The organism is Aeromonas australiensis (assembly GCF_000819725.1).
GTDB lineage: Bacteria > Pseudomonadota > Gammaproteobacteria > Enterobacterales > Aeromonadaceae > Aeromonas > Aeromonas australiensis.
In genome coordinates this window covers 1-46,073 of the sequence record NZ_CDDH01000108.1, presented here as the reverse complement: position 1 = coordinate 46,073, position 46,073 = coordinate 1, and the positions used below count along the sequence as shown (strand labels likewise).

At 60.6% G+C, this 46,073-nt stretch carries 47 protein-coding genes, 1 tRNA gene and 1 rRNA gene; 28 read left to right on the top strand and 21 right to left on the bottom strand.

All coding sequences use genetic code 11. The features are described 5' to 3' along the window. The first annotated feature begins 107 nt into the window (after window positions 1–107). Together rrf and BN1117_RS17860 are read left to right on the top strand one after the other, a co-directional pair. A 5S ribosomal RNA gene (gene rrf, locus BN1117_RS17865) occupies window positions 108–222 on the top strand. A gap of 97 nt (window positions 223–319) precedes the next feature. Then, window positions 320–396 (top strand) — tRNA-Asp (locus BN1117_RS17860). A gap of 254 nt (window positions 397–650) precedes the next feature. On the opposite strand, the gene BN1117_RS17855 is transcribed toward BN1117_RS17860, so the two are convergent. Both BN1117_RS17855 and BN1117_RS17850 read right to left on the bottom strand, forming a co-directional pair. Further along, window positions 651–3,233: a bifunctional acetate--CoA ligase family protein/GNAT family N-acetyltransferase gene (locus BN1117_RS17855; protein ID WP_040099574.1), complete on the bottom strand. Its 2,583-nt coding sequence runs from the start codon at window positions 3,231–3,233 to the stop codon at window positions 651–653. Between the two features lie 73 nt (window positions 3,234–3,306). Further along, complete coding sequence (locus tag BN1117_RS17850; RefSeq protein WP_005342100.1) at window positions 3,307–3,498, bottom strand: hypothetical protein; 192 nt, start codon at window positions 3,496–3,498, stop codon at window positions 3,307–3,309. A gap of 191 nt (window positions 3,499–3,689) precedes the next feature. On the opposite strand from BN1117_RS17850, the gene BN1117_RS17845 reads away from it, so the two are divergent. Then, window positions 3,690–4,550: a type 2 periplasmic-binding domain-containing protein gene (locus tag BN1117_RS17845; protein WP_040099572.1), complete on the top strand. Its 861-nt coding sequence runs from the start codon at window positions 3,690–3,692 to the stop codon at window positions 4,548–4,550. Here BN1117_RS17845 and ilvY read toward each other — a convergent pair. Beyond that, window positions 4,539–5,432, bottom strand: coding sequence for an HTH-type transcriptional activator IlvY (gene ilvY, locus BN1117_RS17840; protein ID WP_040099570.1), 894 nt, complete (start codon window positions 5,430–5,432; stop codon window positions 4,539–4,541). The two genes, BN1117_RS17845 and ilvY, sit on opposite strands and share 12 nt — an antisense overlap. Before the next feature lie 221 nt (window positions 5,433–5,653). Here ilvY and ilvC point away from each other — a divergent pair, with 221 nt between their 5' ends. Further along, window positions 5,654–7,135 (top strand): ketol-acid reductoisomerase, encoded by a 1,482-nt coding sequence (gene ilvC, locus BN1117_RS17835; RefSeq protein ID WP_040099568.1) that lies wholly within the window; start codon window positions 5,654–5,656, stop codon window positions 7,133–7,135. 156 nt (window positions 7,136–7,291) lie between these two features. Here ilvC and pgi read toward each other — a convergent pair whose 3' ends face one another. From pgi to coaBC, 5 genes are all read right to left on the bottom strand, one after another. Continuing rightward, a complete protein-coding gene (gene pgi / locus BN1117_RS17830; protein ID WP_040099566.1) occupies window positions 7,292–8,941 on the bottom strand; it encodes a glucose-6-phosphate isomerase in 1,650 nt (549 codons plus the stop codon). A 347-nt stretch (window positions 8,942–9,288) separates the two neighbouring features. Beyond that, a complete protein-coding gene (locus BN1117_RS17825; protein WP_005339493.1) occupies window positions 9,289–10,125 on the bottom strand; it encodes a mechanosensitive ion channel domain-containing protein in 837 nt (278 codons plus the stop codon). Window positions 10,126–10,291: 166 nt separating this feature from the next. Continuing rightward, window positions 10,292–10,888 (bottom strand): nucleoid occlusion factor SlmA, encoded by a 597-nt coding sequence (gene slmA, locus BN1117_RS17820; protein ID WP_005339495.1) that lies wholly within the window; start codon window positions 10,886–10,888, stop codon window positions 10,292–10,294. A 68-nt stretch (window positions 10,889–10,956) separates the two neighbouring features. Beyond that, window positions 10,957–11,415, bottom strand: coding sequence for a dUTP diphosphatase (gene dut / locus BN1117_RS17815; RefSeq protein WP_005339498.1), 459 nt, complete (start codon window positions 11,413–11,415; stop codon window positions 10,957–10,959). 80 nt (window positions 11,416–11,495) lie between these two features. After that, window positions 11,496–12,698, bottom strand: coding sequence for a bifunctional phosphopantothenoylcysteine decarboxylase/phosphopantothenate--cysteine ligase CoaBC (coaBC, locus tag BN1117_RS17810; protein WP_040099564.1), 1,203 nt, complete (start codon window positions 12,696–12,698; stop codon window positions 11,496–11,498). 147 nt (window positions 12,699–12,845) lie between these two features. Here coaBC and radC point away from each other — a divergent pair, with 147 nt between their 5' ends. From radC to BN1117_RS17780, 6 genes are all read left to right on the top strand, one after another. Next, entirely contained in the window at window positions 12,846–13,520 is a 675-nt protein-coding gene (radC, locus tag BN1117_RS17805) for a RadC family protein (protein ID WP_040099562.1), read from the top strand. Between the two features lie 136 nt (window positions 13,521–13,656). Next, complete coding sequence (gene rpmB / locus BN1117_RS17800) at window positions 13,657–13,893, top strand: 50S ribosomal protein L28 (protein WP_005307492.1); 237 nt, start codon at window positions 13,657–13,659, stop codon at window positions 13,891–13,893. A gap of 11 nt (window positions 13,894–13,904) precedes the next feature. Next, entirely contained in the window at window positions 13,905–14,072 is a 168-nt protein-coding gene (rpmG, locus tag BN1117_RS17795; RefSeq protein ID WP_005307500.1) for a 50S ribosomal protein L33, read from the top strand. 93 nt (window positions 14,073–14,165) lie between these two features. Beyond that, the gene (locus BN1117_RS17790; protein WP_040099560.1) at window positions 14,166–14,621 is read left to right on the top strand and encodes a hypothetical protein; all 456 of its coding nucleotides are present in this window, start codon (window positions 14,166–14,168) and stop codon (window positions 14,619–14,621) included. Between the two features lie 22 nt (window positions 14,622–14,643). After that, complete coding sequence (mutM, locus tag BN1117_RS17785) at window positions 14,644–15,456, top strand: bifunctional DNA-formamidopyrimidine glycosylase/DNA-(apurinic or apyrimidinic site) lyase (RefSeq protein WP_040099558.1); 813 nt, start codon at window positions 14,644–14,646, stop codon at window positions 15,454–15,456. Between the two features lie 177 nt (window positions 15,457–15,633). Then, entirely contained in the window at window positions 15,634–16,506 is an 873-nt protein-coding gene (locus BN1117_RS17780) for a VirK/YbjX family protein (protein ID WP_040099556.1), read from the top strand. A 106-nt stretch (window positions 16,507–16,612) separates the two neighbouring features. Here BN1117_RS17780 and coaD read toward each other — a convergent pair whose 3' ends face one another. Further along, the gene (gene coaD / locus BN1117_RS17775; protein WP_021231538.1) at window positions 16,613–17,095 is read right to left on the bottom strand and encodes a pantetheine-phosphate adenylyltransferase; all 483 of its coding nucleotides are present in this window, start codon (window positions 17,093–17,095) and stop codon (window positions 16,613–16,615) included. Window positions 17,096–17,229: 134 nt separating this feature from the next. On the opposite strand from coaD, the gene BN1117_RS17770 reads away from it, so the two are divergent. Next, the gene (locus BN1117_RS17770; RefSeq protein WP_040099554.1) at window positions 17,230–18,267 is read left to right on the top strand and encodes a glycosyltransferase family 9 protein; all 1,038 of its coding nucleotides are present in this window, start codon (window positions 17,230–17,232) and stop codon (window positions 18,265–18,267) included. 107 nt (window positions 18,268–18,374) lie between these two features. Here the strand turns inward: BN1117_RS17770 and BN1117_RS17765 are convergent, their stop codons facing one another. Further along, window positions 18,375–19,151, bottom strand: coding sequence for a glycosyltransferase family 2 protein (locus BN1117_RS17765; RefSeq protein ID WP_033136376.1), 777 nt, complete (start codon window positions 19,149–19,151; stop codon window positions 18,375–18,377). Window positions 19,152–19,426: 275 nt separating this feature from the next. Between BN1117_RS17765 and waaF the strand changes: the two genes are divergently transcribed. Both waaF and waaA read left to right on the top strand, forming a co-directional pair. Continuing rightward, window positions 19,427–20,461: a lipopolysaccharide heptosyltransferase II gene (gene waaF / locus BN1117_RS17760; RefSeq protein WP_040099552.1), complete on the top strand. Its 1,035-nt coding sequence runs from the start codon at window positions 19,427–19,429 to the stop codon at window positions 20,459–20,461. A gap of 1 nt (window position 20,462) precedes the next feature. After that, entirely contained in the window at window positions 20,463–21,728 is a 1,266-nt protein-coding gene (waaA, locus tag BN1117_RS17755) for a lipid IV(A) 3-deoxy-D-manno-octulosonic acid transferase (protein ID WP_040099550.1), read from the top strand. A gap of 97 nt (window positions 21,729–21,825) precedes the next feature. On the opposite strand, the gene BN1117_RS17750 is transcribed toward waaA, so the two are convergent. Genes BN1117_RS17750 through BN1117_RS17740 form a run of 3 tightly spaced genes read right to left on the bottom strand, consistent with a single transcriptional unit; the run spans window position 21,826 to window position 23,903 of the window. Then, complete coding sequence (locus tag BN1117_RS17750) at window positions 21,826–23,085, bottom strand: PTS ascorbate transporter subunit IIC (RefSeq protein ID WP_005357405.1); 1,260 nt, start codon at window positions 23,083–23,085, stop codon at window positions 21,826–21,828. Between the two features lie 51 nt (window positions 23,086–23,136). Beyond that, window positions 23,137–23,424: a PTS sugar transporter subunit IIB gene (locus BN1117_RS17745; protein WP_040099548.1), complete on the bottom strand. Its 288-nt coding sequence runs from the start codon at window positions 23,422–23,424 to the stop codon at window positions 23,137–23,139. Between the two features lie 35 nt (window positions 23,425–23,459). Further along, window positions 23,460–23,903, bottom strand: coding sequence for a PTS sugar transporter subunit IIA (locus BN1117_RS17740; protein ID WP_040099545.1), 444 nt, complete (start codon window positions 23,901–23,903; stop codon window positions 23,460–23,462). Window positions 23,904–24,154: 251 nt separating this feature from the next. On the opposite strand from BN1117_RS17740, the gene BN1117_RS17735 reads away from it, so the two are divergent. The 4 genes from BN1117_RS17735 to BN1117_RS17725 all read left to right on the top strand — a co-directional run bounded on the left by BN1117_RS17735 (window position 24,155) and on the right by BN1117_RS17725 (window position 26,860). Beyond that, the gene (locus BN1117_RS17735) at window positions 24,155–25,177 is read left to right on the top strand and encodes a LacI family DNA-binding transcriptional regulator (protein ID WP_040099544.1); all 1,023 of its coding nucleotides are present in this window, start codon (window positions 24,155–24,157) and stop codon (window positions 25,175–25,177) included. Between the two features lie 32 nt (window positions 25,178–25,209). Then, entirely contained in the window at window positions 25,210–26,190 is a 981-nt protein-coding gene (acuI, locus tag BN1117_RS17730) for an acrylyl-CoA reductase (NADPH) (RefSeq protein ID WP_040099540.1), read from the top strand. A 74-nt stretch (window positions 26,191–26,264) separates the two neighbouring features. Next, window positions 26,265–26,390 (top strand): hypothetical protein, encoded by a 126-nt coding sequence (locus BN1117_RS19980; RefSeq protein ID WP_268844008.1) that lies wholly within the window; start codon window positions 26,265–26,267, stop codon window positions 26,388–26,390. A gap of 137 nt (window positions 26,391–26,527) precedes the next feature. Further along, the gene (locus tag BN1117_RS17725; protein ID WP_040099537.1) at window positions 26,528–26,860 is read left to right on the top strand and encodes a DUF2799 domain-containing protein; all 333 of its coding nucleotides are present in this window, start codon (window positions 26,528–26,530) and stop codon (window positions 26,858–26,860) included. A gap of 17 nt (window positions 26,861–26,877) precedes the next feature. Here the strand turns inward: BN1117_RS17725 and BN1117_RS19570 are convergent, their stop codons facing one another. After that, the gene (locus BN1117_RS19570) at window positions 26,878–27,042 is read right to left on the bottom strand and encodes a hypothetical protein (protein WP_098971330.1); all 165 of its coding nucleotides are present in this window, start codon (window positions 27,040–27,042) and stop codon (window positions 26,878–26,880) included. A gap of 112 nt (window positions 27,043–27,154) precedes the next feature. After that, window positions 27,155–27,580: a flagellar basal body-associated FliL family protein gene (locus BN1117_RS17720; RefSeq protein WP_040099535.1), complete on the bottom strand. Its 426-nt coding sequence runs from the start codon at window positions 27,578–27,580 to the stop codon at window positions 27,155–27,157. Between the two features lie 145 nt (window positions 27,581–27,725). Here BN1117_RS17720 and BN1117_RS17715 point away from each other — a divergent pair, with 145 nt between their 5' ends. Together BN1117_RS17715 and ubiA are read left to right on the top strand one after the other, a co-directional pair. Beyond that, window positions 27,726–28,262 carry a chorismate--pyruvate lyase family protein gene (locus tag BN1117_RS17715; RefSeq protein WP_040099533.1) on the top strand — a complete coding sequence of 179 codons (537 nt, stop codon included), beginning with the start codon at window positions 27,726–27,728 and terminating at the stop codon, window positions 28,260–28,262. Beyond that, entirely contained in the window at window positions 28,259–29,128 is an 870-nt protein-coding gene (ubiA, locus tag BN1117_RS17710) for a 4-hydroxybenzoate octaprenyltransferase (RefSeq protein ID WP_040099531.1), read from the top strand. The genes BN1117_RS17715 and ubiA overlap by 4 nt, the downstream gene beginning before the upstream one ends. Window positions 29,129–29,292: 164 nt before the next feature. Here ubiA and plsB read toward each other — a convergent pair whose 3' ends face one another. Further along, entirely contained in the window at window positions 29,293–31,716 is a 2,424-nt protein-coding gene (gene plsB, locus BN1117_RS17705; protein ID WP_040099529.1) for a glycerol-3-phosphate 1-O-acyltransferase PlsB, read from the bottom strand. A gap of 204 nt (window positions 31,717–31,920) precedes the next feature. On the opposite strand from plsB, the gene lexA reads away from it, so the two are divergent. The 4 genes from lexA to BN1117_RS17685 all read left to right on the top strand — a co-directional run bounded on the left by lexA (window position 31,921) and on the right by BN1117_RS17685 (window position 35,442). Then, a complete protein-coding gene (gene lexA / locus BN1117_RS17700; protein WP_040099527.1) occupies window positions 31,921–32,544 on the top strand; it encodes a transcriptional repressor LexA in 624 nt (207 codons plus the stop codon). 485 nt (window positions 32,545–33,029) lie between these two features. Then, on the top strand, window positions 33,030–33,245 hold the full coding sequence (locus BN1117_RS17695; protein WP_235463079.1) for a hypothetical protein: 216 nt from the start codon (window positions 33,030–33,032) through the stop codon (window positions 33,243–33,245). A 206-nt stretch (window positions 33,246–33,451) separates the two neighbouring features. Next, complete coding sequence (locus BN1117_RS17690) at window positions 33,452–34,078, top strand: SCO family protein (RefSeq protein WP_040099524.1); 627 nt, start codon at window positions 33,452–33,454, stop codon at window positions 34,076–34,078. A gap of 74 nt (window positions 34,079–34,152) precedes the next feature. Then, on the top strand, window positions 34,153–35,442 hold the full coding sequence (locus tag BN1117_RS17685) for an MATE family efflux transporter (RefSeq protein ID WP_040099577.1): 1,290 nt from the start codon (window positions 34,153–34,155) through the stop codon (window positions 35,440–35,442). Window positions 35,443–35,455: 13 nt separating this feature from the next. Here BN1117_RS17685 and trmL read toward each other — a convergent pair whose 3' ends face one another. The 3 genes from trmL to BN1117_RS17670 form a co-directional block, all read right to left on the bottom strand. Then, on the bottom strand, window positions 35,456–35,920 hold the full coding sequence (gene trmL, locus BN1117_RS17680) for a tRNA (uridine(34)/cytosine(34)/5-carboxymethylaminomethyluridine(34)-2'-O)-methyltransferase TrmL (RefSeq protein ID WP_040099522.1): 465 nt from the start codon (window positions 35,918–35,920) through the stop codon (window positions 35,456–35,458). Between the two features lie 74 nt (window positions 35,921–35,994). Continuing rightward, window positions 35,995–37,290, bottom strand: coding sequence for an ATP-binding protein (locus tag BN1117_RS17675; RefSeq protein WP_052441551.1), 1,296 nt, complete (start codon window positions 37,288–37,290; stop codon window positions 35,995–35,997). 56 nt (window positions 37,291–37,346) lie between these two features. Then, the gene (locus BN1117_RS17670) at window positions 37,347–38,042 is read right to left on the bottom strand and encodes a response regulator (RefSeq protein WP_040099518.1); all 696 of its coding nucleotides are present in this window, start codon (window positions 38,040–38,042) and stop codon (window positions 37,347–37,349) included. Between the two features lie 85 nt (window positions 38,043–38,127). Between BN1117_RS17670 and fieF the strand changes: the two genes are divergently transcribed. The 4 genes from fieF to BN1117_RS19700 all read left to right on the top strand — a co-directional run bounded on the left by fieF (window position 38,128) and on the right by BN1117_RS19700 (window position 41,584). Then, window positions 38,128–39,039, top strand: coding sequence for a cation efflux pump FieF (gene fieF / locus BN1117_RS17665; RefSeq protein WP_040099517.1), 912 nt, complete (start codon window positions 38,128–38,130; stop codon window positions 39,037–39,039). A gap of 8 nt (window positions 39,040–39,047) precedes the next feature. Further along, on the top strand, window positions 39,048–39,827 hold the full coding sequence (cysE, locus tag BN1117_RS17660) for a serine O-acetyltransferase (protein ID WP_040099515.1): 780 nt from the start codon (window positions 39,048–39,050) through the stop codon (window positions 39,825–39,827). Window positions 39,828–39,847: 20 nt separating this feature from the next. Further along, complete coding sequence (locus BN1117_RS17655; protein ID WP_040099512.1) at window positions 39,848–41,128, top strand: hypothetical protein; 1,281 nt, start codon at window positions 39,848–39,850, stop codon at window positions 41,126–41,128. 246 nt (window positions 41,129–41,374) lie between these two features. Continuing rightward, complete coding sequence (locus BN1117_RS19700) at window positions 41,375–41,584, top strand: cell division protein ZapB (protein ID WP_005339554.1); 210 nt, start codon at window positions 41,375–41,377, stop codon at window positions 41,582–41,584. A gap of 72 nt (window positions 41,585–41,656) precedes the next feature. Here the strand turns inward: BN1117_RS19700 and elbB are convergent, their stop codons facing one another. Continuing rightward, entirely contained in the window at window positions 41,657–42,307 is a 651-nt protein-coding gene (gene elbB / locus BN1117_RS17645) for an isoprenoid biosynthesis glyoxalase ElbB (RefSeq protein WP_040099510.1), read from the bottom strand. Between the two features lie 400 nt (window positions 42,308–42,707). Here elbB and polA point away from each other — a divergent pair, with 400 nt between their 5' ends. Further along, window positions 42,708–45,473 (top strand): DNA polymerase I, encoded by a 2,766-nt coding sequence (polA, locus tag BN1117_RS17640; protein ID WP_040099508.1) that lies wholly within the window; start codon window positions 42,708–42,710, stop codon window positions 45,471–45,473. Between the two features lie 88 nt (window positions 45,474–45,561). Here polA and BN1117_RS17635 read toward each other — a convergent pair. Beyond that, window positions 45,562–46,073: gamma carbonic anhydrase family protein (locus tag BN1117_RS17635; RefSeq protein ID WP_040099506.1), on the bottom strand; the 512-nt coding region annotated here is incomplete at its 5' end.

Genomic DNA, 46,073 nt, shown 5'->3' with positions numbered 1-46,073 from the left:
GTTCTAAGGCTTGTAGCAAACCTAAGCGAACTACTAACTAATTCAGTGATAGTGACAAGCCAAGCGCAACATCACTACTCACGTCAGCTTTCTAGATGAAGAATTTGCCTGGCGGCCATAGCGCCGTGGAACCACCTGATCCCATGCCGAACTCAGAAGTGAAACGCGGTAGCGCCGATGGTAGTGTGGCATTCGCCATGCGAGAGTAGGACACTGCCAGGCACCAATTTAAACAGCGATGTGAAGAATCATGTCACTGGCTGCGAGGATGACACCTCAGAAGAGGCAGCAAAAGATTTAGCGAAAGCTAACCGAATGCGGAGCGGTAGTTCAGTCGGTTAGAATACCGGCCTGTCACGCCGGGGGTCGCGGGTTCGAGTCCCGTCCGCTCCGCCACTAATTTGAAGGCCTTCCCGATTGGGAAGGCCTTTTTGCTATGGGCGCTCTTTACCCAGTGACCTCCAGATTTGCACACCAGAACGAATACAAAAGCCCGGCTTCACGAACGGGCTTTGTGTTTTTAGCGTGTTAAACCACCAATATCTGGCTTTCCCTGTCAAGTAAGAGAGCCAGATAGCCGATTAATCCCACCATTTTCTGGCTATCTCCGAGCCTTATCAGCCATTTGAGCGAGTTTACTGGCGGCCAAATCAGGCTTCTGCCGCCTGTTGGTTACAGGGCAGTTCCATATAGACGACCCCCTCCTCCATCTGTACATCGATCTTGAAGCCCAGCCGTTTGGCGAGGTTGACCATGCCGCGATTGCTTGGCATGGTCATGCCGGATATCTGGCCAATCCCCTGCTCTTTGGCGTAGCGGATGATCTTCTCCATCATCAATTTGCCGAGCCCCACTCCTTTCAAGTCCGATCGCACCAGAATGGCAAACTCGGCATCGCTCTGGTCCGGGGTCGAAATGGCGCGTACCACGCCGAGGATCTGATCCTGCAGCTCGCCCTCTTGCCCCACCGCTACGAAAGCCATCTCCCGGTCGTAATCGATCTGGGTCATGCGAGCCAGCTCTTCATGGCCCAGCTCACCCACATCGGCAAAGAAGCGTTTGTACCTGTCTTCATCGGAGACCCGCAGCACGAACTGTTTGTGGGCCGGTTCATCTTCCGGGCGAATGGGGCGCAGCAGGATATGGCGCTGATCTTTAAGCCAGGCACCCTCCTCCAGTTCGGTAGGATAGGGGCGGATAGCCAGTCGGTTGCTGGCCGGGAGGGCGGGGTCAGCCAGCGTGAGGCTGGCATCCAGCACCACCATTTCGGCACCGCACGCTTGCAGCGGGTGCAGATCCAGCTCCTGAATCTCTGGAAAGGCGAGCAATAGTTCGGAGAGCTGGCAAAGCACTTGGCCCAAGGCATCGATATCCAGTCGTTCCGGCGTCGCCTGCTCGCGGATTTTACGGCTCTTGAGTGCACCGATGATCTGGTAACGAGCCAGCGCCTGATTGAGCGGTGGCAAGGCAGCCACCATCTCTTGCGGCGCCGCACCCGACTCACCCAGCAGAATGACGGGGCCAAAGATGGCGTCTTGCTGGATACGTACCCGCAGCTCTAGGCCGCCGCTGCGGCGAGCCATGCGCTGCACCAGCAAGCCTTCGATGCGGGCGCCCGGATCATGCTGTTTGACCCTGTCCAGGATGGCATCTGCGGCTTGTGCCACTTCGGCCGAGGTGCGCAGGTTGAGTACCACGCCGTGCACGGCAGATTTGTGGAGGATGTCGGGGGAGCGCAGTTTCACCGCCACCGGATAGCCGATCTGCTCGGCGGTGAGGGTCGCCTCGATGGCGTCGGTGACGATCCAGGTGGGCAGGGTGGCGAGCCCTGCGGCTTGTAAAATCGGGTGCACCAGATGGGTATCCAATCTTAGCTGTTTGCGCTCCTGCGCCTGGCGGATCAGCTGCTGGCACAGCTCGACATCAAGCTGGTTGCCGTGCAGTGATGCCGGGGTTTCCATCAGCTGCTTCTGGTTGCGACGGTACTCCACCATGTGCATGAAGGCGGCCATGGCGCTTTCTGGTGTGCGGTAGGTCGGGAAGCCCGCTTCAGTAAAGAGTTTGCGCCCCTCTTGCGCCGAGTATTCGCCCGCCCAGTTGGTGAGGATATTGAAACGGCGTGCTCTGGGGTGTTGTTTCAGATGGGCGATAAGATGGCTGGCCAGCGGCGCGCTCGGTGCCGTGAGCGAGGGGGCGTGGATGATCAGGATGGCGTCGATGCCATCCTCTTGCAGCACGTTGTCCAGCGCCTCCTGATAGGTGGTGATAGTGGCATCACTGCCAATATCGAGCGGCGGGCGAGCCAGCTTGCCGCCGCGCTCCAGCAGCACATCCACCGCCATATTGGCCAGTCCGCGGCCGTTGGAGATGATGGCAAGCCGCTCCCCCTTGAGGGTCATGGAGTGGCTGAGGGTTTCGACCGCGGCAAACAGTTCGTGGGTATCCCGTACCCGCAGCATGCCAGCACGGCGGATGGCGGCATCATAGACATTGTCGAGACCGTGGGCCGGTTCGTGGCGCCCGCTTTTCAGTACCAGGATCGGCTTGTTGCGCGAGGCTGCCCGCGCCGCCGAGAGAAAATGGCGGGCGTCGTGCAACTTGTCCATGTAGATCAAGATGGCGCGGGTGACGCTGTCGCGGGAGAGTTGATCCAGCAGCTGGCCGAAGTCGATGTCGCAGTGATCACCAAGGGAGATAAAGGCGGAAAAGCCCAGTTCATGCTGCTTGGCCCAATCCAGAATGGTGGTGCTGACGGCGGCAGATTGCGACAGAAAGGCGACCTGTCCCGGCTTGGCGGCAATGGGGGAAAAGCTGGCGTTGATCCCCTGGCCGGGCAGCAGCATCCCCATGCTGTTGGGGCCGAGCAGGCGAATGCCATATTGCTGGCAGACCCGTTTCAGCTCCAGCCGCTCTTCGGGGGAAAAGTCGGCGGCCAGTATGATAGCCGCGCCCGTCCCCTTTTGGCCGAGCGCTTCCAGCAACGGCAAGACCCGTTCCCGTCTGGTGCAGATGATGGCGAGATCCGGGGTTAGCGGCAGGCTGGCGATATCTGGATAGGCCAGCACGCCGGCCACCGCCTTGCTGCGCGGGGTGACAGGGAGGATGGGCCCTTTGAACTGGCCCGCCAGCAGGTGGCGCACGATCACATGACCCGCCTTGAGCGGGTCGGTCGAGGCGCCGATCACGGCGATTGATTGGGGTTTGAACAGCCGGTCCAGACCGCTTGCTTTCATGGGCACTCCCGACAAAAGGGGGAAGATACCAGTCTAATACGCCTTTGCTGCGGGTTCTGTGACCGGCTCCAGATCACCGTTTGTTCAGGGCATTGGCTCGTAGATAAAAGCGCAGTTCGCCCTGCACCCGGCGAATGGCACCCAGGTAGCGTTCCTGCAGATAGATATCCTGCTCCCGGTCCAGCGCCGTGCTGGGCACCCCCATGCTTTGCAGATACTCGTCAAACAGGGTCGAACCCTTGATCTCTACCAGATGCTGTTTCATGGTTCTCCTCCCTGCGCCTTGGCGTTTGTTGATGAACGCCCAGTCTGCGGTGACCTGCCGGGTTTGCCTATTGTCACTTCTGACACGAAACTGACGGGAGAGCCCTCACACATCTTTCAGAGAGGGGACCGTTGAGGGGCTGGCTGGCGTTATAGTATGGCGAGAAGCACGAGACACGGATGGTGCACGGGATGATCAGAGTCTGGTGGTGGTGCATGGCACTGTGGGCGGTTGGCGTATCGGCAACCGAGCAGCCTATCCGCGCTTGGCATCTGCTGCTGGAGCATCCCAACCCCGCAGTCGTCCAGTTGCTGCGCCTCTCCCTCGATCTCACCGTGCTCGAATATGGCCCCTACCGACTGGTTTCCAGCCCGCAAATGGAGCAGGGGCGGGCGGTGAAGGAGCTGCGTAGCGGCGAGCTGGTTCAGGTCGGTGTCTTTGCCCCCGATGGTGAGCGAGAGAGGGAGTTGCTGGCAGTACACATTCCGCTGGCCAAGGGGCTGCTGGGATGGCGGGTTTGTCTCATCCGGCAGGGGGATGAGGAGCGTTTTGCCACGATCGGATCGTTGGCAGACTGGCATCGCGCCGGGCTCTCCATCGGTCAGCACAGATCCTGGCCAGACACCCAGCTGCTACGGGCCAACGGTCTCAAGGTGACGGTGGGCAATCTTTATGAGGCGCTCTTCAACATGCTGCGCAAGCAGCGCTTTGACTGCTTCCTGCGCTCGGTCATCGAGATCGAGGATGAACTCAGACAGCGTCCGGATCTCGCCATCGAGCCCCATCTGGTATTTCGCTATCCGCTGGCGTTGCTGTTTTTCGTCTCTCCCCAGCATCCCGAATTGGCCAAGCGGATCGAGCTAGGCCTGCAGCGGGCGCGGCAGTCTGGTGCTTTTGACCGGGTCTTTGAAGAGGGATTTGGCAGCACCATTCGGCGGCTGAAACTGGATAAGCGGGTGCGCCTCGAGCTGCACAACCCCGACCTGCCGCTGCCCAGTCGCGTCATGATGGCCGATCCGGCTCTTATCTATAAACCGGTCTCAGCGCTGTGAACCCTGATTCTGCGCGGTATCCCAGAAGGCGCGGATCAGTGGCTCTTCCAGCCGCTTCTTGAGTACTCCTATCCCTACATCAAATGGCTTGAAGGCGGGTTTGAGATCGACGATCCGCACCTTGTCGCCGAGCGGGCTGTGGTCGATCACCGCCGCCGGTACCAATCCTACGCCACAACCGAGCGCCACCATGGCGACAATCCCCTCGTTACCCGCCACTTCGGCATAGATGTTGGGCGCTATCCCCTTGTTGCGAAACCACTGATCGCTGCGTTTGCGGGCCAAGCCCTGCTCGGAGAGGATGACCGGCAGCTGCTCCCAGTCCGGCTCACCCTGGCGGAACCACTGGTTCAGCTGGGGGGCATTGCGCGGCGCGATAAAGACCAGCGGCACCAACTGCAGGCTGGCGAACTCCAGCTTGGCGGGCAGGGCATCGGGGCGGGCGGCGATGGCGAGATCGGCCTCGTCGGCCAGGATCTTGTCCACCGCCAGCGCCGGGTCGCCGGTCTCCAGCTTGATCTCCAGCTGGGGGTAGCGGCGGCGAAAGCGCTCCAGTACCTCGGGCAGCAGAAAGTAGCTGGCAGTGACCGAGCAGAACACCCGCAGCCGCCCCTGCAGCGGTTCATCGCTGCGTTTGAGCTCCTGCTTGAGCTGATGCCACTCCTGCAACAGGCCGCCGCCGAACTCGCGCAGCTTCTCGCCCGCAGGGGTGAGCCGCACCGAGCGGTTGTCCCGCTCGAACAGGATGCAGCCGGTCTCCTGCTCCAGCCGCTGGATGGCGCGGCTGAGCGTCGAGGGGCTCACCGCCATGGCGTCGGCGCTCTTGCCGAAGTGGAGGGAGTCGGCGAGGTGGAGAAACAGTTCGAGATTGCGAAGGTCCATCTTTCAGCTCCTGGCGCGGCTTGTGTGCCCGATATCCAGCGGTTGGCGGCTTGTTTCTGCCATCTCGCGGTACATTAAGCAGGCAATTATGAAGAGTGAGTGTTTCAGTTATTGCAACGTACTATTTCGAATATATCAGTTCAGGCAATAAGTGTCCCGCGCTATAGTGGTTCTGACAACGCCGCTACCCGGCATGGAATCAATCGAACGGAGCAATCACCATGGCTAACTATTTCAACACCTTGAACCTGCGTCAGCAGTTGGCCCAACTGGGCAAGTGTCGTTTCATGCAGCGGGCGGAATTTGCCGACGGCTGCGACGTGCTGAAGGGCAAGAAGGTGGTGATTGTGGGCTGTGGTGCCCAAGGCTTGAACCAGGGGCTAAACATGCGCGACTCCGGGCTGGATATCTCCTACGCCCTGCGCAAAGCCGCCATCACCGAGAAGCGCGCCTCCTGGCAGAAAGCAACCGACAACGGCTTCGTGGTCGGCACCTATGAAGAGCTGATCCCGACTGCCGATCTGGTGCTGAACCTGACCCCGGACAAGCAGCACTCCGACGTAGTGAAAACCGTGATGCCGCTGATGAAGCAGGGCGCTGCGCTGGGCTACTCCCACGGCTTCAACGTGGTGGAAGAGGGTCAGCAGATCCGTGCCGACCTGACCGTCGTGATGGTAGCGCCCAAGTGCCCGGGTACCGAAGTGCGTGAAGAGTACAAGCGCGGTTTCGGTGTACCGACCCTGATCGCGGTTCACCCGGAAAATGACCCGAAAGGTGAAGGCATGGCCATCGCCAAGGCGTGGGCCTCTGCCACTGGAGGCGACCGTGCCGGGGTGCTTGAATCCTCCTTCGTGGCGGAAGTGAAATCCGACCTGATGGGCGAGCAGACTATCCTCTGCGGTATGCTGCAGGCCGGTTCCCTGCTCTGCTACGACAAACTGGTTGCCGAAGGGACCGACCCGGCCTACGCCGGCAAGCTGATCCAGTTCGGTTGGGAGACCATCACCGAAGCTCTGAAACAGGGTGGCATCAGCCTGATGATGGACCGCCTGTCTAACCCGGCCAAGCTGCGCGCCTTCGAGCTCTCCGAGCAGCTCAAGACCCTGATGCGCCCGCTGTTCGAGAAGCATATGGACGACATCATCGCCGGTGAGTTTTCCCGCGGCATGATGGCCGACTGGGCCGAAGACGATGCCAAGCTGTTCGGCTGGCGTGAAGAGACAGGTAAATCCGCCTTCGAAAACGCCCCGGCGTTTGCAGGCAAGATTGCCGAGCAGGAGTACTTCGACAATGGCGTGGTGATGGTGGCCATGGTCAAGGCGGGTGTGGAGCTGGCGTTCGAGACCATGGTGGCTTCCGGTATCTACGAGGAGTCTGCCTACTACGAATCCCTGCACGAGCTGCCGCTGATCGCCAACACCGTTGCCCGCAAACGCCTGTACGAGATGAACGTGGTTATCTCCGACACCGCCGAGTACGGCAATTACCTGTTCGCCAACGCCGCCGTGCCCTTGCTGCGCGAGCACTTCATGCCGACCCTGAAAGCGGGTGATCTGGGTGCCAGCAAGGCGGAAGGGCAGAGCGTGGATAACCTGGCGCTGCTGGCGGCCAACGAAGCGACCCGCAACCACCCGATCGAAAAAATCGGCCAGGTACTGCGCGGTTACATGAAGGACATGAAACGCATCGCCGTTGGCGGTTAAGCCTGCATCGGGCTGGATGATGAAGGGGCGGGGATGACGATCCCCGTCGCCGGTCGGACTGGACACCCGACCGGCCAGCCAGAAAAATCAGCCTGACAGTGATAAAAAAGCCCCGCTCATCGAGCGGGGCTTTTGCATTTAGAAAGGCTGGATAAATCAGGCTTTCCACGCTTTCCAGGTGTTGATCAGACCGTTGGTGGAGCAGTCGTGGCTGGTGACAGCCTCGTTGTTGCCCAGCTCCGGCAGGATCTTGTTGGCCAGCTGTTTGCCCAGCTCCACGCCCCACTGGTCGAAGCTGAAGATGTTCCAGATTGCGCCCTGTACGAAGATCTTGTGCTCGTACATGGCAATCAAAGAGCCAAGCGTCTTCGGGGTCAGGCTCTTGAACAGGATGGAGTTGGTCGGGCGGTTGCCTTCAAACACTTTGAACGGCACCAGATCCTTGACCTGCTCAAGGGTTTTGCCAGCAGCCAGGAACTCGGCTTCGACCTCTTCCTTGCTCTTGCCAAAGGCCAGCGCCTCGGTCTGGGCGAAGAAGTTGGCCAGCAGTTTCGGATGGTGGTCACCGATCGGGTTGTGGCTGATGGCCGGCGCCAGGAAGTCGCAGGGGATCAGCTTGGTGCCCTGGTGGATCAGCTGGTAGAAGGCGTGCTGGCCGTTGGTGCCCGGCTCACCCCAGATGATGGGGCCAGTCTGGTAGTCAACCGGCTTGCCGTTGCGATCCACGTACTTGCCGTTGGACTCCATGTTGCCCTGCTGGAAGTAGGCAGGGAAGCGGTGCATGTACTGATCGTACGGCAGGATGGCTTCGGACTCGGCACCGTAGAAGTTGTTGTACCACAGGCCAATCAGGGCCAGCAGCACCGGCACGTTCTGCTCATAGGAGGCAGTGGCGAAGTGCATGTCCATCTCGAAGGCGCCTTGCAGCAGGGCTTCGAAGTTCTCGAAACCGACAGACAGGGCGATGGGCATGCCGATGGCAGACCAGGAGGAGTAGCGGCCGCCAACCCAGTCCCAGAACTCGAACATGTTGTTGGTGTCGATGCCGAACTCGGCCACGGCCTTGCCATTGGTAGACAGCGCAGCGAAGTGCTTGGCAACGTGGGCCTTGTCACCGGCGATATTGATGAACCAGTCACGGGCGGTCAGGGCGTTGGTCATGGTCTCCTGGGTAGTGAAGGTCTTGGAGGCCACCAGGAACAGGGTGGTTTCCGGATCGATCTTCTTCAGGGTCTCGGCGATATGGGTGCCATCGACGTTGGAGACGAAGTGCATCTGCAGGTGGTTTTTGTAAGGGCGCAGTGCCTCGGTGATCATTACCGGGCCCAGATCTGAGCCACCGATACCGATGTTGACCACGTGCTGGATCGCCTTGCCGGTGTAGCCTTTCCACTCGCCTCCGATTACCTTCTCGCAGAAGCCCTTCATCTTGGCCAGTACGGCGTTCACTTCCGGCATCACGTCCTTGCCATCGCACTCGATGGGGCGGTCGGAGCGGTTGCGCAGGGCCACGTGCAGTACGGAGCGCCCTTCGGTCATGTTGATCTTGTCGCCATTGAACATGGCATCGATTGCGCTGCGAAGATCGGTCTCTTTGGCCAGATCAACCAGCAACTTGAGGGTTTCTTCGGTGATCAGGTTCTTCGAGTAATCAACCAGAATGTCGCCGCCGAAGGTAAGGGAAAACTTGTCAAAGCGCTTCGGGTCCTGCGCGAACAGATCCTTGAGTCGGGTCTCTTTGTTTGCTGCAAAGTGGGCTTCCAGTGCCTGCCAGGCCTGGGTTTGGGTTGGATTGATGTTTTTCATAGGATTCCTGAAATGCCAAGTTGTGTTTGAACCTTGAAGGCAAGGTCCCGCCAAACCTTATTATCCGAGCATTATAGCGAGCCGATCGGGCGGCCCGTGTAACAGATTTTTACCGATTGTCTTTTACCGCAATGGGTCACTGTCGGGAGCATACAACCAGAACATTGGGATTATGTGTCACGAAAGCAAGGCGGATCTTGCGCTTGCTCATGATTGGGGCCACCCCGATAGCCTGAAATTGTTTTCATCCTGTTGGCGTGGTTATGCACCGACATGGCCATGGGCTGGGGCCAGAAACGACAATGCCAGCCCGAAGGCTGGCATTGTCTGTTGCAGCAGAACCGCGATCACGCCTGCGGTTTTTGCATGTGCATCACCATCTGCGGGAAGGGGATCTCGATGCCTTCGGCATCAAAGGTCAGTTTCACCTTCTCGTGGAAGTCGAACCAGACACCCCAGTAGTCAGCGGTTTTCACCCAGGGGCGCACCACGATATTGACCGAGGAGTCGGCCAGCGCGGCAACGGCGATGGTGGCTGCCGGATCTTTCAGGATACGCGGCTCTTCGCTTACCAGACGCTCGAGGATCTGTTTGGCCTTGCGCAGGTCAGAACCGTAGCCGATGCCAAAGGTCATATCGACGCGGCGGGTATCCATACGCGAGTAGTTGACGATGGTGCCGTTGAGGATGGCGGAGTTCGGTACTACCACCATCTTGTTGTCACCTGAGGTGAGGGTGGTGGTAAAGAGCTGAACGGACTGCACGACACCCGCGGTACCTGCCACTTCGATGAACTCGCCCGCCTTGATGGGGCGGAAGATGATCAGCAGGAAGCCGGCAGCGAAGTTGGAGAGCGAGCCTTGCAGCGCCAGACCTATGGCCAGACCGGCGGCACCGATAATGGCGACGAAGGAGGCGGTCTGCACGCCGACACGGCCCAGCGCGGCGATCACTACGAACACCAGAATGGCGTATTTGAGGATGCTGCCGACGAAGTGGGTGACTGTGGTGTCCAGCTTGCGGGCCTGCATCACCTTGACCACGCCACCGCTGATGAGGTTGGCGGCGATATAGCCGACCAGCAGGGTCAACAGGGCGGCGGCGATATTGACGCCGTATTCGATCAGCAGTCCCTGATTATTGACCAGCCAGGTCTGCGCTTCGGTAATGATTTCGGGTTCCATAGGATGTCCTGTCAGGTTCTAAAAGGTTTATGGTGGATAAATCTAACACCGCAGCGCGACAGTACGGGTCGCATCTGGTACTTCTTTTCTGCCATAAAAACCTGACACAAAAAAGAAGGGAGGCCAAAGCCTCCCTTCTTTTTGCTGAATGATGCGAAAAAAACCATCAGCTCTGCAGCAGTTGGCTGCGGATAAATTGCCACTGATCTTCGAAACCGGCGGTCGGCTTGAGCTTGAACTCGGAGCGGACAAACTGGCTGATGCGGCCTTCGGTGTAGGCCAGCAGCAGATTGGCCAGCATGGTCTCGTCGAGCTGGAAGCCCTGACCCTCGCGCAGCCGCTTCTCGCGCAGCACCTGTTTGATCTGGGTCTCCAGCTTGTCGAACAGGATGCTGATACGATCCCGCAGCCGATCGTGCTCACCCAGCAGGGCGTCGCCATTGAGGATGCGGGTAATGCCGGGATTGCGCTCGGCGAACACCAGCAGCAGCTGCAGAATGTGGTGGCAGCGCGCCATGGTGTCTTTCTCTTCCGCCATGATCAGATTGACCCGTGACAGCAGGGAATCCTCGATAAAGTCGATCAGCCCCTCGAACATCCGCGCCTTGCTGGGAAAATGTCGATAGAGGGCTGCTTCAGAGACGCCGACCTCGGCCGCCAGACGGGCCGTGGTGATACGCTGACCAGGACTGGTTTCCAGCATATGGGCTAGCGCCTGCAGGATCTGATCGCGCCGACTCTGTTTCTGATTACTGCTTGCCATGGATTCCCCTAAAAAAACAATGGCTTGATTCTATTATTAAGCACCGCCCGTCGGGCTGGTGTGGTCTGTTATTGGCGACCAGAAGAACCAAAACCGCCTTCACCCCGTTCGCTCTGATTGAACTCATCGACCAGTTGGAAGCTGGCCTGAACTACCGGCATGATCACCAGCTGGGCGATGCGCTCGCCGGGTTGCATGGTGAACTCATCCTTGCCGCGGTTCCAGACCGAAACCATCAGCTGACCCTGATAGTCGGAATCGATCAGACCGACCAGGTTGCCCAGCACGATGCCGTGCTTATGGCCGAGGCCGGAGCGGGGCAGGATGGTGGCACACAGACCCGGATCCTGGATGTGGATGGCCAGACCGGTCGGCACCAGAGTGGTATCGCCCGGAGCCAGAGTCAGCGGCGCATCCAGCAGTGCGCGCAGATCCATGCCGGCAGAGCCGGGAGTGGCGTAGGCGGGCAGCGGGTATTCGGTACCGATACGGGCATCCAGAATCTTCAGTTCAATTTGTGTAGTCATGAATCGCTTTTTCAGTTGGATCTTGTATTGGTGCCCCTCTTGGCAGGCGGGGCGCCGTGAGTCTTGTTCTTTCGGGACGCTCAGTGCCGGTAGTGGCGCGCAATCAGGGCGATCAGGTGACGGGCCAGCGTCAGCTTGTCGGCCAGCGGCAGCGGGGCCTGGCCCCCTTGCCAGAACACGGTCAGGGCGTTGTCATCGGCGTTGAAGCCTTGCCCCTCGCGGGACACATCGTTGGCGGCGATCATGTCCAGCCGCTTACGCTGCAACTTGTCGAGGGCGTATTGTTCCACATCCACGGTTTCGGCGGCAAATCCGACGGTGAAGGGTTTGTCTGAAAGGGCGCCGACGGCCGCGATGATGTCGGGGTTTTTCACCAGCTTCACCACCATCTGGTCGTTGTCGCCGCTCTTCTTGATCTTCTGGCTGGCGACCTGCTCGGGGCGATAGTCGGCCACCGCGGCGCAGCCGATGAAGAGGTCGCACTCGTCGACCCGGCTCATCACCGCCTGATGCATCTGCTCGGCGCTCTCGACATCGATGCGGGTCACGCCAGCAGGTGTAGCCAGCGTCACCGGGCCGCTCACCAGCGTCACCTCTGCGCCTGCTTCACGGGCAGCGCGAGCGATGGCGTAGCCCATCTTGCCGGAGCTGTGGTTGCTGATGTAGCGCACCGGATCGAGCGCCTCGCGGGTTGGCCCTGCGGTGAGCAGCAGTTTGACGCCTGCCAGCAAGGGCTCGGCAGCCAGTTGCTGACAGCAGCGATCCACCAGTTCGAGGGGATCCAGCATCCGGCCCGGGCCCACATCGCCACAGGCCTGGCTGCCGGCATCCGGCCCCCACAGCAGAATGCCGCGGCTGGCCAGGGTCTTGAGGTTGGCCTGGGTGGCGCCGTTGAGATACATCTGCTGGTTCATGGCAGGTGCCAGCGCGATGGGCGCCGGAGTGGCCAGACAGAGGGTGGTCAGCAGTTCGTCGGCCATGCCTGCTGCCATCCGCGCCATCAGGTTGGCGCTGGCGGGGGCGATCAGTACCAGATCGGCCCACTTGGCCAGTTCGATATGGCCCATGCCCGCTTCGGCGGAGGGATCTAGCAGGCTGTAGGCCACCGGATGACCGGAGACCGCCTGCAGGGTCAGCGGGGTGATGAACTCCTTGGCGGAGCGGGTCATCACCACCCGCACTTCGGCGCCCTGATCTTTCAGGCGGCGTACCAGCTCGGCACTCTTGTAGGCGGCGATCCCGCCACTGACACCCAACAGGATGCGTTTATCGGCCAATCTCATCTGCTGTTTCTCTATCCGGCTCATTCTGACTGGTCGGCTAAGATACCACAGGCAATGGATGACGACAGGGGTTGGCATCAAAGGGGATGGTCTGGCCGGCGCAATTTTTTGCTATGTTTTTTCTCAACAGGGGCGAGGGAGAGACAAATGAGCATCAAAGAGTGGCCGGAAGATGAACGTCCCAGAGAGAAGTTGCTGCGTCAGGGGCCCGCGGCGCTCTCCGATGCCGAGCTGCTCGCCATCTTTCTGCGCACTGGCGTCAATGGCCTGAGTGCAGTGGATCTTTCACGTAATCTATTGAATCAATTCGGCTCTTTGCGCAGCTTGCTGGGCGCGGATCAACGGACATTCTGCGAGGCACACGGCCTTGGCCCGGCCAAATATGCTCAGTTGCAGGCGGTGCTGGAGATGGCCAAACGCCATCTGGCGCAGCAGCTGCAGCGGGGCGATGCCCTCACCTCGCCCCAGCTGACCCGGGACTATCTGCAGGCCCAACTACGGGATCGCCCACGGGAGGTGTTTGCCCTGCTGTTGCTCGATAATCAGCACAGAGTCATTCAATTTGTTGAGCTTTTTTTCGGCACCATCGATTCGGCAAGCGTCTGGCCACGAGAAATCGTGCAGATCGCGCTCAAACATAATGCAGCCGCGGTGATTCTGGCGCATAATCACCCGTCCGGCGTCGCCGAGCCCAGCAGGGCCGACCGCCAGATCACGGATCGGATCACGGCCGCTTTGGCCCTGATCGATATCAGAGTGCTGGATCACTTGGTGATCGGTGACGGCATCACGGTCTCTTTTGCCGAGCGCGGTTGGCTATAACTGTGCTCTGGCACCGTATTAGTTGATCTTTGATCACGGATGCTGTATAAAATGCCGCCTTCTGTTTGCCCCGCAATCGAAGGCCAGCGGGGCAGATATTTGCTCGAGCAATGAAGTAAGATTTGGAGAGACTGACATGTCTAGAGTATGCCAAGTAACCGGCAAGCGCCCGGCAGTTGGTAACAACCGTTCGCACGCTAACAACGCTACCAAGCGTCGTTTCCTGCCGAACCTGCACACTCACCGTTTTTGGGTTGAGAGTGAAAAACGCTTCGTAAGCCTGCGCGTATCTGCGAAAGGCATGCGTATCATCGACAAGCGTGGCGTTGAGGTGGTTCTGGCTGAACTGCGCGCCAGCGGTGTTAAGGTATAAGGAATTAGATCATGGCTAAAGGTATTCGCGAGAAAATTCGCCTGAACTCCAGCGCCGGTACTGGTCACTTCTATACCACTACCAAAAACAAGCGCACCATGCCCGAAAAAATGGAGATCAAAAAGTTTGATCCCGTTGTTCGCCAGCATGTGATCTACAAAGAAGGCAAAATCAAGTAATTGCTTGATGCTGCATTCTCAAAAACCCGGCTTAGTGCCGGGTTTTTTTATGCGCCGAATTCAGTACACTGCCGGTTCAAAGGGGGGCTTGTCATGTTCAAATTGAGCCGCAAAGGCTGGAATAACCTGATCATAGTGGTAGTGCTGATCGTGATCGCTCTATTGCATCGTATGGAGACGGCCCAGCAGGAGAACAGTGCCAAACGAGCGCGCCCCCTGCTGCCGGAAGAGGCCGTGGTGCTCACCTGGCAGGGGCCGAGCTGGCAGATTGAGCGGATTGGTCAGGGCTGGCGCAGCGTGCCGGATCTAGGGCTCGACACGGCGCAGCTGGATGCCCGCTTGGCACGCTGGCAGGGCTGGTTGTTGCCCCCAGGTGAGGCGGTAGGTGGCACCCCGGTGACCATCAAGGTGTGGACTGCTGGCCAGAGCGATCCGGTCGAGTTCGGTCTCTATCAGAACAGCGGCCAATATGGTGCCCAATTGCCGTCCGGTCTCTGGCTCTCCCTGAGCGCCGAGCAGTATCGCGACTTGCTACGTCCCTCCCGCTAACTTTTTGACTTGCGAGGTAGCCATGCCCGAATTGCCAGAAGTTGAAGTCAGCCGTCAGGGGATCTCTCCCTGGCTCACCGGCATCAAGGTTACCCGCGTGGTGGTGCGTGATGGTCGCTTGCGCTGGCCGATCCCCGGTGAAATTCAGGAGCTGGTGGACCTCACCATCCATCGGGTGCGTCGCCGCGCCAAATATCTGCTGCTGGAGACCGATTTCGGCACCGCCATCCTTCATCTGGGGATGTCCGGCAGCCTGCGGGTGCTGGATATCGGCACGCCAGCCGAGAAGCACGACCACGTGGATATCGAGCTGGAGAATGGCAAGCTGCTGCGGCTCAACGATCCGCGCCGCTTCGGCGCCCTGCTCTGGACCCGGGAACCGGCCGAAGCCCATGCGCTGCTCGCCAAGCTGGGGCCCGAGCCGCTCACCGACGCCTTCAGTGCTGATTACCTGCGTGAGCGCGCCAAGGGGCGCAGCACCGCCATCAAACAGTTCCTGATGGACAATCAGGTGGTGGTCGGGGTGGGCAACATCTACGCGAACGAGGCGCTCTATGCTGCCGGCATTCACCCCAAACGGGCGGCGGGCAATATCAGTGCCGAGCGGCTGGGAACCCTGGTGGCCGAGATCAAGCGGGTGTTGGCCGAGGCGATTCGCCAGGGCGGCACCACTCTCAAGGATTTCACCAGTGCCGATGGCAAGCCGGGCTATTTCGTGCAGCAGTTGCAGGTTTACGGTCGTGGCGGTCAGCCCTGTTTCCACTGTCACACCCTGCTGACCGAGACAAGAATGGGCCAGCGCACCACGGTTTTTTGCACTCATTGCCAGCGCTGAGGGCACTTTTTGCCCCGATCCGGGGGAAGTTGTAACAGCGTATTTCCACTCTGTTGAAGATTTGCACAGCTGTCACTAGTATCCCGACCGTTCAGGCGGTTTGAGAATATAAAAATGACAGTTAAATCAATAGGCTGGGAATACTTATCCCGGCAGGAGCGCTATTGCGCAAAATCCATGGCCCGCTTCCTCTACCCCGAGGGATGTGACCGGAAAACCTTCAATCGCGGCAAATTCGTGCTGCGCAGCCTGCTCTATCGCAAGTCGCTGAGCCGGGTCTTCAGCCTGTTTCAGGCCGAACCGCTCAAGGCGCTGCCCGCGGTTTACCCCGAACTGCTCGACAAGCCGATGCGACCCTATCGCTTCGCCTGTGCCAGCGCCCGCCAACGGGCCGAGATGCTGGAAAATCACTATCTGTTATTGCTGGAGTGCTACCCGCAGCTGATCGATCCCCTCTATCTGGGCGAGGGGATCGTGCTGGGGCACTATCCCCAGAGCGGCTGCCGCATTCTGCTGCGTCACGATGGCACCTTCCGCCGCGAGGCTGAGCTGGCCCTCTCTATCGTCAACGGTGAGGGGCAGCGCCTCTACAGTTGCGCCTTTTCGCTGGCGGGTGGCGTGGATCGTTTGGTGCTGATGATCGGCTCCATGCAGGGGCCGGAGCCTGCGGTCGACAATGCCCAGGATCGGGTGCGCGAGCTGACCAAAGAGGGGCACGGCCTGCGGCCCAAATCCCTGCTGGTGCAACTGGTGCTGCAACTGGCGCAGGCCATGGGGGCGGCAGAGGTGCTGGCGGTGCGCAAGCGGGCCCACGTGTTTCAGGCCAAGCGTTACAGCAGCAAGCAGAAAGCCAATTTGCAGGCCGATTATGACGAGCTGTGGCAGGAGTTCGACGCCCGGGATGTGGATGCCAACTTCGTCGCCCTGCAAGCCCAGCTGCGCAAGCCGCTGGAGGAGATCGCTTCCAAGAAGCGGGCCATGTATCGGCGCCGCTACGAGTGGCTCGATCTGCTGGTGCAGGAGATGAACGAGCGGTTTGCCCGGCAGTAACCGGAAAGCGGGCTGACCTCTCCATAATGGGACAGATACAACGAGGGCTACCCGTGGGTAGCCCTCGTGCGTTGTTGCCGTCGAGAATGGCGAGTGTGGAAGGGGATCACCCTTTCTGTTTGGCTGCGATGGCCTGGGCCACTACCGGGTCGACAAACTGGCGGATATCACCGCCGTGCAGCGCCACCTCTTTCACCAGGGTGGAGGAGATAAAGGAGTTCTCCTCTGCCGGGGTGAGGAAGACGCTCTCAAGGGTGGGCATCAGGCGGCGGTTCATGTTGGCCAGCTGGAACTCGTACTCGAAGTCGGAGACGGCGCGCAGGCCACGGATCAGCACGTTGGCCTGATGCTCTTTTGCGAAATCGACCAGCAGGCCGGAGAAGCCCACCACCTTGACATTGGGAAGCGTGCTGGTCACTTGCTGTACCAGCTGGACACGTTCTGCCAGATCGAACAGCGGGCGCTTGCTCGGGCTGTTGGCGACCCCGACCACCACCTCGTCAAACAGCTTGGCGGCGCGGCCGATGAGATCGGCGTGGCCATTGGTAACGGGATCAAACGTCCCGGGATAAATCACCCTGGTAGTCATCTTTGTGGTCCTGCAACCTGGAAATTTGGTCGCATTATAAGGTCGTCGCTTGAGAATAGCAGTGCATCAGGCAAGAATACCCCATCGCGCATCAAGCCTCCCTGCATTGGTGACAGGGAGCAAAGGGATTTTTTATGAAACGTATTCTGGTCGTTCGCAATGACAAGATTGGTGACTTTATGCTGGCGTGGCCGAGTTTCGCCATGCTCAAAGGCTCCATGGCGTGTCATGTGACTGCCCTGGTTCCGGCCTACACAGCGCCGCTGGCCCGGCTCTGCCCCTGGATTGACGAGGTGATCATCGATCCGGGCGTACGGGCCGACAAGGAGCAACAGCGAGCGCTGCTGGCGCGGATCAAGGCGGCGGCGTTCGACGCGTCCATCTGCCTCTTCTCCAACTCCCGCAATGCCATGCTGGTGTGGAAGGCGCACATCCCTTATCGGCTGGCCCCGGCCACCAAGCTGGCGCAGGTGCTCTACAACCAGCGACTGGTGCAGCGTCGCTCCCGCTCTCAGAAACCGGAGTCCGAGTACAACCTGGAGCTGATCCGCCGCTTCCTGGCCGATCAGCAGGTGGCCGTGGTGGAGCCCAAGACCCCCTTCCTGCAGTTCGATGAGGAGACCTTGCGGCAGGTGCGCGAGCAGCTGGCACTCAAGCTCAAGCTCGATGCCAGTCGCCCCTGGCTGATGGTACATGCCGGTAGCGGCGGTTCGGCCAACAACCTCTCCATCGAGCAGTATGCCCGCATCATCATCAAGCTCAATCAGGCCTGCCCCGAGCTGCAGTGCGTGCTGACCGCAGGCCCGGGCGAGGAGAAGATGGCCGAACAACTGGCGGCCGAGCTGCTGGCCCACGGTGGTAATGGCTGGATCTACCGCTCCAGCGATGGTCTGCCGATGTTCTGTCAGGTGTTGGCCAACGCAGCCCTGTTCGTTGCAGGCAGTACCGGCCCGCTCCATATTGCCGGGGCGCTCGACGTGCCGACCATCGGCTTCTTCCCGATGCGCCGCTCCGCCACTCCGCTGCGCTGGAAACCCCTTAACAGCGAAGGGCGTCACCTCGCCTTCAGCCCGCCGGAGGATAGCGACCATCCTGAGGATATGAGTCAGCTCGATCCCAAGGCCATGGTGCCGGAGATGGCCCGCTGGGCGGCGCCCTTCTGGCGCAAGTAAGTTATGCAGCAATGCAAGCTGGGCCCCGCTGGGCGGTGCCTTTCTGGCAGAAGTAAGGTATGCAGCAGTGCAAACAGGGCCCCGCGGGGCCCTGTTTCGTATGACGGTTATTCCGGCTGCTGCGGCTGCTGGCGCACCCAGAGGTCGGCGTATTTGACGAAGGTGGAGTGGGCGGAGAGGATCGCCAGCAGTAGCCCCTGCTTGCCGTCGAGGAAGCCAGCCTTGAGCAGGTACATCTTGAGGAAGCAGCCGACGGCGTGGATCAGCCCCTGACTGAGAGAGCCCTTCTTGCCGCGAGCGGTGCGCTGATCGGCCCAGGCGCGGGCATAACCGGCGGATTTCACCAGATAGTGCTCCAGGTCCCGATAGGTGAAGTGGAGCAGGTCGCCATGAATATTGACGATCTTCATGTTGGCCCGCACTTCTACCTTTTCGTGGACCAGCGCCTCGTTGTAGCTGGTGAGCGCCTTGGGATAGAGGCGCAGCACCCGATCCGGATACCAGCCGCTGTGGCGGATAAAGCGGCCAAACACCCAGGAGAGGCGCGGCAGCGAGTAGATGGTATCGCTGGCCGGATTGGCCATCACGTTGGCGATGGCGGTTTTCAGCTCGGGAGTGAGCCGCTCGTCGGCATCCAGCCACAGCACCCAGTCGGACTGCACATGGGACTGGGCCAGTCGGCGCTGTTTGCCAAAGCCTGGCCACTTGGCGTTGACGAAGAAGCGGGCGCCAAATTCGGCGGCAATCGCCGGGGTTTCGTCCTGACTACCGGAGTCCAGAATGACGATCTCGTCCACCAGTCCATCGAGGGAGGCGAGGCACTTGCGCAGGTTGTCGGCTTCATTCTTGACGATCAGAACGGCAGCCAGAGTCGGTTTTTTCACGAAATGGGGCTCACGGTTATTGCCCGGCTGGCGGGGCGAATGCGTATTGATGGGCCATTCTAACGGAAAAACGGGTCAAAGAGAGAGCCGCCATTGCCCGTCTCTGCCAGTTGTTTGCCTGTCTCGTCTCGCCCGGTTGGCAGAAGGTCACCGCTGAAAAAGGAGGTGGCGGCGGTGCCAGATAAGGGTTTTCTGTTATTTATCCAGTCATTCTTGGGGCATAATCTCGCCCAGTGATGATTAACAGCCGGGCCCGTCCCGAGAGAAGACGCGTGATGAAAATATTGGTGATCGGCCCCTCCTGGGTCGGCGATATGGTGATGTCCCAGAGCCTCTACAAGGCGATCAAGGCCAACCATCCGGAGTGCGAACTGCACGTGATGGCCCCCGCCTGGTGCTGCGCCCTGCTGGAGCGGATGCCGGAGGTGGACAAGGCGATCACCATGCCCCTTGGCCACGGTGACTTCAAGCTGGTGGCGCGCCGCCGCCTCGGCAAGCAGCTGGCGGCCGAGCAGTACGATCAGGCCATCGTCCAGCCCAACTCCATGAAGTCGGCGCTGATCCCCTGGTTTGCCCGCATTCCGGTGCGTACCGGCTGGAAGGGCGAGAGCCGCTACGGCCTGCTCAACGACCTGCGCAGCAACAAGTCCGCCTTCCCGCTGATGGTGGAGGGCTATCTGGCGCTCGCCTATCCCAAGGCGCAGATGAAGAGCCGGGCCGATATCCCGACCATTCCGCACCCGGCGCTCCACGTCGATCTGATCAACCAGAGCAAGGCACTGGAGCGGCTGGGGCTGGATAGCACCCGCCCGGTGCTGGTGCTCTGCCCCGGTGCCGAGTTTGGCCCGGCCAAGCGATGGCCGGAGGGGCACTACGCCGTGGTGGCCCAGCAGCATCTGGACGAGGGGTGGCAGGTGTGGATCTTCGGTTCCAACAAGGATGTGCCGGTTGCCAACACCATCCGGGATCGGGTCAACCTGCTGACTCGCCCCAACTGCCACGTGCTGGCGGGCAAGACCAGCCTGCACGAGGCGATCGATCTGATGGCGCTGGCCAGCCGGGTCATCTCCAACGACTCCGGCCTGATGCACATCGCCGCCGCCCTCAACCGGCCGCTGGTGGGCGTCTATGGCTCCACTTCGCCGCTCTACACCCCGCCGCTGGCGGATCGGGTCGAGATCGTTCACACCGACATCGAGTGCCGCCCCTGCTTCAAGCGTACCTGCAAGTTCGGTCATCTTAAGTGCCTGATCGACTTGCCACCGGAGCAGGTGGTCGATGCCTGCAAGAAGCTGGAGCAGAGTCAGTAAGATGCCCTATCGTCTGCTCTACAACCTGCTGATCCACCTGGGATTGCCGCTGGCGCTGCTGGCCCTCTACAAGCCAAAGAAGGGCAAGCCCGGCTTTGGCGAGCGCTGGGCCGAGCATCTCGGGCGGTTGCCCGCCACCGGACAGGAGGCACCACTGTGGATCCATGCGGTGAGCGTGGGGGAGACGCTGGCCATCACGCCGCTCATTCGCGCCCTCAAGGCGGAGCGGCCCGATCTGCCGATCCTGCTCACCACCACCACCCGCACCGGCGCCGATCAGGCTGCCAAGCTGGGGGATCTGGTGATCCATCGCTACGCGCCGCTCGACTACCCCTGGGCCATTGCGGCCTTTCTCGACACCTTCAAGCCGCGCGCGCTCTGGGTGATGGAGACCGAGTTATGGCCCAACTGGCTGGCCGCCTGCGAGGCGCGCCATTTGCCGGTGACCATCATCAATGCCCGTCTTTCCGAACGCTCCTGCCAGCGTTATGCCCGTTTCCACGGCGCCTTCGACGCCCTGAGCCGGCCGTTGACCCATCTGCTCTGTCAGCATCAGGATGACGCCGACCGCTTCGCCCGCCTCGGCATCGATCGTTCGCGGCTGGCGGTGACCGGCTCCATCAAGTTCGACATCCAGTTTGGTGACGAGGTGCAGACCAAGGGGCGCGCCCTGCGCCAGCAGCTGGGCGCCGAGCGGCCGGTCTGGATCGCCGCCAGCACCCATCTGGGTGAGGATGAGCAGGTGCTGGCCGCCTTCGATCTGCTGCTCAAACGCCATCCCGACGCGCTGCTCATTCTGGTGCCGCGCCACCCCGAACGGTTTGACCGGGTGGCCGAGCTGTGTGCCCCTTACGGCTGCGTGCGGCGCACCAGTCATGCTGCGGTTGGAGCACAGGATAAGGTCTATCTCGGCGATACCATGGGTGAGCTGCCGCTGATGCTGGCGGCGGCCGATGTGGCCTTCGTCGGTGGCAGTCTGGTGAAGATCGGCGGTCACAACCTGCTGGAACCGGCGGCGCTCGGCAAGCCCTGCCTGACTGGGCCCGCCTACTTCAACTTCAGCGACATCACCCGCCAGCTGGTGGCTCAGGGGGGCGCCGCCATCGTGGCCGATGCCGCCGAGCTGGGCGAGCGGGTGAGCCAGCTGTTTGCCGACGGCAACGCCCGCCGCGAGATGGGCGAGCAGGCCCGCGCCGTGGTGCTGCGCAATCAGGGAGCGCTGGCGCGCACCCTCTCGCACTGCCTCACTGCGTTGGAGAACGACTGAGTTTCAGCCTTTCATACAGCCCGCCATCCATCATCGATGGCCGACCATAAAAAAACGGAGCGCGATGCGCTCCGTTTTTTGTTGGCGATGACCGGGATTAGCGCACGATCAGTCCCAGCAGGATGCCGACCACACCGAAGTCGGAGTCGCTGAAGGTGGTGTTGGCGAAGCCGAGGTCGCCCAGCACCGGCAGCAGGAACACCGGCAGAATGGTGAGCAGCAGCAGGCCGTTGGCGAAGGAGCCCAGGATGGCGCCACGACGACCACCGGTTGCGTTGCCGAATACCCCGGCAGCAGCGCCGACGAAGAAGTGCGGTACCACGCCCGGGATGATGACGGTCAGGCCCATGGCGTAGAGCAGCGCCATCCCCACCAGACCGGCGGCAAAGCTCGACAGGAAGCCGATCAGCACGGCGTTGGGGGCGTAGGGGAAGACGATGGGGCAGTCGAGAGCCGGCTTGGCGTTCGGCACCAGCTTGTCGGAGATCCCCTTGAAGGCCGGTACGATCTCTGCGATGACCATCCGCACACCCTGCAGGATCACGTAGACACCGGCGGCGAAGGTGATGGACTGCATCAGGGAGAACATGAACCAGTGCTTGCCCTTGGCGACGCTGGAGACAAACTCGGGGCCGGCGAAGGCGGAGGTCACCAGGAAGATGATGCCCATGGTGAAGGAGATGGCCACCGGGGTATCGCGCAGGAACAGCAGGCTCTTCGGTACCTGCACATCTTCGCAGCTGTGGGCCTTGTTGCCGAACTTGGCGCCGATCAGGGCGGAGAGCACGTAGGAGCAGGTGGAGAAGTGGCCCAGCGCCACGTCGTCGGAGCCGGTGATCTGCTTCATGAAGGGGTGGGCGATGGCCGGGAAGAAGACCATGGCGACGCCGACCACCAGGCTGCCCACCGCGATCAGCGGCACGCCGCTCATGCCGCCGGCAGAGAGGATCACCGCCACCATCATCGACATGAACAGGGTGTGGTGACCGGTCAGGAAGATAAATTTCCACGGAGTCAGACGGGCGATAAGGATATTTACCAGCATGGCGAAGAACATGATCATCGCCATCTCCTTGCCGAACGAGGTCTGGGCGATGGAGACGATGGCTTCGTTGTTGGGCACGACCCCCTTGATGCCGAAGGCGTGCTGGAATATGACGGCAAAGTCACCCAGCGAGTTGATCACCAGGGTGGCACCGGCCCCCAGAATGACGAAACCCATGATGGTCTTGACCGTACCCTTGATGCACTCGGTCACCGGTTTCTTCTGGGCAATCAGGCCGATAAGCGCGATCAGGCCGACCAGCACGGCGGGCTCGGACAGCACGTCAAACATCAGAAAGTTGAAAAATTCCATGGTCAGCTCCTGGCAATGGAAGATGCGGCCCGCAGGCCGCATGGAGGATCCTTAGAGGGCGCCCAGTTCGCGCAGGGCGGTGGCGAGCTTCTCTTTCATCGCGGCCTTGTCGACCATGTTGTCGAGGGCCACCAGGCGGCCGTTGACGCCCATGGATTGCAGCTGCTCGGCGATGTCGCGGGTGGCGACAAAGATCTCGGCGGTTTCACTGCCGGCGGAGGCCAGATCGCGGTGATCCACTTCGGCATCGACCGCCAGCTCTTTCAGGATGCTCTTGATGCTCATCTCCATCATCAGGCTGGTGCCCAGACCGTGACCGCATACAACCAGAATTTTCATTATCTCTTCCTCTGTCAGGTGCGCCGTGGCGCAGATCAGTAGCGCGCCAGAATGCGCAGGATGTCGTCTTTGGTGTCAGCCGCGATGATGGCCGCCACGTCCTCTTCATTCATAAACAGCTCGGCCAGCTGAGCGATGGTCTCCACGTGGGAGTTGCTGTCGCTGGCGGCCAGGGTGATCAACAGCCGGATCGGGTCGTTGCCCTCGGAGTCGAAGTTGACCCCCCGCTTGATGACGGTCAGCCCCAGACCCAGCCGGTTGACACCGTCTTCGGGGCGGGCATGGGGCATCGCCAGACCGGGCCCCAGTACGTAGTAGGGGCCGAGCTCTTCATGAGAGCGAAACAGCGCAGCCACGTAGGAGGGCTCGATGGTGCCATTGGCCAGCAGGGGCGCCGTTGCCAGCTCGATGGCGTGACGCCAGTCGCGGGCGGCGGGTTCGATGCGGATGACATCCTCGGTCAGCAGTTGAGTCAGCATGGTGGTGATCCGGCTAGTTAAGATGGGGCCAATCTAGCGATCTTGCGGCGGTGAAACTGTGAGAGTGATCGCGAAAGTTAGCGCTATCAGATAGCGCTAACATGAAACTGTGATAGCGCTATCATTTCATCCATCAACGGGAGTCATCTTGCCCCCGAGATCCGGGAAAGAGGGTAGAATCGGCCCTGAGCAAATAGTCAGTGCCGCACTTTTGCCTTAAAGTGGGCAGCCGCAAGTCGAGGATGGGATGGATGTCAGAAGCGAAGAAGCGCCGTAGCACGGGTCGGGTGACCCTCAACGATGTGGCCCAGTTGGCCGGAGTGGGGGCCATGACGGTCTCCCGTGCCCTGCGCACCCCCGAACTGGTCTCCGACAAGATGCGCGAGCGTATCGAAGCCGCGGTGGAAGAGCTCGGCTATATCCCCAATCGGGCGGCCGGGGCGCTGGCCTCTGCCACCTCCCAAACCATTGTCGTGATCGTTCCCAGTTTGGCGGAAGCGGGCTGTGGCGAGATGATCGCTGGCCTGCAACAAACCCTGCTCGACGAGGGTTATCAGATCATGCTGGGGGATGCCCAGCATCTGAAACAGCAGGAAGAGCGCCTGCTGACCAGCTTCTTGCAGCACAATCCGGCGGCGGTGGTGCTGTTTGGTGGCGATCCCGGCGAGACGATCCGCACCCGCCTGCAAGCCTCCCGCCTGCCGGTGGTGGAAGTGGGCGCCATGGCCCGCAGCCCCATCGACATGAATGTGGGGGTCTCCAACTTCGATGCCGGTTATCAGCTGACTCGCCACCTCATCGAGCGGGGCTGCCGCAACATCGGTTTTCTCTGCGCCCGTCAGGAGCAGTGGATGTTGCAACAGCGGATGCAGGGCTGGCAGAAGGCGCTGCTCGACAACTACCTCTCCCCCGATGCCATCATCAATACCTCTGAGCGGCCCAGCTTCAGCACCGGCGCCACCATGCTGGGGGAATTTCTGCTGCGCTGGCCCGAGCTGGACGCGCTGATCTGCGTCAACGACGAACTGGCGGCCGGGGTGCTGTTCGAGTGCCAGCGCCGCCATTTGAATGTGCCGGGCAAACTCGCCATCGCCGGATTTGACGATCTGGATGTGGCGCGCGCCTGTTATCCGACCCTTACTTCGGTCAGGATCCCCTATCGCAAAATGGGGCAGGAGGCTGCCGAGTTGATCCTGCGCCAACTGGCTGGGGAGCCCGTGATGGGCACTGCGCTGGCTCTCGATTTTCAACTGCAAAAGCGGCAAAGCAGCTGATCTCCGTTTCACACGTCATCAAAGAGGCAACCATGTTCAAGGCTCTGTTACTGGAAAACCAAGACGGCAAGACTGTACCGACTCTGACCCGGCTGGCCGAGAGCCAGTTGCCGGAAGGTGAAGTGCGGGTGGCGGTTACCTATAGCTCCATCAACTACAAGGATGGGTTGGCCATCACCGGCAAGGGCAAGATAGTGCGCCAGTGGCCGCTGGTGCCCGGCATCGACTTTGCCGGTACCGTGCTCGAATCTGCCGACAGCCGCTATCAGCCCGGCGACAAGGTGGTGCTGACCGGTTGGGGCGTGGGCGAAGGGCATTGGGGCGGCATGGCCGAACAGGCGCGGGTCAAGGGGGACTGGCTGGTGCCGTTGCCCGCCGGGCTGGATGAACGGCAGGCCATGTGCATCGGCACCGCCGGTCTCACCGCCATGCTCTGCGTGCTGGCGCTGGAAGAGGCGGGCATTACACCCGACAGCGGCGAGGTGCTGGTCACCGGCGCGGCTGGCGGCGTGGGGGCTACCTCGGTCGCCCTGCTGGCGGCTCTTGGCTATCAGGTGGCAGCGCTGACCGGTCGTCCCGAAGAGCAGGGCGCCATGCTGACCACACTGGGTGTCAGCCGCATCGTGCCGCGCAGCGAGCTGCTGGAGCCCGCCAAACCGCTGGAGAAGCAGCTGTGGGCCGCAGCCATCGATACCGTCGGCAGTCAGGTGCTGGCCAAGCTGTTGGCCCAGATGAACTATGGCGGCGCAGTGGCGGCTTGCGGGCTGGCGGGCGGTTTCGATCTGCCGACCAGTGTGATGCCCTTTATCCTGCGCAACGTGCGGCTGCAGGGGGTCGATTCGGTGATGTGCCCGTTTGAACGTCGTCAACTGGCGTGGCGGCGACTGGCACGGGATCTTCCGGCCAGCTTTTTTGCACAGGCGGTCACCGAGATTGGGCTGGAGCAGGTGGTCGAGGCTGCCGAGGCGATCACGCAAGGCCAGATCGCCGGTCGCACCCTGGTCAAACTTTGAACTCACTCTGACTGGCGAGCCCGATAATTGCGGATAAAATTGGAGTGCGGGTGAACTATCCAAGGAGAGTGAAGATGGGTGGACACAAGCCGGATTACGACTCCTCTGATGACGAGTGGGATCCGGAATCCTGGGAAGAAGAGCTGGATCAATGGGAAGATGAAAGCTGGCAGGATGATGACACTTTCGATGACCTGTGAACCAGGGTATTGAATGAACAGGCGGGCTTTGGGCCCGCCTGATTTTTTTGCCGCGCTCACACGGCTGAGTGTTCGCCCTTGGTCAGGGGTGGGCCGCTGGATAGAATGAACTGCCCAAATGACGCGCAAGGATGACTATGCGACTCACCATTATATTGTTGGCTGCCCTGCTGGGTGGCTGTGTCTCCAACGATGATCCCTGCGAGAAGGAGTGGAGCGAGGTGGGGGAGGCGGATGGCAAGCTGGGCTTCACCAGCGAGCGGGTCGAGTTCCATCATGGCCAGTGTGGCAACAAGGTGGATACCGAGCGATGGTTGCAGGGATATCAGAAGGGATTGGCCTGGTATTGCCGTCCCGAGCATCTCTATCTGGCGGGCCGCTCCGGTGGCGAATATCGCGGCGTATGCCCGAACGATACCCAGGCGCGCAAGCTATTTGCGCAGGGGCGCCAGAGCTGGACCGATCAATAGCACGCTGGTGGGGTGAATTACTCCTCTTTCAAGCGCAGTGGCTGGCAGAGGTAACCCTTGTCATTGGCACTGCGGGCGCATTTGCCGCAGACAAACTTGGGTTTGCGGACGATTTTTCGCAACGCCTTGAGATCGGTAGGGATCTCGTGACGGCGCCATTCACACAGGGTTTTGCTGCCCATAACGACTACCTCTACGACTTGACGGCCGTATTGTAATCGATTTTCATTTCGAATAAACCGACAAAGCTCGCTTATTGGCCGATATGCCAATAAGCGATTGTTTCGGGAGGGATTACTGGTAGAGGAACTTGGTGAAGATAAGCTCGCGGACCGCTTTCTTGCCACTCTCTTTCACCAGTAGCTCGTTGACCACTGCTTCACACTCCTTGCGCAGCTCTTCCCTGTTGGCCAGAGATTTCACCTGGTCGGCATTTTTACTGCCAATCAGGCGGATGATGGCATCGCGGATCAGCGGGTCATGCTGCTCCAGTAGTTTGAGATCTGCGTCATTTTCGGCCATCAGCTCTACCGTAACCCGGATATAGCCGAGGGTTTTGCTATCACTCAGGTAGTTGGTAATGATGTCGGGGTTGAGCGCGTGGTAGGAGAAACCGGGCTTGGCAGCTCCCTCTGCGGGCGGCGCATCTTCAGCTAGAGCTTGCTGCTGCAGTGCACCACAGCCCAGTAACAACACCAGCAGAATTTTGAATATCTTCATCTAGATGGCTCATCAGCAACGGATAACCCATTTTTGATGTTGCCATCGGGGCCGTCAAGCACGGATGTTCTTACATTTCGTTATTGATTTACGGATAATAAACCGGATTTTAACCTGAACACGGGAATCTCTGGATGGTGAAGCTGTGAAGTCCGGGCTGACTGTTCCCCTCACGCCGCTAAGCGAGTGGCTGGCCCCCGACTGTTGTGAGTTGCCCGCCAGCTTGCGCCCCTGGCTACTGGAGCCCGGCTCCATGACCCGGCGTCTGCGCCAGCACAATCGCCACTTCTCGGTGGAGTGGCTGGGCAATCACCGGGTTGCCCTTACTGCCGATGAGCGGTGGCTGGTGGATTCGGCCTCGTCAGCCGGCACCTGCCGCGAGGTGATCCTGCACGGGGATCGTGGGCCCGCCGTACTGGGCTGGACCCTGTTTGCCGATGGCGCGCTGCAAGGGAGCGGCATTGCCGAGCTTGGCGAGCAGCCACTGGGTGAGCGGGTATTTGGCCGTGAGCCTGCCCGCCGCGATCATCTGCAACTGGCCCGTTTTGATATCGCCGCCAATCCCCGCTGCCCCGCCGCTACGGTCTGGGGGCGGCGTTCCCGTCTGTTTCTGGGGCAGTGGCCACTGCTGGTGCACGAGCTGTTTCTGCCCTCTCTCGTCTGTGACAAGGAGCTGGAGTGAATCTGTTAACCAAGGAGCGGGGACTGGCCTACATGCAGTTGGCCCGCGTCGACAAGCCTATCGGAACCCTGCTGCTGCTGTGGCCGACCCTGTGGGCGTTATGGCTGGCCGCGGGCGGCCTGCCCAATCTCTGGGTGCTGACCGTGTTTGTGGTCGGGGTCTTTCTGATGCGCTCGGCAGGGTGCGTGATCAATGACTATGCGGATCGCAACTTCGATGGTCACGTCAAACGCACCGCTGGTCGCCCCTTGCCCACGGGCAGAGTCAAGCCGTGGGAGGTGCTGGCGCTCTTTTGCGTGTTGGCGATCATTTCGTTTGCGCTGGTGCTGACCATGAATCCGCTCACCATCGGCCTGTCGTTTGTCGCCCTGCTGCTGGCGGTGAGCTATCCCTTCATGAAGCGTTTTATCTCCAATCCCCAGCTGGTGCTTGGGATGGCCTTCTCCTGGTCGATCCCGATGGCCTATGCGGCGCAAGCGGATGCCCTGCCGCTGGTGGCCTGGTTGCTCTTCTTTGCCAACCTGCTCTGGACGGTGGCTTACGATACCCAGTACGCCATGGTGGATCGGGATGACGACCTCAAGATCGGCCTTAAATCCAGCGCTATCCTGTTTGGTCGTCATGACAAACGGATCATCGGCGCACTGCAACTCTCGACGCTGCTGCTGTTGCTGGTGGTCGGGCAGCTGATGACGCTGGGGGGCTGGTATTACTGGGGATTGCTGGGGGCGGCGGTGCTGTTTGTCTATCAGCAGCGACTCATTCGCGAACGGCAGCGGGAAGCCTGCTTCCAGGCGTTTCTCAACAACAACTATGTGGGGGCGCTGGTGTTTGCCGGTCTGGTGCTCGATTACCTGCTGGCGTGATAACGTACTGAGCCACGCTGAATAAAAAGAGGGTCGCGTGTTGGGGGTGCTGTTGTTTGCCGGTCTGGTACTCGACTGCACACTGCTGGCATGATCGCGCGCTGAGTAAAACCGAATGAAAAAAGAAGGCCGCATCATGCGGCCTTCTTTGTTTGCGTTGCAGATTAGAGCTGATTGCCTGCCTGAATGGTGCGGCGGATCTTGTTGCTCAGCAGCGGCACTATGTTGTCGGCCAGCGCCTGGAAGCGGCCGAGATCCGGCTTGCACTCGGGAGAGAGGTAGCCCTCTTTGCGCAAGGTGTGGATCAGGGTGCTGAACAGCTTCTGGTCGAAGAACTCGGGGGCGTTGATGCCGTGCAGGGTGCCGAGGCGCTCTGCCATCATCAGGCCGTCCGCCTCCAGCTGCTCCGCCTCGATATGGGGCTGGGCCAGCACCCGGGTCAGTACGATGGCGTAGCGTTGCAAGGTTTCCTGAATGCTTTCTGCCAGTAATAGCAGGCGCATCTGGTTGGCCGGATTGACCCAGTAGCCGCCATCGCGGGTCTCGATCAACTGTTGGGACTGCAAGGCATCGAGCAGGCTGTCGACCAGCGTCGGCAGCTCCTCCTCTTCATAACGCAGGAACAGCTCGGTCTTGAGCAGCGGATAGATGTCGATGCAGCGGGCCATGATCTCGCTGCGGGAGATCCCCTCGCACCGCTCGATCAGTGCCGCCACCAGCGAGGGCATGGCAAACAGGTGAAGGATGTTGTTGCGGTAGTAGGTCAGCAGGATCGCCTGATAGCGGTCGAGACTGATGATCTGCCCCAGCTTGTCCTCGCTCACCTCGAACTTGTTGAGCTCCATCGCCTGATCCAGCAGGGTCTTGGCATCCTCATCCGGAATGGTGCTCTGCGGGCTGTAAGGCACCGTCTTGAGCAGATCCAGATAGGTGTTGAGCTGGGCCTGCAACTCGTCGCGGGTCAGGGCGTGGCGCTCGGCGGCCAGCAGGGCCAGCGCGCTCAGGGTCAGGCCATTGACTGCGGCCGCACCGTTGATGCGGGTCATCAGCAGTTCGGCCAGCTTATTCACGGTACCCCCCATCCAGTCAGGGCGCTCTTCCTCGCCGATATGGTCTTTCCAGTCGGGGATATGTTCGCTCAGGTAGCTGTTGAGAGTCAGCGGCTCGCCGAAGTTGACGAAGCCACGACCATAGTTGCGCAGCTTGCGCAGGATGCCGAGCACCTGCAGGAAGCTCTCTTTCTCCTTGCGGCTCCCCTTGAGCTCGTTGTGGTAGGTGTTCACCTCCATCACGTGCTCGTAGCCCAGATAGACAGGCACCAGAGTCACCGGCCTGTCCAGCCCGCGCATCATCGCCTGCAGGGTCATCGCCAGCATGCCGGTCTTGGGCGGCAGCAGGCGACCAGTACGGGAGCGACCACCCTCGGTGAAGAACTCCACCGAATAACCCTTGGCAAACAGCAGGTTGAGGTATTCACGGAATACCGTGCTGTAGAGCGGGTTACCCTTGAAGGTACGGCGAATGAAGAAGGCGCCACCGTGGCGGAAGATGGGGCCCGCCGGCCAGAAGTTGAGGTTGATGCCTGCCGCGATATGGGGCGGCACCATCCCCTGGTGGTAGATGACGTAGGAGAGCAGCAGGTAGTCCATGTGGCTGCGATGGCAGGGGACGTAGACGATCTCGTGCCCTTCCTGCGCTAGTTGGCGTACCTTCTCGGCGCCATTGACCGACAAACCGCGGTAGAGCTTGTTCCATAGCCAGCCGAGGAAGCTCTCGCCAAGGCGGATCAGCCGGTAGGAGAAGTTGGAGGCGATCTCGTCCATGTAGCCATGGGCACGCTTTTGCGCCTTCTCGAGGCTGATCCCTTCACGCCGGGCCTCCTCTTCGATCGCCTGTTGGATCACGGTCGAATCGAGCAGCTGTTTGAACAGCAGGTTGCGGTTCGGCAGTTTCGGGCCGGTGGCAGCCAGCTGCTGACGGCTGAAGTGGGTACGGGCCACTCGCGCCAACTTGTGGGCGATCGCCTCGTCGGTGCCGTGCTTGTCGGCCATATAGCGCAGGGAGAGCGGCGGCGAGAAGCGCACCAGATTCTCGCGACCTTTAAGGATCACGATAAGCGCCTTCTTCAGCCGGTTTGGCGCCAGGCTGCTGATGATATTGAGGCCGGAGGCCTCTTCCCCTTCCCGACCCGGGGCGCGGCCCCAAAACAGGGTGACGGGCACCACCTGGATATCCAGCTCGGGATCCTGCTTATGCAGATCCAGCAGCTGGTGGAACTCTTGCAGGAAGGGGAGCGGCTTGCTGCGCTTGCCAAACAGGGGAGGCGGACGATCCAGACAGACATAGCGCGGCAGCAGCTGGCCGTTGAGCTCCAGCGGCGTGAAGGGACCGGGCAGACCGAGATCCTCGCAGCACTGCTGCAAGGTCATCAGGTCGGTGATCGAACTGGTTTTCAGGGCATAGACGATGGGTCTGGCCGGGTCCAGATTGAGTTCTGTGATGGGATTTTCCGGCAGGCTCTTGTGATTGACCAAGCCGCTGACCGGCCATTGCAAGATGGCTCTGGAAATCTTCTGTCCTAGGGACATGTGCGTCTGCTCTCCAAAAAAATGCGGCGTGAGCATAGCAAATCGATGGCCCCTTGTCGCCGAGAGGTACGATGAGTCGGCTGAGCGAGATCAAAACAGTGGTAAATGAGGGGTTGGTCACGACAAATGTCAGCTGTGCCTTGCCTTGGCCACTGCACTGTATATACTGCCAGTGTGCTGTATAAAAAGACAGGTGCCAATGCTATGAAACCCCTTACCCCCCGCCAGGCCGAAGTGCTTGAGCTTATCAAGGCAAACATGAGCGAGACCGGCATGCCGCCGACTCGTGCCGAGATTGCCCAGAAGCTTGGTTTCAAGTCGGCCAATGCGGCCGAAGAACATCTGAAGGCCCTGGCCAAAAAAGGGGTCATCGAGATCATGCCGGGCACGTCCCGCGGTATTCGCCTGTTGCTCGAAGAGGAAGAGGTGCTGGAAGAGAGCGGCCTGCCGTTGATCGGCAAGGTCGCCGCCGGTGAACCCATCCTGGCGCAGGAGCATATCGAGAGCCACTATCAGGTTGATCCCGCCCTGTTCCACCCGCGCGCTGATTTTCTGCTGCGGGTGCAGGGGATGAGCATGAAGAACATCGGCATTCTGGATGGCGATCTGCTGGCGGTGCACAAGACCCAGGAGGTGCGCAACGGTCAGGTGGTGGTTGCCCGGCTCGATGAGGATGTCACCGTCAAGCGCTTCCAGCGCAAGGGCAGTCAGGTATGGCTGCTGCCGGAGAATGAAGAGCTCTCACCCATCGAGGTGGACCTCTCCTGCCAGCAGCTCACCATCGAGGGGCTGGCGGTCGGGGTGATCCGCAACGCCGACTGGATGTAATCACCCCCGCCAACTGCGTTTGCCACACGGCCTCCTTCGGGAGGCCGTGCTGTTTCTGGCGCACTTTCTCTGTCATATCAAACAGATCATCGGTGGCGGCAGTTTTGTGCTGCGCGACCGGCTACCAATCATCCATTTCAGATATATGCTCAGATCAGTGCCCTGTCGCCAAGACAGGGCTTGGCACCTCCCCCTGGCAACAGTAATGCGCCGGGACAGGAGGGCCTAAATAAGGAGAATCGGGCAGTACACCTTCACGGGATATGAAGGGGGAGTGGGGAGGTCCCGAGCCTGGTCGGGCAAAAGAGAACCACTCTGTAGTCGTTGCAACTAGTCGTGACGGGCCTGTTCCCGGTTCAGGCCGACGAAGCAACATGACCTGTCGGCCAAGGAGGAGTGGTATGGCATCAAGATCGCCATGGGATTCAGAGGTTGGGGTGGCGCCAGCGGAATCGTCAATCACCCGTTTTGTCAAAGGTAGCCGGATGACCTGGTTTTACGGTCTCTGGCTGCACCATCGTGGTTCGCACTGGACACTCTGGTTGGGGTGCCCGAAAGAGAAGGTGGTGCGTCTGGTGCTGCTGTTCAAGCGGGGCCACGGCGAGCGCCAGGGGGAGGAGGGCTGGCTGGCCCCCGTGATTCCCATCGGTGTGCGGGCTATCGGCAAGATGTTGCAGCAGGGGCGCAACGCTCGCCCCTGAGCAGAAGAGACAAGCAAATCGACCATAACCGGCACCCGAGGGGCCGGTTTTTTATTATCTGAACTGGCGATCAAGTGTGCCAAATGGTCGACTCCTGACGGGGTGTGGCACAAGCTTGACCCACCTTGGCGGTGCGCTGGGGTACAATGGCCTCTCTTGTCCGGTCACTGCAGGCCATCTGCCTCGAACTGAAAGGGTCTCTTGTTATGCTGAAGCTCCGCTATCCCCTGCTCTTTCTGCTGCTGACAGCCAGTCTGACCCTGGTGTTCTACGCCACGCAGCCAGAGCAGCCGGAGCAGGCCGACTACTATCCGGCGGGGCGGGATATCAACGATTTCGCCTTTACCGATGCAGACAACCAGCCGTTCACCCCTGCCAACCTGAAGGGGCACTGGACCTTCCTGTTTGTCGGCTACACCTTCTGTCCCGATATCTGCCCCACTACCCTGGCAGATATGCGTTCCGTCTATGAGCAGCTGAAGAAGATGGCGCCCGACAGTCAGGTGGTGTTTATCTCGGCGGATCCCCAGCGTGACGATATTCCACGCCTCAAGACCTATACCGCCTTCTTCAATCCCGAGTTCAAGGCGGCCACTGCCCCCCACGACAAGCTGTTCCCGTTCGTGCGCAATCTGGGGCTGATCTACTCCATCGCCAATCAGGGGGAGAAGGATTACCTGATCGATCACTCCGCCTCCATCGTGCTCATCAATCCCGACGGCAAGCTGCAGGCGGTGTTCCGCCCGCAGGTGGCGCCGGGTCAGGTGCCACGGGTGCAGATGGCCGCCATGCTCTCTGACTTCTCCCGCATTCTGAAGCTGACAGGCCACTGAGAGTGAACTCATCTGTTGCCCCCTGGTGGCGAGATCCCTCTCGCCACCGCGCTGTCTTTGCGCTCGCCCTGCCCATGGTTTTCTCCAATATCACCACCCCCTTGCTGGGGCTGGTGGACACCTGGGTGATCGGTCATCTCGGTCAGGCCTGGTTTCTGGGGGGCGTGTCGGTTGGCGCGACCCTGATCAACCTCATTTTCTGGCTGCTCGGCTTTTTGCGGATGTCGACCACCGGCCTGACGGCGCAGGCGCACGGCGCCGCCGACGGTCGTGCCCAGCTCGATACCCTGCTGCGGGCGCTGGGGCTGGCCATTGTTCTCGGTCTGGCGCTGCTGTTGTTGCTCTTCCCCCTGTTACCACGGCTGATCGCCCTGAGTGGCGGTTCGCCCGAGGTGCAGCTCTATGCGGGCCAATACGTGGCGGTGCGGATCTGGAGCGCCCCGGCGGCACTCTGCAATCTGGTGATCATGGGCTGGCTGTTGGGGATGCAGGATGCCCGCAGCCCCATGGTGATGCTGATCCTCACCAATCTGGTCAACATGGCGCTCGATGCCCTGTTTGTGCTGGGGCTCGGCTGGCAGGTGCGGGGTGTGGCGGCGGCCTCGGTGATGGCGGACTACTGCGCGCTGGCAGTCGGTATCTGGCTGGTACGCCGTCAGCTGGGGAAACTGGCGCCGACGGTGTGGCTGGATGGCTGGCAGCGCTGGCGGCAACTTGCCCCCATGGTGCGGTTGCTCGGCCTCAACCGCGATATCTTCCTGCGCTCCCTCTGCTTGCAGCTCTGCTTTGCCTTTATGACTCTGCAAGGGGCGCGGCTGGGGGATGTGGCGGTGGCCGCCAATGCGGTGCTGCTCAACTTCCTGATGCTTATCTCCTACGGACTCGATGGTTTTGCCTATGCGGTGGAGGCCATGGTGGGGCGAGCCATCGGTCAGCGGGATCGGCAGAAACTGCGGGAGGCCATCGTGCTCAATCTGGGCTGGGCCGCCCTCATTGCCAGTGGTTTTACCCTGGTGTTTGCCCTCTTTGGTGCCCACCTTATCGGCTATATCACCGACATTCCGGCCGTGGTGGCGGAGGCAAATCATCAGCTTCCCTGGCTGATCGCCATGCCCTTGCTGGCGGTCTGGTGTTTCCTGCTGGATGGCGTATTTATCGGGGCGACCCGGGCGCGAGAGATGCGCAACAGCATGTTGCTGGCCGCGTTTGGCGGCTTCTTCCCGATCTGGTGGCTCTGTCAGTCGTGGGGCGTGGCCGCGCTATGGGCGGCGATGGCGGCGCTGATGGTCGGGCGTGGTCTGTCGCTGGGGGTCACTTGCTGGCGGCTGGAGCGCAGCGGGCACCTGCTGGGCGCCCGCTACTGATCATGGGTGGCGCTTACATGGCACCGTCGTAGCCGAGCTGGCGCCAGCTCTCGTAGACAAAGACAGACACCGCGTTGGAGAGGTTCATACTGCGGCTTTCGGGCACCATAGGGATGCGTAGCCGCTGCTCGAATGGCAGGCTCTCGATGATCTCGATGGGCAGGCCGCGACTCTCCGGGCCAAACAGCAGGGCGTCGCCAAGGGCATATTGTGCTGCCGAGTGCGCGGTGCGGCCCTTGGTGGTGCAGGCGAATACCCGCGTGGGTGCCACGGCGGCCAGAAAAGCCTCATAGCTCGGCCAGCGCTTCACCTCGGCAAACTCGTGATAATCGAGTCCCGCCCGCCTTACCCGCTTGTCATCCCACTCAAATCCCAGCGGCTCGATCAGATGGAGCCGGTAACCGGTATTGGCGCAGAGCCGGATGATATTGCCGGTGTTGGGCGGAATTTCCGGCTGGTAGAGGACGATATCGAGCATGACGAGCTCCTGCAAAGAGATGTAAAGCCAAGAAGGGGCGCCAGCATACCCAGCGCCGGTCCGGATGAAAAGGATCAGGCGATGGGCAAGCGGATAGTGATGGTCAGCCCGGTGGGATGATTGCTGCTGGCTGTAATGGTGCCGCCGTGACGCTGGATCGCCTCCGAGGCGATGGCCAGCCCCAGCCCGGTGCCACCAGTCTTGGCGTTGCGGGCGTCATCGACCCGGAAGAAGGGCTGGAACAGCAGTGCTTGCTGTTCGTCGGGGACGCCGGGGCCGTCATCCCGAATGGTCATCACCCACTCCAACCCCTCCCGATACCAGTCCACCTTGATGAACTCGCAGGCATACTTGAGGGCGTTGCGCAGGGGATTTTCCACCGCTCGGGCCAGCAGTTCGGGCCACATGGGGATCGACTCTGCAGGCAGCGGCGGCACTCTGAGCTGTTTGCCGCTCTGGTTTGCTTCGAACATGGCATCTTCGAGAATGGGCTCCAGCAGGTCGGCCAGCGGGTGTACCACCGGCGCCTCCACATGCTGTTGTACCCGCGACAGATCCAGCAGATCGCCGATCAGCTTGTCCAGCCGTCCAATCTCAGTTTCAATCCGCGCCAGCTCGGCGCTGTCACCCTGTTTGCGGCGGATCAGCGCCTGCGCCAGTTGCATCCGGGTAAGGGGGCTGCGCAGCTCGTGGGAGATATCGGAAAGCAGCTGTTTCTGCTTCTGGATCATGCTCTTGAGCGTCTCAACCATGCGACTGACGTTATCCGCCAGCTGGCCGATCTCGTCGCCCCGTCCCAGATTGGGGATCTGCACCTCCAGATTACCGGTTGCAAGTTGGGAGACCGACTTCTGTAACTGCAGAATAGGGCGGGTCAGCCGCCAGGCCAGCAGCAGGCAGAGCGGCGTGCTGACCAGCATGGCTACTCCGAGTATGCGAATAGGGTGATCCAGCACCTGAATAAACAGGAACAGGTAGGGATTTTCGGCATTGAGCCCGAAATAGACATGGTAGCGGTGGCCGTGATGCTCCATCAGAAAGGGGCCGGCGATTGCCTTGCGATCCTCGTTGCCCAGCATGGGGTTGGCCGGGTTATCGGCATCTACCATAAAGCGCACCACGAACTTGCGCGGATGGATGGTGGACTGGATCTGCCCCTTCTCATCGCGCAGATAGACGTTATCGACCGGCAACATGGTGATCTTGTCCATCGCCTTGGCCAGATCGAAATCCTGATCCGGCTCGGCGGCGTTGAGCAGGGCCTGCACGTTGTTCTGCATCCGCGCCACTTCGTGGGTCGGCAGCGGGATCTGGTTGCGGGGATCCAGGGTCGGCAGGCTGATCACGGCGGCCAGCATCACCAGCAGCATGAACCAGAACCAGAGGAAGATGTGGGTCGAGATGCCGTTGAGGGAGCCGGCGCTCTTTACTCTTGCTCTAGCCACAGGTAACCGCGCCCCCGTACGGTTTTGAAGCGGGGCTGGCCATCGATGCGCTCTGGCAGCTTCTTGCGCAGGTTGCTCAGGTGCATGTCGATGGCCCGATCGAAGGGCTCCAGTTTCTTGCCCAGCACCTGCTCGGAGAGGTGGCTCTTGCTGACAATCTGGCCGGGATTGCGCAGCAGGCACTCCAGCAGCCCGAATTCGGTGGCGGTCAGTTCCAGCAGCTGTTCGCCGCAGCGAGCCTGCTGCAGGCCGGGTTGCAGCACGATATCCATGAAGTGCACTTCGTCGGAGGAGCTGCCGCGCTGGGGCGGGGCACTCTGGGTACGGCGCAGGATGGCGCGTACCCGGGCCAGCAGCTCCCTGTCATCGAACGGCTTGGCCAGATAGTCGTCGGCACCCGCCTCCAGACCGTTGACCCGATCCTGGCTGTCACCGCGGGCGGTCAGCATCAGCACCGGGGTGTCGTGGGTCTTGCGCAGCTTGGTCAGCATGGCAAAGCCGTTGAGCTTGGGCATCATCACGTCCAGCAGCAGCAGATCGAAGCTCTGCTCCGCCAGCCGTTGCAGCCCCTCTTCACCATCCTCGGCGACCGTGACCTGAAATCCCTCCAGGGTCAGAATTTCGGTGAGCAGTTGGGTCAATTCAAGATCGTCGTCGACCAGGAGTATTCTGTTCATCTGGTGTTATTCCGCAGATTTTCGCGCCAAACTGACGCCGGGGTCAGGGTATAATAAGTTTTTCATCGTCAGAGGAAAGCCGGTTTTGAGCCATCAACAATATTCCCGTTGGGTGACCTTTGCCAGTATGGCGGCGGTCACCACCGCTACCTTGCTGATCATCGGCAAACTGATCGCCTGGCTGATGACCGACTCGTCGACCCTGCTGGCGTCGCTCACCGACTCCTTTATGGATGTGAGTGCCTCCATCATCAACCTGCTGGCGATCCGATATGCGCTGGCCCCCGCCGATGACGAACACCGTTTCGGTCACGGTAAGGCAGAGTCGCTGGCGGGCCTCATCCAGTCGGCTTTTATCTCCGGCTCTGCGCTGCTGCTGGTGATGCACGGTATCTCATCGCTGCTCAAGCAGGCTCCAATCATGCGATTGGAAGCGGGTCTCTGGGTCAGTGCTGGTTCCATTGTGCTGACCCTGCTGCTGGTCAGCTTCCAAAGTTTTGTCATTCGCAAGACCAACAGCGTGGCGATCAAGGCTGACATGCTGCACTACCGCTCAGACCTGCTGCTCAATGCCGGTGTCTTGCTGGCGCTGGTGCTGGCGGGGCAGGGGTGGTATTGGGCCGATGGCCTGTTTGCCATCCTGATCGGGCTGTTGCTGTTGTGGGGGGCGGGACACATTGGCTATGAGTCGGTGCAGACCCTGCTCGATCGTCAGTTGCCAGCGGAAGAACAAGCGAGAATAATGGCGCTCTGCTGTGCCGTAGAAGGTGTACACGGCGTACATGACCTGCGCACCCGTCAATCCGGGCCGACCCGATTCGTACAGTTGCATCTGGAACTGGATGATCAGATCCCCCTGGTCAAGGCCCATCAGATCGCCGATGAAGCCGAGTCGGCAGTGCGTCAGGCATTCGAGCGAATGGATGTAATTATCCACATGGATCCCATCTCGGTGCTGACCAAAGAACAACAGAGCCCTCACCCAGAACAACAGTAGGCTGCAACATGGATGAACTGGTTGCCAAAACCTGGCACAAAATTCAGCAAGAAGCCTTATGCATGGCGGCCGATGAGCCGATGCTGGCCAGCTTCTTTCACTCCACCATTCTCAATCACAAGAATCTGCGATCGGCCCTCAGCTTCCAGCTGGCCAACAAACTCGACAGCGCTACCATGCCCGCCATCGCCTTGCGCGAGGTGATCGAGCTGGCCCTGCGCAGCGAGCCCGAGCTGCTGACGGTAGTGGCGGCCGATATCTGCGCCGTGCAGGAGCGGGATCCGGCGGTCGATCTCTTCTCCACCCCGCTGCTTTACCTCAAGGGGTTCCATGCCCTGCAGGGCTATCGGGTCGCCAACTGGCTGTGGCGCCAGGGGCGCCGCTCGCTGGCGCTCTACCTGCAGAACCAGATCTCGGTGGTGTTCGGGGTGGATGTGCATCCGGCCGCCCGCATCGGCAAGGGGATCATGTTTGACCATGCCACCGGCATAGTGGTCGGCGAGACAGCGGTGATTGAAGATGATGTCTCCATCCTGCAGAGCGTGACCCTCGGCGGTACCGGCAAGGAGAGCGGCGATCGCCATCCCAAGATCCGCGAAGGGGTGATGATAGGGGCGGGCGCCAAGGTGCTCGGCAATATCGAAGTGGGCGTTGGTGCCAAAATTGGTGCGGGCAGCGTGGTGATCAACCCGGTGCCGCCTCATACCACGGTCGCTGGCGTACCCGCCAAGATCGTCGGCCGTCCGGAGTGCGACAAGCCTTCACTGGATATGGATCAGTGTCTCTGATCTCCCGGCCGGAGTAGTCGATGGCCAAACGCTGGTCGGGTTATCTGATTTTGGGAATGTGGCTGCTCAACCTGCTGCATCTCTATCTGGGGCTCTCCCCCTGGCCTGCTGCCATTGCGGCCTGGGGGGCGTCACTGCTCACCTGGCCCTGGTTGGTGGGGGCCGCCAAGCGGCAGGCGCTGGCCCTGTATGGCGCCGCCCTGCTGCTGCTCATCTTCTCCTGGTGGCAGGGCGCGCCCCTCAGCGCCGGTGACTGGCTGTTGCCCAACATCAATATGCTCACCATGTTTGCCGCGGTGAGCACTCTCAACCTCGCCACCTCGGGTCTCTTGACCGGCACAAGCTCATGGACCGGGCGAAAGGGGCTGTGGAGCACCATGGCCAGCCTCAATCTGCTGGGGGCGGTCATCAACCTCTCGGTGCTGTTTATCATCGGCGAGCGGCTGGAGCGCAATGGCACCCTGGAGCGGCGTCAGGTGATGGTACTGAGCCGGATCTTCTGTGCCGCCGCCTTCTGGTCACCCTTCTTTGTCGCCATGGCGGTAGCACTGACCTATGCGCCTGGTTTGCAACTCTCCCATATTCTGCCGTTCGGGATCCTCGCCGCCTTGCTGGCGATGGGGCTGACCGCCTGGCAGGTGGAGCGGATCGGAGTGGCCGATTTTGCCGGTTATCCGCTGCGGCTGCAGACACTGGGGTTGCCGGTCACGCTGGCGTTGCTGGTACTGCTCATCAAGCAGATCTGGCCCCAGCTCGGTATTCTGGCGGTGATCGCGCTGGTGGCGCCGCTGCTGGCGCTGCTCTTTATGCCGAGGGCCGGGCGCAAGGCGGCTCTCAAGCGGCAGGTGGTGGAGCGCTTTCCCGCCATCGGCGGTCAGCTGGTGCTGTTTCTGGGGGCCGGTTTGCTGGCGGCAGGCATCAACAGTGCGCTGTCGGTCATCGATTTCGGCTCCGGTCACGGCTTGCCGCTGTTCAACCACTTTGGCTGGCTTGAGGCATCCGTCACCCTGCTATTGATTCTGCTGGTGGCCATCGTCGGGGTGCATCCGCTCATCAGTATCTCCGGGCTGGCGCCACTGCTCTGGCCGCTGGCGCCGGATCCCAGCCTGCTCGGCATGTGTTTCCTGCTGGGGTGGGGGCTTGCCACCGGCACCAGTCCGCTCTCCGGATCCAATCTGGCGCTGGCCTCACGCTACAACCTCAGTGCCGGGCTGATCCTGCGCTGGAATCTGCTCTACGGCCTGCTGATGTATGTTGTCGCCTGTCTGTTGCTGGGGGCTTATGTCGCCTTGCATGGATAACGGCGGCGCCGTCAGGAGGGTGCCAATGATGCGCGGGTGGCGGGGCCTTTTACGCACGGTTCAGTGTGTTGTCGCGGCTCGGGCGCAGGATGCGAGAAAAATAGACGCATATTTAGACAATACATCTATGGAAGGCGCATTTTACAGCGCACTGGCTTGTTTGTGCCGATGCGCTCGGGGTATGCTGGCTTCACGCGCTTGAATCGCCCTCTGTGGGGCATCGCAATTGAACAAACAGGTATGCATATGTCACTAGAAGTCCTTGAGCAACTCGAATCCAAAGTACAATCCGCCGTCGACAACATCTCCCTGCTGAAAATGGAGCTGGACGAGCTGAAAGAGCAGAACAGCAAGCTGCAAGACGAGAACCATCAGCTGCGCAACGAGCACACTGCATGGCAGGAGCGTCTGCGTGCCCTGCTGGGCAAAATGGATCAGATGGGCGAAACCATCTAATTCATCGCCTTCAGGCAGAATTGAAAACGGGCCGCTCCATGAGCGGCCCGTCTGTTTTTGGCGGGATGGGAATTACAGCGCCAGCAGTTGCTTGACGGTCTTCTCGATGCCGTCCGCCGCTTCGACTATGTTGTTGGCCAGCATGTAGGCGGGGGTGGAGATCACCTTGCGCTCCTGATCCACTACGAACTCGTTGACCGGGCAGTTGAGATGGCTGCCGCCCATCGCCTCGATGGCGTTGGCGGTACCCTCGTCATGGCCGATGGTCGCCAGCGTCCCTGCGCCATAGATCAGTGGGATCATGGCGGGCGCAATGCAGATATAGGCGGCCGGTTTGTTGGCTTTGGCAAAGCTCTGGCACGCTTTCAGCACATCGGGCTGGATCTGGCTCTCGGCCCCTTTGATAGCGAAGTCACTCAGGTTCTTGGCCGCGCCAAAGCCGCCGGGCAGCAGCAGCGCGTCGTAGTCGGCCGCATCCAGCTCGGCCACATCCTTTATCTGGCCACGGCAGATGCGGGCCGCTTCGACCAGCACATTGCGGCTCTCTCCCTCGCTCACTTCACCAGTCAGGTGGTTGATGACATGGAGCTGCGCCACGTTCGGGGCGAAGCACTGGACGGCGGCTCCCTGACGGGCCAGCGCCAGCAGGCTGATAACGGCCTCGTGGATTTCGGCCCCGTCAAAGACACCGCAGCCACTCAAAATCACGGCCACTTTTTTCATGGCAAACTCCTCGTTGTTGAAAATGTGAGCCAGGATGGATTGTTGTACTTTTGTATGGTTATCGCTCGCCCTGCGCTGGTCAAGTCATCTTGCTGTGCTAGGATTGTTTCGTTTTGGATCCTGTCTTACCTACTCCCTTAAATCTTTTTCCACATTGATCGAGATCATTCTAACTGTCTCGCGATCGGTTATTACGATCTCAATGCATTGTTTTTAATGTGTTTTTATATTCTTGTGCACAGTTTTATCACTGTGCACTCTGATGCACCCCATTTTTGAACACAGAGTTATCCACAGGTTGAGTTCCTTTATCAGGCGTTGTGTGCTGTTGCTGCGCCCCTTGGTGTGAGGGGGGGCCTGTGGCATCCTAGCGGCTGTTTATCTCTGGCAGGACGATTTCATGGCCCCTAGCAATCCCCTTATTCTGGTCGACGGCTCCTCTTATCTTTACCGCGCCTTCTTTGCCTCCCAGCAGGCCGATCTGCGCACCTCGACCGGTTTGCCGAGCGGCGCCGTCCGTGTCATGGCCAACATGATGCGCAGCCTGCGCAAGCAATATCCTGACAGTCATGTGGCCGTGGTGTTTGATGCCAAGGGCAAGACCTTCCGCGACGACATCTATCCCGAGTACAAGGCGACCCGTGCCAGCATGCCGGACGATCTGCGCAGCCAGGTCGCGCCTATCCATCAGATGATCAAGGCGATGGGCTTCCCCTTTTTGATGGTGGAAGGGGTGGAGGCCGACGACGTGATCGGCACCCTGGCCCGCCAGGCGACCGAGAAGCAGCTGCCGGTGCTGATCAGCACAGGTGACAAGGATATGGCGCAGTTGGTCTCCGACCATGTCACCCTGATCGACACCATGAAAGATGTGAAGACCGATCGGGAAGGGGTGATCGAGAAGTTCGGCGTACCGCCCGAGCTCATCATCGACTATCTGGCCCTGATGGGTGACAAGGTCGACAACATTCCCGGCATGACCGGTGTCGGCGAGAAGACCGCACTGGCCCTGCTGCAGGGGATTGGCAGTATCGACGAGATTGCCGCCAACCTCGACAAGGTTGCCGCGCTCGGCTTCCGTGGCTCCAAGGCGTTCGCCGACAAGTTCCGCGAGCAGGAGGAGCAGGTTCGTCTCTCCTATCGACTGGCGACCATCAAGACCGACGTCGAACTGGAACAGAGTCTGGAAGAGCTGCTGCTCAAGCCGGTCGACAAGGAGTCCCTGCTGGCGGTCTATCGCGAATACGAGCTGCGCAACCTGATCAAGGAGCTGGAATCCGGTGGTGAAGAGGGTCGCGAGAAGGCCGGACAGGACGAAGCTGGCGATGAGATCGCCGCTCCGGTTGCCACCATCGAAACTGACTACCGCTGCATTCTGGACGAAGCCGATTTTGACGGCTGGCTGGAACAGCTGAAAGCGGCACCGCTGTTTGCCTTCGACACCGAGACCACCAGTCTCGACTATATGGAGGCGCGGATCGTCGGTGTCTCCTTCGCGGTTGAGCCGGGTAAGGCTGCTTATGTGCCGTTTGGCCACGACTATCTGGGGGCACCGGTACAGCTGAGCGAGGCCGTGGTGCTCGGCAAGCTCAAGCCGCTGCTGGAAGATCCGGCCCGTCTCAAGGTGGGGCAGAACCTCAAGTACGACCGCAACGTGCTGCTCAACCATGACATCGACCTGCAAGGTATCGCTTACGACACCATGCTCGAATCCTATGTGCTCAACTCCACTGCCAGCCGCCACGATATGGATTCGCTGGCCAAGCGTTACCTCGGGGTCGAGACCACCTCCTTTGAAGATATCGCGGGCAAAGGAGTGAAACAGCTCACCTTCAACCAGATCGAGCTGGAGCAGGCGGCCCCCTATGCGGCGGAAGATGCCGATATCACCCTGCGTCTGCACCAGACCCTGTGGGGTCAGCTGGAGGCCGTGCCTGGCCTTGCCAAGGTATTCAGCGAGATCGAGCTGCCGCTGCTGCCGGTATTGGCGCGGATGGAGTTGCTCGGCACCACCATCGATCCCAAGCTGCTGCACCAGCAGAGTCAGGAGATCGAGCAGCGCTTGGCGGAGCTGGAGAAGCAAGCCCACGAGCTGGCAGGACAGGAGTTCAACCTCTCCTCGCCCAAGCAGCTGGGGGAGATCCTCTTCACCAAGCTGGGGCTGCCGATCATCAAAAAGACCCCCAAGGGTGCGCCATCCACCGCAGAAGAGGTGCTGGCCGAGCTGGCGGAGACCTATGAGCTGCCGCGCCTCCTGATGGAGCACCGTGGGTTGGCCAAGCTCAAGTCCACCTACACCGACAAGCTGCCGCTGATGATCAAGCCCCGGACCGGGCGGGTGCACACCTCCTATCATCAGGCGGTAGCGGCGACTGGCCGGCTTTCGTCCACCGATCCCAACCTGCAGAACATCCCGGTGCGCAACGAGCAGGGACGCCGGATCCGTCAGGCCTTCATCCCGGGCGCCGGTTACAAGCTGGTGGCGGCGGACTACTCCCAGATCGAGTTGCGCATCATGGCGCACCTCTCTGGTGACAAGGGGCTGCTGACTGCCTTTGCCGAGGGAAAGGACATCCACAAGGCGACCGCCGCCGAGGTATTCGGTGTAGCGCTCGATGCGGTCACCACCGACATGCGCCGTAGTGCCAAGGCGATCAACTTCGGCCTCATCTACGGCATGAGTGCCTTCGGGCTGGCCAAGCAGCTGGGGATCGGTCGCGCCGAAGCGCAGAAGTATATGGATCTCTACTTCGAACGGTACCCGGGCGTGCTGGAGTATATGGAGCGCACCCGTCAGCAGGCGGAAGCCCAGGGTTATGTCGAGACCCTGTTTGGCCGCCGCCTTTATCTGCCGGATATCAAGTCCCGCAATGCTGGTCTGCGCAAGGCCGCCGAACGGGCCGCCATCAACGCCCCGATGCAGGGCACGGCCGCCGATATCATCAAGCGTGCCATGATCAATGTGGACAGCTGGATCCGCGGTATCGAGGATGAGTCGATCCGCATGCTGATGCAGGTACACGATGAACTGGTGTTCGAGATCCGCGAAGAGAAGCTGGAGGAGTACACCGCCATCATCAAGGAGAAGATGTCGGCTGCTGCCGAACTGCATGTGCCGCTGCTGGTTGAAGCGGGCACCGGTGACAACTGGGATCAGGCCCACTGATTTCCGGTCAGCCGTTCTGCATGGCTATATAGCTATATAAGAAGCGAAGCCCGGCATCATGCCGGGCTTCCTGTTTTTGCCAGCCCTATCAGGTCTCTTGCAGATACTCATCCTTGAGCAGGACATAGTTGTCAGCCGAGGTCTTGAGGAAGGCGATCTCGGCGGGCTTGAGCGGGCGAGCCTGTTTGACGGGATTCCCTATATATAGAAAGCCCGACTCGAGTCGCTTGCCCGGTGGCACCAGCGAACCTGCGCCGATCATCACATCATCTTCAACCACGACGCCATCAAGCAGAATGGCACCCATGCCGACCAGCACCCGGTTGCCGATGGTGCAGCCGTGCAGCATCGCCTTGTGACCGACCGTGACATCTTCACCGATCAGCAGCGGATAGCCGGTCGGGTTGCTGGCGCTCTTGCGAGTCAGGTGCAGCACAGTGCCGTCCTGAATATTGCTGCGGGCGCCGATGCGGATATGGTTCACATCTCCCCGTGCAGCCACCATGGGCCAGATGCTGGCGTCGTCGGCCAGCTCGATAGCGCCCACCAATGTTGCGCAGGGGTCTACATACACCCGTTTGCCCAGTTGCGGGCATTTTC

Bases quoted from the DNA above. Each gene is read 5' to 3' on its own strand.
- BN1117_RS17855 (WP_040099574.1), bottom strand. From the start codon at position 3,233: ATGAAAGCAAGCGGTCTGGACCGGCTGTTCAAACCCCAATCAATCGCC.
- BN1117_RS17850 (WP_005342100.1), bottom strand. From the start codon at position 3,498: ATGAAACAGCATCTGGTAGAGATCAAGGGTTCGACCCTGTTTGACGAG.
- BN1117_RS17845 (WP_040099572.1), top strand. From the start codon at position 3,690: ATGATCAGAGTCTGGTGGTGGTGCATGGCACTGTGGGCGGTTGGCGTA.
- ilvY (WP_040099570.1), bottom strand. From the start codon at position 5,432: ATGGACCTTCGCAATCTCGAACTGTTTCTCCACCTCGCCGACTCCCTC.
- ilvC (WP_040099568.1), top strand. From the start codon at position 5,654: ATGGCTAACTATTTCAACACCTTGAACCTGCGTCAGCAGTTGGCCCAA.
- pgi (WP_040099566.1), bottom strand. From the start codon at position 8,941: ATGAAAAACATCAATCCAACCCAAACCCAGGCCTGGCAGGCACTGGAA.
- BN1117_RS17825 (WP_005339493.1), bottom strand. From the start codon at position 10,125: ATGGAACCCGAAATCATTACCGAAGCGCAGACCTGGCTGGTCAATAAT.
- slmA (WP_005339495.1), bottom strand. From the start codon at position 10,888: ATGGCAAGCAGTAATCAGAAACAGAGTCGGCGCGATCAGATCCTGCAG.
- dut (WP_005339498.1), bottom strand. From the start codon at position 11,415: ATGACTACACAAATTGAACTGAAGATTCTGGATGCCCGTATCGGTACC.
- coaBC (WP_040099564.1), bottom strand. From the start codon at position 12,698: ATGAGATTGGCCGATAAACGCATCCTGTTGGGTGTCAGTGGCGGGATC.
- radC (WP_040099562.1), top strand. From the start codon at position 12,846: ATGAGCATCAAAGAGTGGCCGGAAGATGAACGTCCCAGAGAGAAGTTG.
- rpmB (WP_005307492.1), top strand. From the start codon at position 13,657: ATGTCTAGAGTATGCCAAGTAACCGGCAAGCGCCCGGCAGTTGGTAAC.
- rpmG (WP_005307500.1), top strand. From the start codon at position 13,905: ATGGCTAAAGGTATTCGCGAGAAAATTCGCCTGAACTCCAGCGCCGGT.
- BN1117_RS17790 (WP_040099560.1), top strand. From the start codon at position 14,166: ATGTTCAAATTGAGCCGCAAAGGCTGGAATAACCTGATCATAGTGGTA.
- mutM (WP_040099558.1), top strand. From the start codon at position 14,644: ATGCCCGAATTGCCAGAAGTTGAAGTCAGCCGTCAGGGGATCTCTCCC.
- BN1117_RS17780 (WP_040099556.1), top strand. From the start codon at position 15,634: ATGGCCCGCTTCCTCTACCCCGAGGGATGTGACCGGAAAACCTTCAAT.
- coaD (WP_021231538.1), bottom strand. From the start codon at position 17,095: ATGACTACCAGGGTGATTTATCCCGGGACGTTTGATCCCGTTACCAAT.
- BN1117_RS17770 (WP_040099554.1), top strand. From the start codon at position 17,230: ATGAAACGTATTCTGGTCGTTCGCAATGACAAGATTGGTGACTTTATG.
- waaF (WP_040099552.1), top strand. From the start codon at position 19,427: ATGAAAATATTGGTGATCGGCCCCTCCTGGGTCGGCGATATGGTGATG.
- waaA (WP_040099550.1), top strand. From the start codon at position 20,463: ATGCCCTATCGTCTGCTCTACAACCTGCTGATCCACCTGGGATTGCCG.
- BN1117_RS17750 (WP_005357405.1), bottom strand. From the start codon at position 23,085: ATGGAATTTTTCAACTTTCTGATGTTTGACGTGCTGTCCGAGCCCGCC.
- BN1117_RS17745 (WP_040099548.1), bottom strand. From the start codon at position 23,424: ATGAAAATTCTGGTTGTATGCGGTCACGGTCTGGGCACCAGCCTGATG.
- BN1117_RS17740 (WP_040099545.1), bottom strand. From the start codon at position 23,903: ATGCTGACTCAACTGCTGACCGAGGATGTCATCCGCATCGAACCCGCC.
- BN1117_RS17735 (WP_040099544.1), top strand. From the start codon at position 24,155: ATGTCAGAAGCGAAGAAGCGCCGTAGCACGGGTCGGGTGACCCTCAAC.
- acuI (WP_040099540.1), top strand. From the start codon at position 25,210: ATGTTCAAGGCTCTGTTACTGGAAAACCAAGACGGCAAGACTGTACCG.
- BN1117_RS19980 (WP_268844008.1), top strand. From the start codon at position 26,265: ATGGGTGGACACAAGCCGGATTACGACTCCTCTGATGACGAGTGGGAT.
- BN1117_RS17725 (WP_040099537.1), top strand. From the start codon at position 26,528: ATGCGACTCACCATTATATTGTTGGCTGCCCTGCTGGGTGGCTGTGTC.
- BN1117_RS19570 (WP_098971330.1), bottom strand. From the start codon at position 27,042: ATGGGCAGCAAAACCCTGTGTGAATGGCGCCGTCACGAGATCCCTACC.
- BN1117_RS17720 (WP_040099535.1), bottom strand. From the start codon at position 27,580: ATGAAGATATTCAAAATTCTGCTGGTGTTGTTACTGGGCTGTGGTGCA.
- plsB (WP_040099529.1), bottom strand. From the start codon at position 31,716: ATGTCCCTAGGACAGAAGATTTCCAGAGCCATCTTGCAATGGCCGGTC.
- lexA (WP_040099527.1), top strand. From the start codon at position 31,921: ATGAAACCCCTTACCCCCCGCCAGGCCGAAGTGCTTGAGCTTATCAAG.
- BN1117_RS17695 (WP_235463079.1), top strand. From the start codon at position 33,030: ATGACCTGGTTTTACGGTCTCTGGCTGCACCATCGTGGTTCGCACTGG.
- BN1117_RS17690 (WP_040099524.1), top strand. From the start codon at position 33,452: ATGCTGAAGCTCCGCTATCCCCTGCTCTTTCTGCTGCTGACAGCCAGT.
- BN1117_RS17685 (WP_040099577.1), top strand. From the start codon at position 34,153: ATGGTTTTCTCCAATATCACCACCCCCTTGCTGGGGCTGGTGGACACC.
- trmL (WP_040099522.1), bottom strand. From the start codon at position 35,920: ATGCTCGATATCGTCCTCTACCAGCCGGAAATTCCGCCCAACACCGGC.
- BN1117_RS17675 (WP_052441551.1), bottom strand. From the start codon at position 37,290: ATGCTGCTGGTGATGCTGGCCGCCGTGATCAGCCTGCCGACCCTGGAT.
- BN1117_RS17670 (WP_040099518.1), bottom strand. From the start codon at position 38,042: ATGAACAGAATACTCCTGGTCGACGACGATCTTGAATTGACCCAACTG.
- cysE (WP_040099515.1), top strand. From the start codon at position 39,048: ATGGATGAACTGGTTGCCAAAACCTGGCACAAAATTCAGCAAGAAGCC.
- BN1117_RS17655 (WP_040099512.1), top strand. From the start codon at position 39,848: ATGGCCAAACGCTGGTCGGGTTATCTGATTTTGGGAATGTGGCTGCTC.
- BN1117_RS19700 (WP_005339554.1), top strand. From the start codon at position 41,375: ATGTCACTAGAAGTCCTTGAGCAACTCGAATCCAAAGTACAATCCGCC.
- elbB (WP_040099510.1), bottom strand. From the start codon at position 42,307: ATGAAAAAAGTGGCCGTGATTTTGAGTGGCTGCGGTGTCTTTGACGGG.
- polA (WP_040099508.1), top strand. From the start codon at position 42,708: ATGGCCCCTAGCAATCCCCTTATTCTGGTCGACGGCTCCTCTTATCTT.